Origin of the sequence: Streptomyces sp. NPDC057253, assembly GCF_042669125.1 — a bacterium.
In the GTDB taxonomy this organism is placed as follows: domain Bacteria; phylum Actinomycetota; class Actinomycetes; order Streptomycetales; family Streptomycetaceae; genus Streptomyces.
This window is the reverse complement of record NZ_JBHUXV010000061.1, coordinates 1-55,906: the sequence shown is the minus strand read 5'-3', so window position 1 is coordinate 55,906 and position 55,906 is coordinate 1. Positions and strand designations below refer to the sequence as shown.

Below are 55,906 nucleotides of genomic sequence, written 5' to 3'. Positions count from 1 at the left end.
GCAAAAAAAGGGGGCCGCCCCAAAGGGGCGGCCCCGAAAAGCGCTTCAGCCCAGCTTCGACACGTCCCGCACCGCGCCCTTGTCCGCGCTCGTGGCCATCGCGGCGTACGCCCGCAGGGCCGCCGAGACCTTGCGCTCGCGGTTCTTGGGGGCGTAGACGCCGCCGAGTGCCGCGTCGCGGCGGGCCAGTTCCTCGTCGTCGACGAGGAGTTCGATCGTGCGGGCCGGGATGTCGATGCGGATGCGGTCGCCGTCCTCGACGAGGGCGATGGTGCCGCCCGCCGCCGCCTCCGGGGAGGCGTGGCCGATGGACAGGCCCGAGGTGCCGCCGGAGAAGCGGCCGTCGGTGACCAGGGCGCAGGCCTTGCCGAGGCCGCGGCCCTTCAGGTACGAGGTCGGGTAGAGCATCTCCTGCATACCGGGGCCGCCCTTGGGGCCCTCGTAGCGGATGACGACGACGTCGCCCTCCTTGATCTCCTTCAGCAGGATCTTCTGGACGGCCTCTTCCTGGGACTCGCAGACCACCGCCGGGCCCTCGAAGCGCCAGATCGACTCGTCCACGCCGGCCGTCTTCACGACACAGCCGTCGACCGCGAGGTTGCCCTTGAGGACCGCGAGGCCGCCGTCCTTGGAGTAGGCGTGCTCGGCCGAGCGGATGCAGCCCTCGGCCGCGTCCTCGTCCAGCGCCTCCCAGCGCTCCGACTGGGAGAAGGCCTCCGCGGAGCGGACACAGCCGGGGGCCGCGTGCCAGAGCTCGACGGCCTTCGGGGACGGGGAGCCGCCGCGGACGTCCCAGGTCTTGAGCCAGTCGGCGAGGGACGGGCTGTGGACGGAGTGCACGTCCTCGTTCAGCAGGCCGGCGCGGTGCAGTTCGCCGAGGAGGGCCGGGATGCCGCCGGCGCGGTGCACGTCCTCCATGTAGTACGTGCGGTTCTTCGCCACGTTCGGGGCGACCTTCGCGAGGCACGGGACCCGGCGCGAGACCTCGTTGATCTCCTCCAGGCCGAAGGGGACGCCCGCCTCCTGGGCCGCGGCCAGCAGGTGCAGGATCGTGTTGGTGGAGCCGCCCATGGCGATGTCGAGGGCCATCGCGTTCTCGAACGCCGCGAAGGTGGCGACGTTGCGCGGCAGGACCGTCTCGTCGTCCTGCTCGTAGTAGCGCCGGGTGATGTCCATGACGGTGTTGGCCGCGTCGACGTACAGCTGCTTGCGGGCCGTGTGCGTGGCGAGGACCGAGCCGTTGCCGGGCAGGGAGAGGCCGATGGCCTCGGTCAGGCAGTTCATCGAGTTGGCGGTGAACATGCCGGAACAGCTGCCGCAGGTCGGACAGGCGTTCTCCTCGATACGGAGGATGTCCTCGTCGGAGATCTTGTCGTTGACGGCGTCGGAGATCGCGTCGACCAGGTCGAGCGTGCGGACCGTGCCGTCCACCAGCGTGGCCCGGCCGGACTCCATCGGGCCGCCGGAGACGAAGACCGTGGGGATGTTCAGGCGCAGGGCCGCGTTGAGCATGCCCGGGGTGATCTTGTCGCAGTTGGAGATGCAGATCAGGGCGTCGGCGCAGTGGGCCTCGACCATGTACTCGACCGAGTCCGCGATCAGGTCGCGGGAGGGCAGGGAGTACAGCATGCCGCCGTGGCCCATCGCGATGCCGTCGTCGACCGCGATGGTGTTGAACTCGCGCGGGATGCCACCGGCCTCGACGATCGCCTCGGAGACGATCCGGCCGACCGGCTGGAGGTGGGTGTGGCCCGGCACGAACTCGGTGAAGCTGTTGGCGACCGCGATGATCGGCTTGCGGCCGATGTCCGCACCGGGTACACCGGAGGCGCGCATAAGGGCGCGGGCGCCCGCCATGTTGCGGCCGTGGGTGACTGTGCGGGACCTCAGCTCGGGCATCGTCGCTCGCTCCTTCAGACAGTTCTGGCTGCTATCGAGCGTACGCCGGTCATCCAGGGGTCGGGACAGGGTGTCCGGAATGCGGGACGGGTGTCTCGGGAATCACGCCCCGGTCAGGTGCCCCTGCACCACCGGCGCCAAGCGCGCGATGATCTGCTCCGGGTCCGCCGAGGCCAGTGGTTCCACCTTGATCACGTACCGGAGCATCGCCGTCCCGACGAGCTGCGCGGCCGCGAGTTCGGCGCGCAGCTCCGCGTCCGGCAAGTCGACCTGGGCCGCGATGCGGCGCAGCAGCTGGGAGGCGATCAGGCGGCGGAAGACGGCGGCCGCGGTCTCGTTGTTGACGGCGGAGCGGACGATCGCCAGCAGCGGGGTGCGGGTGGTCGGGTTCTCCCAGATGCCGAAGATGAAGCGGGTCAGCCGCTCGCCGACGCCGTCCAGCGGCCCTTCGCCGACCGCGTCCGACGCGTTGAGCGCGGGCGCGAAGGCGACCTCGATCGAGGCCGCGAACACCTGCTCCTTGGTGCCGAAGTAGTGGTGGACCAGCGCCGAGTCGACCCCGGCGGCCTTGGCGATCCCGCGCACGGACGTCTTCTCGTAGCCCCGCTCTGAGAACTCCTCGCGCGCCGCCGCCAGGATGCGGTCGCGGGTGCCGGCCGCGTCCGATTCGCCACGACGGGGTCGGCCGCGCTTCCGGGCCGTGGTGTCGCTCACGGCCGGGGCGCCCTCGGGGCCGGTCATCGCCGCGGCACCTTCACCGGGGAGGCCAGGTGGAGGCGGGTGAAGGCCAGGGCCTCGGCGAGGTCGGCCTCACGTTCGGCGCCGGACATCGCGCGGCGGGTGTTGACCTCGATGACGACATGGCCGTCGAAGCCGGTCAGCGCGAGGCGTTCCAGCAGCTCGGCGCAGGGCTGGGCGCCGCGGCCCGGCACCAGGTGCTCGTCCTTCGCGGAGCCCTTGCCGTCGGCGAGGTGGACATGGCCGAGCCGGTCGCCCATCCGGTCGACCATCTGCATCGCGTCGGTCCGGGAGGTCGCCGCGTGGCTGAGATCGATCGTGAAGTGCCGGTAGTCGTCCTTGGTGACGTCCCAGTCGGGGGCGTAGGCGAGCATCTCGCGGTCGCGGTAGCGCCAGGGGTACATGTTCTCGACGGCGAACCGTACGTCCGTCTCGTCGGCCATGCGCCAGATGCCGCTGACGAAGTCGCGGGCGTACTGGCGCTGCCAGCGGAACGGCGGGTGTACGACGACGGTGCTCGCGCCGAGTTTCTCGGCGGCCGCCCGGGCCCGCTGGAGCTTGACCCAGGGGTCCGTCGACCACACGCGCTGCGTGATGAGCAGGCACGGGGCGTGCACGGCGAGTATGGGGATCCCGTGGTAGTCGGAGAGGCGGCGCAGGGCCTCGATGTCCTGGCTGACCGGGTCGGTCCACACCATGACCTCGACGCCGTCGTATCCGAGACGCGCGGCGATCTCGAAGGCCGTCGCCGTCGACTCCGGGTAGACGGAGGCCGTCGAGAGGGCGACCTTCGCATCCGGGATCCGTACGACTGGTTCTGCCACGTCGGTCAGCCTACGGCGTCCGCCGGAGTGGGACGGGACGCCTATTCGCCGTTGTGGTGTTCGCCACGGGGGCGGCTGCGGGTGCGCTGTGGCTTGTCGCGCAGTTCCCCGCGCCCCTACAGACCCTCCGCTGAACCCATGTGGTCAAGTCGGCGCAGGATTACGCCTTCCCGCAGCGCCCACGGACAGATTTCGACCGTTTCCACTCCGAACAGGTCCATCGCGCCCTCGGCCACCAAGGCACCGGCCAGAAGCTGGTTCGCCCTGCCCTCCGAGACGCCCGGCAGTTCCGAGCGCTGGTCGGTCGTCATGCCGGCCAGGCGCGGGACCCAGGCCTCCAGGGACTCCCGCTTGAGCTCGCGCTGGACGTAGAGGCCCTCCGCCGAGCGGGCCGCGCCGGCCAGGCGGGCCAGCTGCTTGAAGGTCTTGGAGGTGGCGACGACGTGGTCCGGGGCGCCGAAGCGGGCGAACTCGCCGACCGTACGGGCGATCTGGGCGCGCACGTGCCGTCGCAGGGCCCGGATGGCGTCCGGGTCCGGGGGGTCGCCGGGGAGCCAGCCCGCGGTGAGGCGGCCCGCGCCGAGCGGGAGGGAGACCGCCGCGTCGGGCTCCTCGTCGATGCCGTAGGCGATCTCCAGGGAGCCGCCGCCGATGTCGAGGACCAGGAGCTTGCCCGCCGACCAGCCGAACCAGCGGCGGGCGGCGAGGAAGGTGAGACGGGCCTCCTCGGCGCCGGTGAGCACCTGGAGCTCGACGCCGGTCTCGGCCCGCACGCGCGCGAGGACGTCGTCGGCGTTGCTGGCCTCGCGGACCGCCGAGGTGGCGAACGGGAGCAGGTCCTCGACGCCCTTGTCCTCGGCGGCCTGAAGGGCGTCCTTGACGACCGAGACGAGTTTCTCGACGCCCTCGGGGCCGATCGCACCGGCCTCGTCGAGGAGTTGGGCAAGGCGCAGTTCCGCCTTGTGCGAGTGCGCGGGCAGGGGGCGTGCGCCGGGGTGCGCATCCACCACCAGGAGGTGCACCGTGTTCGATCCCACGTCGAGGACACCGAGTCTCATGTAGGGAACGCTACTGCCAGCTGGGCGTTCGGCTGTCTCCGGAGGGGCCTCGGGCGACTTACCCTGGACGCGTGCCAAAGACGAAAAAGGTGAAGGACGACAAAGCGGCCACAACTGCCGACGGTTCTTCGCCGGTGAAGCCGGTAACGCCGGCGAGGCGGTCGAAGCCGGCGAAGCAGTCGAAGAAGGCCAGGCATGCTCTGGCGGCCGACGAGAAGGGGCTCGACTTCGCGCGCGCGTGGGTGGAGTTCCCGGATCCGGCGGACGACGAGCAGGTCTTCCGGTGCGATCTGACATGGCTGACCTCCCGTTGGAACTGCATCTTCGGCAGCGGCTGCCAGGGCATCCAGGCGGGGCGCGCGGACGACGGGTGCTGCACGCTGGGTGCCCACTTCTCCGACGAGGACGACGAGAAGCGGGTCGCCGAGCATGTGGCGCGACTCACTCCGGAGATCTGGCAGCACCGTGACGAGGGCATGGCGAACGGCTGGGTCTCGGAGGACGAGGACGGCGAGCGCCAGACCCGGCCCTTCCAGGGCTCGTGCATCTTCCAGAACCGGCCCGGCTTCGCGGGCGGCCAGGGCTGCTCGCTGCACATCCTGGCGCTGCGGGAGGGCCGCGAGCCGCTGGAGACCAAGCCGGACGTCTGCTGGCAGCTTCCGGTGCGGCGGACGTACGACTGGATCGACCGGCCCGACGACACCCGGGTGCTCCAGGTGTCGATCGGCGAGTACGACCGGCGCGGCTGGGGCCCGGGCGGTCACGACCTGCACTGGTGGTGCACCTCGGCGACCTCGGCACACGGCGCCGGCGACCCGGTCTACGTGTCCTACCGGCCCGAGCTGATCGAGCTGATGGGCAAGGCGGGCTACGACCGCCTCGTCGAGCTGTGCGAGGAGCGCCTGGCCTCCCAGCTGCCGTTGCTGGCACCGCATCCGGCGGACCCGGGCGTCTGAGCGCGGGGACGGGGGCACCGGGGCGCGGGTTCCGGTGCCGCGGCCGCTTGTCGTGACCGCAGCCGGGTGCCGTGACCGCATCGCCCACCCTCCCCTCCCCCTTCGCCCGGGACGCGCCTCTTCGCCTACGACGAGGACGGGCTCGGGTCGTCGCTCGCCGTGGGCGAGGACGTCGGGCTCGGCGGGTCGGACGGGTCCGGGTCCGTCGGGGTCGGGTCCGGGGTGGGGGGTGAGGACGGTGGGTCGCTCGGGGTGGGAGCCGAGGTCGTGGGGCTGGGGCCCGGCCCGGTCGGCGGGCTCGTGGGCTTGCCGGGACCGGCCGGGGTCGGTGCCGTGCCGTAGCCCTGGATGGTGACGACGGCGCCCGCCGGTGAGATCGCCACGCGTGCGGTCCAGGCGCCGGACGGCTCGCGCAGGTGGTCGACGTACACCTTGATCGTCAACGACTCGCCGGGTTTCAGGGTTCCCGCGGACTGGCTGAGGTAGAGCCAGGCGGCGCCGGTGGTGGCCGACCAGCGGACCGGGGCGTCACCGGTCGCGGTGAGGGTGACCAGGGTGGTGTCGCCGTGGTTGCCGGCGGCCACCGCCAGGTGCCCGGCGCCCTTCTTGCCGGCCCCGGCGACGCTGACGACCTCCACGGAGACATCGGGCCGGCCGTCCTTGGTGAAGCGGGGGCCGGGCTTCACGGACGCGTTGCCCGCGTTCTGGTAGCCGCCGGTCGCGGACTCGCCGTCCACGCTGCCGGGGCCGTGCGCCGCGCCGGCGGTGGCGGAATGGCCGTCGGCGCCCTCGCCGGGCCCTCCCCGGTACGCGGCCCACAGCGCGAGCACGGGCGCGGCCACCACGGTCGCGACGACGGTCGTGGTGACGGCACGCGCGCGGAGCCGGTCGCGGCGGGCGGCGCGGTCCTTCGGGTCCATCGGGAACCCGCGCCGGTCGAAACGGGGCACGGCGGCCCCACGCGCGCGTGGATGGTGCGCGACCGCCCTGTGCAGGGCCGCTCGCGGCGCTTCGAGCACGGGCAGTTCGGCGGGCGTGGTCATGGCGCCGGGCCAGCGGCCGGGGATCGCGCGCTCGGCGCTGCGGCGGCACCGGGGGCAGTCGTCGACATGGCGGACGAGTTCGCGGCGCAGGGCGGCGCTGAGCACGAACTGGTTGTCGCCGGTGAGCCGGGCCACGCCCGGGCAGTCGCCGGTCTCCACGACGGCGAGGGCCGCGCGCGTGCGCTCGACCTCGCAGGCGGCGGAGGCCAGCAGTTCGCGGGCGCCGGCGAGGTCCATGCCGAGGACGGCGGCGACCTCGTGGGCGGCGAGGTGGTGGCGCACGGCGAGTTCGAGCGCCTCGCGCTGCTCGGGGGTCGTCCCGGCGGCCTCCGGCCAGGCCAGCTGGGCCAGTTCGCGGCGCCGCGCCTCCAGGACGTCCTCGGCGACCGGGGGTTCGGCGGAGTTGTGCGAGGGGCCGTGACGCCCCGCCGCGTGGGTGGCCTGACGTTTCTGCTTGGCCTCGGCCAGCTTGCGCAGACAGGCCCAGCGGGCCAGCGCGTACAGCCAGGCCCTGCGGTCGCCGGCCGCGTCCGGGCCGCCGCGCTTCTCGGCCAGCGCGACGACGTCACCGAGGGCCGCGGTCGCCGTGTCGTGGTCGCACAGCACCGAGAGGCAGTAGGTGAACAGGCCGTCCAGATACGGCTCGTAGCGCGCGGGCGGCCGCTGCGCCGACGTGCGCGCGGCACCGCGGTCGCGCTCCTCCCGTTGCGCCCGGTGCGCGCCGGTGGTGCGGGTCGAGGTCTCCGGAGTGCTGCTCATCATCCGTGGACCGTAGGGGGCGGAACATGGCCCCTTCCTGCACCTTGAGCAGTTTTACTCCGTACGGGTGAAACGATCCCTCAATAGGGGACAGGAACCTCCGGTTCCGTGGCTCGTTCCCGGCGTGACATGGCCGGTTCCCGCATCGGGACGCCGGTCACGGGCCGGGTACCGGCCGTGTTGTCAGTGGCGGCGGTTACGGTTCGTGCATGGCCACCCGTACGAAGTCCGCCAAGGAGCGTCCGTCCTACCGCTGCACCGAGTGCGGCTGGCAGACGGCCAAGTGGCTCGGCCGCTGCCCCGAGTGCCAGGCCTGGGGCACGATCGAGGAGTACGGCGCGCCCGCGGTGCGTACGACGACACCCGGCCGTGTCACCACCTCCGCCGTGCCCATCGGCCAGGTCGACGGCCGCCAGGCCACCGCCCGCTCCACCGGCGTGCCCGAGCTGGACCGGGTGCTCGGCGGCGGCCTGGTGCCCGGCGCGGTGGTGCTCCTCGCGGGCGAGCCCGGCGTCGGCAAGTCCACGCTCCTGCTGGACGTGGCGGCCAAGTCGGCGAGCGACGAGCACCGCACCCTCTATGTGACCGGCGAGGAGTCCGCGAGCCAGGTCCGGCTGCGCGCCGACCGCATCGGCGCGATCGACGACCACCTGTATCTCGCCGCCGAGACCGACCTGTCCGCGGTCCTCGGCCACCTGGACGCGGTGAAGCCCTCGCTGCTGATCCTCGACTCGGTGCAGACGGTGGCCTCGCCGGAGATCGACGGCGCCCCGGGCGGCATGGCCCAGGTGCGCGAGGTGGCCGGAGCGCTGATCCGGGCCTCCAAGGAGCGCGGGATGTCCACCCTCCTGGTGGGCCATGTCACCAAGGACGGCGCGATCGCCGGCCCCCGGCTGCTGGAGCACCTGGTCGACGTGGTCCTGAGCTTCGAGGGCGACCGGCACGCGCGCCTGAGGCTCGTACGGGGCGTCAAGAACCGCTACGGCGCCACCGACGAGGTCGGCTGCTTCGAGCTGCACGACGAGGGCATCACGGGCCTGGCCGACCCAAGCGGACTTTTCCTGACACGTCGTGACGAACCGGTTCCCGGCACCTGTCTCACCGTCACCCTGGAGGGCCGCCGCCCCCTGGTGGCCGAAGTGCAGGCGCTCACCGTCGACTCGCAGATCCCCTCCCCCCGGCGCACCACCTCGGGCCTGGAGACCTCCCGGGTCTCGATGATGCTCGCCGTCCTGGAGCAGCGCGGCCGGATCAGCGCGCTCGGCAAGCGGGACATCTATTCGGCGACCGTGGGCGGCGTAAAGCTTTCGGAACCCGCCGCGGACCTCGCGGTCGCCCTCGCCCTGGCCTCCGCCGCCAGCGACACCCCGCTGCCCAAGAACCTCGTCGCGATCGGCGAAGTGGGCCTCGCGGGCGAGGTCAGACGGGTCACCGGCGTCCAGCGCAGGCTCTCCGAGGCACACCGTCTGGGCTTCACGCACGCGCTCGTACCGGGCGATCCGGGCAAGGTCCCGGCCGGCATGAAGGTGATGGAAGTCGCGGACATAGGGGACGCCCTGAGGGTCCTTCCGCGCTCTCGTCGGCGAGAGGCCCCCCAGGACGCGGAGGACCGCCGGTAGACTTTGCCCTGGTCTCGCCCGTCCGTACGAACCGAATGTGCGACACGGGAGCGCCCCAGACCCCGCGACCGGAGGAGAGCAGTGGCAGCCAACGACCGGGCAGCAGCTCCCGGAAAGTCCGGTGGGAGTGCCGGTTCCGATGGCCTGATGCGCGCCTCCCTGAGCGCCGTGGCCCCCGGCACCGCTCTGCGCGACGGCCTTGAGCGGGTGCTGCGCGGCAACACCGGCGGACTCATCGTGCTCGGCTTCGACAAGACGGTGGAGACGATGTGCACGGGCGGTTTCGTCCTGGACGTCGAGTTCGCGGCCACCCGCCTGCGTGAGCTGTGCAAGCTGGACGGCGGCATCGTGCTCTCGTCCGACCTGTCGAAGATCCTGCGCGCGGGCGTGCAGTTCGTGCCCGACGCCACCATCCCGACGGAGGAGACCGGCACCCGGCACCGCACCGCGGACCGCGTGAGCAAGCAGGTCGGCTTCCCGGTCGTGTCCGTCTCGCAGTCGATGCGCCTGATCGCCCTGTACGTCGACGGCCAGCGCCGGGTCCTGGAGGACTCGGCGGCGATCCTGTCCCGCGCGAACCAGGCCCTCGCGACCCTGGAGCGCTACAAGCTGCGCCTGGACGAGGTCGCGGGCACCCTCTCCGCGCTGGAGATCGAGGACCTGGTGACGGTCCGGGACGTCTCGGCCGTGGCCCAGCGCCTGGAGATGGTCCGCCGTATCGCCACCGAGATCGCCGAGTACGTCGTCGAACTCGGCACCGACGGCCGCCTCCTGGCCCTCCAGCTCGACGAGCTGATCGCGGGCGTGGAGCCGGAGCGCGAGCTGGTCGTGCGGGACTACGTCCCCGAACCCACCGCGAAGCGCTCCCGCACGGTGGACGAGGCGCTGTACGAACTCAACGTCCTCTCCCACGCGGAGCTCCTCGAACTCACCACCGTGGCCCGCGCCCTGGGCTACACCGGCTCCCCCGAGTCCCTCGACTCGGCCGTCTCCCCGCGGGGCTTCCGCCTGCTGGCGAAGGTCCCCCGTCTGCCCGGCGCGATCATCGACCGCCTGGTGGAGCACTTCGGCGGCCTCCAGAAGCTCCTCGCGGCCAGCGTGGACGACCTCCAGACGGTCGACGGAGTGGGCGAGGCCCGGGCGAGGAGCGTACGAGAGGGCCTGTCGCGGCTCGCGGAGAGCTCGATCCTGGAGCGGTACGTATAAAGCACCGTCAAAGAAGTTGTAGAACACCGGCACCTCGTACAACCCTCCGGCCCCACCGGTCGTCTCCTGATCGCCAACCGCCCGTGTCCTGGAGGACAACTCCCGGCAAACACGGATGGTTCGCCCCCCATCGACGCGGATGCCCGCCAGGCATCCCCCGCATGCCGCAGGAGACACCCGCATGCACCGGATCCACCATCCACATCTGCGACTCGCCCTCGCGACGGCCGCCGCGGCCGCGCTGACGGGCGGTCTGCTCACCGTCTCGGTGACCACGGCCACCGCCGCCGACTCGTTCAAGGTCGCCAAGGCCGACTTCAACGGCGACGGCATCGGCGACGTGCTGGCCACGGCCGCCGGCGCCTCCGTCAGCGGCCACGCGAACGCCGGCCAGGTCGTCGCCCTCTACGGCAGCGCCGGCAACGGCATCACCTCCGCCAGGCGCACGGTCCTCAGCCAGAACTCCGGCACCGTGCCCGGCAGCGCCGAGACCGGCGACCTGTTCGGCGGCGCGACGGCGTACGCCGACTTCAACGGCGACGGATACGACGACCTCGCCGTGGCCTCGCCGTACGAGAAGGTCGGCACCGACACCGACGGCGGCGCCCTCGCGATCCTGTGGGGCTCGGCGAGCGGCCTCACCGGCAAGGCGAGCGACGTACCCGACCCGGCCGCCTCCTCGCACGACAACTGGGGCCTGTCCCTGGCCGCCGGCGACTTCGACGGCGACGGCAAGGCGGACCTGGCGGTCGGCAGCACGTCCGCGACCCTCTACGTCTACAAGGGCGGCTTCAGCAGCTCCACCGGTCAGCCCGGCGGCCGGTACACCATCAAGCCCCCGATCATGCCCGGTTCGTCCGGCTTCCCGTACGGCCCGGAGCAGCTCACCGCCGGCGATGTGAACGGCGACGGCCGCACCGACCTGGTGGTCGACGGCTACGAGACGCAGACCGAGAACGGCTGGAACACCAACTACTACGTGCCCGGCACCGCGAACGGCCTGAGTGTCGCCGGGGTCAAGACCCTCAAGCCGGGCATCGTCACCGGCATCGGCGACATCAACGGCGACGGTTACGGCGACATCGTGACCGGCGCCAACTGGGACGCCACGACCGGCGACGGCCAGACCATCCCGGACTCCGCGAACGGCGGCAAGGTCAGCATCACCTACGGCTCCGCGTCCGGGCCCGCCTCCACCACCGGCATCACGCAGAACACCGGCAATGTGCCCGGCAGTTCGGAGAAGGGCGACGGCTTCGGCTGGGACCTGGACCTGGGCGACGTGAACGGCGACGGCTACCAGGACCTGGTCGTCTCCACCCCGAACGAGGACCTCGGCAGCGTCAGCAACGCCGGCATGGTCACCGTCCTGTACGGCTCGGCGAGCGGCGTCAACACATCGACCGGGCTTCAGTCCTTCGAGCAGAACACGACCGGTGTCCCCGGCACCTCCGAGAAGAACGACCTGTTCGGCGCCGACGTCAAGCTCGACGACGTCAACGGCGACGGCAAGGCCGACCTGGTCATCGGCTCGTACGAGGACGGCGGCGACGGAGCGGTGACCTACCTGCCCTCCACCGGCACGAAGATCGGCACGGCGGGCTCCCGGGCCCTGTCCGTGACCGCGGTGGGCGTCTCCACCGCGGGCACCCCCCAGTTCGGCGCGCTCTTCGCCGACTAGGCCGGCCCCACGCCGTGACGGAGACTCCCCGCGGGATTCCCGGGGAGTCTCAGTCGTTCTCCAGCACGAACGAGGCCTGAGCCGTGGGGTATCCGGGCGCCTTCACCTCGACCAGATACGTCCCGGCAGTCGCGGAACCGGCCGGAGGTGTCGCGCACTGCGGGGCGCTCGGCTTGCGGTCCCACTTCACGGTGTAGGTGATGCTGCTGCCCGCGGGCGCCCGGAAGACGAGGTTCCCGGCCGTCTTGGGGCAGTCGGCGGACGACCAGTACGTGTCGTCCGAGTCGGCCTGAGTGATCGTCAACACCGCGTTCTTCGGGCCGAGATCGACCTTGCAGTCGCTCCCGGAGGAGTTCGTGGCGGTGAGCAGCAGGGTGGGCGTCTGGCCGGGGTCGTAGGCGTTGCGCTGGCTGCGGACGGTCAACTTCACCGCGCCGGCCGTGCAGTTGGGGAGTGCGGAGCCCGCCGGGAGGGTGTCGCCCTGGCCCACCCCGGAGCCCGCGGCGCCGCCCCCGGCGGCTCCCGCGCCTGAGGCACCACCGGAATCGCCGGCGCCGGAGCCACCCGCGCCGCCGGAACCGCCCACGCCCACATCGGAACCGTCACCGGACCCGCCGCCCGATCCCGTGCCGCCCGAGGCGTCCCCGCCGGTCGTCGACTCGTCGCGGCCGCCCGGGGCTTGACTGATCGCGGGCCCGGAGCCGGACGGTCCGGGGGTGATCGTCGAGGGGGAGGGATTCTTGTCGTTGTTCCCGTCGGCGCCGTTCTTGCCGCCTCCGCCGCCGGAGCTGACGATCCACGCGATCAGCAGCGCCAGCACGGCGAGGACGGACAGCATGACGGCCCTCCGTCGCCAGTAGATGGAGGAGGGAAGCGGCCCGACCGGATTGCGCAGAGATCCCACGGCGCAAACTGTACGAGAGATCGGTGGGTTCACCGCCCTCACCCGCCGCCCGACGCCACAACTTTTCCGGATCATCATTCCGGCAACTGCCGTTCCAGGGGCGCCTTTAGCCAGGCGTGACACGTTTCGACGGCGGAGTGTGACCGAACGGACCTCCTGCCTACGGTCCGTGACCACCAAGGTCCCCCCGCGCGGGTGACGACCCGTGGTCGGGACGTGGACGGACGGCATGTTCGCGATCGTGTCCCTTGCAGCTCTGGCCACGGCTGCTCTGCGTGCCGGTTCCGTCCGACCCGTCCCCGCCAAACGCCCGTCCGCCCGCTCCGGCATGGCAGGATCGGAAGGCCATGACTGCGCCCACGAAGCCCTCGCCCAGCCGCCCCGCCGACGACACCGGCACCGCCCTCGCCGACACCACCGGCACTCCCCACGGAGAGGACCTGCACGCCCCCGTCATCGACTGGTTCGACGAGCACGCCCGGGACCTGCCCTGGCGGCGCCCGGAGGCCGGCCCCTGGGGGGTGATGGTCAGCGAGTTCATGCTCCAGCAGACTCCGGTGAGCCGGGTGCTGCCCGTCTACGAGCAGTGGCTGGCCCGCTGGCCACGCCCCGCCGACCTCGCCCAGGAGGCCCCCGGTGAGGCCGTGCGCGCCTGGGGACGGCTCGGCTATCCGCGCCGGGCGCTGCGGCTGCACGGCGCCGCGGTCGCCATAACGGAACGGCACGGCGGTGACGTACCGACGGACCACGCGCAGCTGCTCGCGCTGCCCGGGATCGGCGAGTACACGGCAGCCGCCGTCGCCTCCTTCGCGTACGGGCAGCGGCACGCGGTGCTGGACACCAATGTGCGGCGGGTGTTCGCCCGGGCGGTGACCGGCGTGCAGTACCCGCCGAACGCCACGACGGCCGCCGAGCGCAAGCTGGCCCGCGCGCTGCTGCCCGAGGACGAGAGCGTCGCCGCGCGCTGGGCCGCCGCGTCCATGGAGCTCGGCGCGCTCGTCTGCACGGCCAAGAACGAGAGCTGTCAGCGCTGCCCGATCGCCGCGCAGTGCGCCTGGCGGCTCGCGGGCAAGCCCGCGCACGACGGGCCCGCGCGGCGCGGACAGACGTACGCCGGTACCGACCGCCAGGTCCGCGGCAAGCTGCTCGCCGTGCTGCGGGAGGCCCACGCGCCCGTCCCGCAGTCGGTCCTCGACCGGGTGTGGCACGAGCCGGTGCAGCGGGCGCGGGCGCTGGACGGACTGGTCGCCGACGGGCTCGTGGAGCCCCTGGCGGGTGGTTTGTATCGGCTGCCGTTGACATAGCCGACGGGAAGACAACCGGCGGATCACCCTGAACCGGCGCAAACAACCGCGCCGGTTTACCCCTTTTCGGCTTCCGTTACACAACCGACGGACAGCCGAGTGCCAGCCGCGCGCTGCTTCGCACAGCCCCGTGACAACAGATCCGTAGCTTCATCTGCGTGCCCGGCGAAAACCGGGTCGCAGACCACGAGGGACACACGGGGAAAGCAGGAGGCGGTCGACATGGCGCAGGGCGAGGTGCTCGAGTTCGAGGAGTACGTCCGCACCCGGCAGGACGCGCTGCTGCGCAGCGCACGCCGTCTGGTCCCGGACCCGGTCGACGCGCAGGACCTGCTCCAGACGGCGCTCGTCAGGACGTACGGCCGCTGGGAGACCATCGAGGACAAGCGGCTCGCGGACGCCTATCTGCGCCGGGTGATGATCAACACCCGCACGGAGTGGTGGCGGGCGCGGAAGCTGGAGGAGGTGCCGACCGAGCAGCTCCCGGACGCCTCGGTCGACGACTCCACCGAGCAGCACGCGGACCGCGCCCTGCTGATGGACGTCATGAAGGTGCTCGCCCCCAAGCAGCGCAGTGTCGTGGTGCTGCGACACTGGGAGCAGATGTCCACGGAGGAGACGGCCGCCGCCCTCGGCATGTCGGTGGGAACGGTCAAGAGCACGCTGCACCGGGCGCTCGCCCGGCTCCGCGAGGAGCTGGAGGCCCGCGACCTGGACGCACGCGCGCTGGAGCGTGAGGAGCGGGAGCGTTGCGCGGCGGCCTGACCGAACCCGGGCCCCCCAGATCGGACCCGGCTCCGGTCCGGGGGATTCTCCAGGCGGCAAGCACGGCGGTGGCCGTGCTCGCCGCCCTCGCCCTTTTCGTCTCCGCCTGCGCCACCGGCGGCACCGGCACCCGTGACGAGGGGCCGGCGCACGCCGTCGCGGGAACCGGCGCCTCGGCCGCCGCCGCACCGTCCGTCCTGGACTCGCCGCGCCTGGACCGCACGTCCGCGGTCGCCCTCCTGAAGTCGGACCCGAAGGTCTCCGAGGCGGTCAAGCGCGATCTGAAGCCCTGCGTCGCCGACGAGTACCCGGTCGACCTCAGCTACGGCGACCTCACCGGCGGCTCGGCCGACGACGTCGTCGTCAACGTCGTGACCTGTGCGGATCTGGTGGGCGTCGGCTCGTACGTGTACCGCGAGCAGGACGGTTCGTACCAGAATGTCTTCCAGGCCGAGGAGCCCCCGGTCTACGCCGAGATCGACCGCGGCGACCTGGTGGTGACCAAGCAGGTGTACGAGAAGGGCGACCCGGTGTCGGCCCCGTCCGGCGAGAACGTGGTCACGTACCGCTGGGTCGCGGGGAAGTTCAGCACGGTGTACAGGACGCACAGCGACTACAGCGGCGTCGTCGGCGCGGACCCGACGCCGGCGCCCGACAGCTGAGTACCGCGTACGGCGAACCGATCGGACCGCCCGGAACGATCCCCCAGTGAACGATCCTTTAGTGAGCGTCACGACACCGAAGAGTGAGAGCACCCGGATGGCAGACCAGACCCACGTGCTGTTCGTCGAGGACGACGACGTCATCCGCGAGGCCACCCAGCTCGCCCTGGAGCGGGACGGCTTCGCGGTCACCGCCATGCCCGACGGACTGTCCGGCCTGGAGGCGTTCCGGGCCGACCGCCCCGACATCGCCCTGCTGGACGTCATGGTCCCGGGTCTGGACGGGGTCAGCCTGTGCCGCCGTATCCGCGACGAGTCCACCGTGCCGGTGATCATGCTGTCGGCGCGGGCCGACTCGATCGACGTGGTGCTGGGCCTGGAGGCGGGCGCCGACGACTACGTGACCAAGCCGTTCGACGGGGCCGTCCTGGTCGCCCGGATCCGCGCGGTGCTGCGCCGCTTCGGGCACGCGGGCGGTGCGGACCGGGGTGAGGAGAGCGCCGGGCCCGATGCCGGGGGCCTGCTGACCTTCGGCGAACTGGAGGTCGACACCGAGGGCATGGAGGTGCGCAAGGGCGGGCAGCCGGTGGCGCTCACCCCGACCGAGATGCGGCTGCTCCTCGAGTTCTCCTCCGCGCCGGGCACCGTGCTCTCCCGCGACAAGCTCCTGGAGCGGGTGTGGGACTACGGCTGGGGCGGGGACACCCGGGTCGTCGACGTCCATGTGCAGCGCCTGCGGACGAAGATCGGCCAGGACCGGATCGAGACGGTCCGCGGCTTCGGCTACAAGTTGAAGGCCTGAGCGGGGGCCCGGGACATGCGGGGGATCCTTCGGAGCCCGGTGACGGAGCGCGTGGTGATGCGGACGGGCCTGAGATGGAAGCTCAGCGCGGCCATCGCGCTGGTCGGCGCGCTGGTGGCGATCGCGCTCAGCCTGGTCGTGCACAACGCGGCACGTGTCTCGATGCTGGACAACGCGCGCGACCTGGCCGACGAACGGATCCAGATCGCCCAGCGCAACTACGAGCTGACCGGCAAGCCGAACTTCCCGAGCATCGCGGTCGACGACCGGCATCTGCCGCCCCCGCTGCGCAGGAAGGTCGAGGAGGGCCGCCGGGCGACCTTCGTCTCCGACCGGTCCGACCGGGGGCCCGACATCTGGGCGGCCGTCCCGGTCAAGGGCGGGCATGTGCTGTCCCTGCACACCGGGTTCACCGACCGCAGCACCGACATCCTCAACGACCTCGACCAGGCCCTGGTGATCGGCTCCATCGCGGTGGTCCTCGGCGGCAGCGCGCTCGGCGTGCTCATCGGCGGGCAGTTGTCCCGGCGGCTCAGGAAGGCGGCGGCCGCCGCGAACCAGATGGCCAAGGGCGAGACGGACGTCCGGGTCCGGGACGCGATCGGCGGGGTCGTCCAGGACGAGACCGACGACCTCGCGAGCGCGGTGGACGCCATGGCGGACGCGCTCCAGCAGCGGCTGGAGGCCGAGCGCCGGGTCACGGCGGACATCGCGCACGAGCTGCGGACACCGGTGACGGGCCTGCTGACGGCGGCGGAACTGCTGCCGCCGGGCCGGCCCACCGAGCTGGTCCTGGACCGCGCGAAGGCCATGCGCACCCTGGTCGAGGACGTCCTGGAGGTGGCCCGCCTGGACGGCGCCTCCGAGCGCGCCGAACTCCAGGACATCCTGCTCGGCGAGTTCGTCGCCCGGCGGGTGGCGGCGAAGGACCCGGAGATCGAGGTCCGGGTGGTGCACGAGTCGGAGGTCACCACCGACCCGCGGCGCCTGGAGCGCGTCCTGTTCAACCTCCTCGCCAATGCCGCCCGGCACGGCAAGCCGCCGATCCAGGTCACCGTCGAGGGCCGGGTGATCCGCGTCCGCGACCACGGCCCCGGCTTCCCCGAGGACCTCCTCGCCGACGGCCCGAGCCGCTTCCGCACGGGCAGCGCGGACCGGGCGGGGCACGGCCACGGGCTGGGCCTGACCATCGCGGCGGGACAGGCCCGGGTGCTGGGCGCGCGGCTGACGTTCCGCAACGTCCGCCCTGCCGGGGCGCCGGGGGGCCTCCCCTCGGAGGGCGCGGTGGCGGTGCTCTGGCTGCCGGAACACGCGCCTACGGCGACGGGGAGCTATCCGCTGCTGCCGTAGCCCTGCGAAGAGCGCCGGTCCGCGGCGAGTCCCTCCCCGGTGTCCGTCACGCCCAGTCCTTCGAGAAGTCCAGCTCCTCGTTGCGCTGGGTCAGGGAGAACCAGTTGCCGTTGTCGTCGCGGAAGATCGCCTCGATGCCGTACGGCCGCTCCTGCGGCTCCTGGATGAACTCGACCCCGCGCGCACGGAACGTCTCGTAGTCCCCCCGGCAGTCGTCGGTCCGGAACGCGCCGGCGCCCATGACCCCCTTGCCGACCAGCTTCTTCAGGGCCTCCGAGGACTCGGGGTCCAGCCCCGGTCCGTCCAGGTGCATCAGGGCGAGCTCGACGCCCTCCTGGCCCTTCGCCCCGACGGTGACCCACTTCATGGCGCCCATGGCGACCTCGCTGCGCACCTCGAAGCCCAGTTTCTCGATGAAGAAGGCCTTGGTGCGCTGCTGGTCGAAGGTCCACACGGTGGTGATGCCCAGCCCCAGGATCATGACTCTGTTCCCTCCGGTCCGCTTCCGCTGTCCTGTTCCTAACCGTAGGCAGCGGGGAGAGTGGGGCGCTTCTCCAAAGTTGCGGAACGCGCGGTCGGGAATCCGCCGGCCCACAGCATGGCGTAGCACCCGGGGATCAGGGCGGCTCCGCTGCCCACGTGCTTCGTCCGGTACTCGCTCGGGGTGACCCCGGTCCGCGCCTTGAAGCGGGCGGAGAAGGTGCCGAGGCTGCTGAACCCAACCAGGTGGCAGATCTCGGTGACGCTCAGGTCGGCCCCCCGCAGCATCTCCTCGGCCCGCTCGATCCTGCGGTGGGTGAGGTACTGCCCGGGCGTCTCGCCGTACGCCTCCTTGAAGGCGCGGATGAAGTGATACCGCGAGTACCCGGCATGCCCGGCGACGGCCCCCAGGTCGAGGTCCGGATCCGCCCAGTCCCGGTCCATGGCGTCCTTGGCGAGCCGCAACTGGCGGGTCTTGTCCATGAGCCCGATGGTGACACGCGGCACTGACATCGGGGCTGGGCAGGGGGAAGGGCGGGGGTGGCGCGGACGCCGAAGGGCGGTGGGCCCCGGCAGGGCAGGGGGCGCGGACCCCGAAGGGCGATGGGCCCGGGCACGGCGGGGCGCGCAGGCCCCAACCGGCGAAAGGCCCCGGGCATGGCAGGGGTGGCGCAGGCCCCAACCGGCGGAGAGCCCGGACACGACAGAGGTAGCGCAGACCCCAACCGGCGAAGAGCCCGGACACGACAGAGGTAGCGCAGACCCCAACCGGCGAAGAGCCCGGACACGACAGAGGTAGCACAGGCCCCAACCGGCGAAGAGCCCGGACACGACAGAGGTAGCGCAGCCCCCAACCTGCGAAGAGCCCAGGCACGGAGAAGGCCCCCGGGGCGGACACCAGCCGGGGGCCTTCGGTTCACGTGGGTCGGACGTGGTGGGTCAGACCTCGACCAGCGGGGCCGGTGCCGCGCCCTCGGCCGCCTGCTGCGGACCCGCCCCCTTCAGCGGGACCTCCTTGACGAACACCGCCGCCGCCAGCGCGACCAGGGCCACGATCGAGCCGAGCAGGAACGCCGAGTGGGTGCCGGCCGAGACCGCGTACTGGTACGCCTCCCGCGCCGCCGCCGGCAGCTTCGCCAGGCTCGCCGCGTCGAGCTGCGCGGACTGCTCGGTCACCTTGGAGCCCAGCGCGCCGGCCCGCTCGGACATGACGTCCTGGACGCGGTTGTTGAACAGCGCGCCCATGATGGCGACACCGAAGGACGAGCCGAGCGTACGGAACAGGGTGGTGGAGGAGGACGCGACGCCCATGTCCTTCATCTCCACGCTGTTCTGCGCGACCAGCATGGTGATCTGCATCAGGCAGCCCATGCCGAACCCGACGACGGCCATGAACACACCGGAGGTGAACCGCGAGGTCCCGGTGTCCATCGTGGACAGCAGGTACAGCCCGACGACCATCAGGGAACTGCCGACGACCGGGAAGACGTAGTAGCGCCCGGTGTTGGTGGTGACCCGGCCCGCGACCATCGAGGTGACCAGCATCGCGCCGAGCATCGGCAGGAGCAGCAGCCCGGAGTTGGTCGCGGAGGCCCCCTGCACCGACTGCTGGTACAGCGGCAGGAAGAGGGTCGCGCCGAACATCACGAAGCCGGTGATGAAGCCGATGAGGGACATCAGGGTGAAGTTGCGGCTGCGGAAGATGTGCAGCGGCACGATCGGCTCGGCCGCCTTGGTCTGCCAGAACACGAACCCGATGAGCGAGGCGACGCCGATGCCGATCAGCTCCATGATCCGCGCGGAGGTCCAGGCGTACTCGGTGCCGCCCCAGGTGGTGACGAGCACGATGGAGGTGATGCCGACGGTCAGCAGGACCACGCCGAGGTAGTCGATGCCCGCCTTGGCCCGCTTCTTCGGCAGGTGCAGCACCACGCTGATGAGGCCGAGGGCCACCACGCCGAGCGGCAGGTTGATGTAGAAGGACCAGCGCCAGCCCCAGTTGTCGGTGATGGTGCCGCCGACCAGCGGACCGCCGATCATCGCGAGCGCCATGACGCCGGCCATCATGCCCTGGTACTTGCCGCGCTCCCGGGGCGGGATCAGGTCACCGATGATCGCCATGACGCCGACCATCAGACCGCCGGCACCGAGGCCCTGCACGGCCCGGAAACCGATGAGCTGACCCATGTCCTGGGCCATGCCGCTGAGCGCGGAGCCGATCAGGAAGATCACGATCGAGGTCATGAAGGTGGCCTTGCGGCCGTACATGTCACCGAGCTTGCCCCAGATCGGGGTCGCGGCGGCCGTCGCGAGCGTGTAGGCCGTCACCACCCAGGACAGGTGCTCGAGGCCGCCGAGCTCGCCCACGATCGTCGGCATCGCGGTGCCCACGATCATGTTGTCGAGCATCGCGAGCATCATGGTGATCATCAGTGCGAGCAGCACGACCCGGACGCTGCGCTGTGGCTTGTCCGGTTCTGTCTCGACCGTCTGTGTGTCCGCCATCGTTCCCACTCCCCTGAAGGTGCTGCGGTACTTCCCCCGCCGGGGCACTTACTTGCCGCCCGGCTAGTTGTCTACACTGGGGAAGGTAGACGCGTAACTAGCCGGGCGTCAAGTAAGTTTTCTGGAAAGCCGGGGAGCACGAGGATGGGCGGCACCATGGACGGCACCAAGCAGCAGCGCCGCGGGAACACACGCCAGCGCATCCAGGACGTGGCGCTCGAACTCTTCGCGGAGCAGGGCTACGAGAAGACGTCGCTACGGGAGATCGCCGAGCGTCTGGACGTCACCAAGGCGGCGCTCTACTACCACTTCAAGACCAAGGAAGAGATCCTCGTCAGCATCTTCGACGACCTGACGCAGCCGATCCTCGACCTGATCGAGTGGGGCAGGCAGCAGCCCCACACGCTGGAGACCAAGCAGGAGATCATCCGGCGCTACAGCGAGACCCTGGCCGGGGCGACGCCACTGTTCCGCTTCATGCAGGAAAACCAGGCGACGGTCCGTGAACTACGGGTCGGGGAGACCTTCAAGGAGCGCATGCAGGGCCTGCGCGAGACCCTCGTCGACCCGGACGCGGACCTGGTCGACCAGGTCCGCTCCGTCAGCGCGATGTTCACCCTGCACGCCGGCATGTTCCTCATCCACGACCTGGAAGGCGACCCGGAGACCAAGCGCAAGGCGGTCCTGGAGGTGGCGACGGACCTGATCACTCAGGCCCATCGGGGGAGCGGGAAGGGGTAGAGGGGGCGGGGAAACGGGGCGACCGGAACCGCGCGGCGGCTCGTGATGTCGTACGACGTCCCGCACCGCCCCGGCCCGACGGGCCGCTCGGCCCATCACCGCCCACCCTCACCTCACCCGGAGCCGAAGACGAACCGGTCGCCCCACCGGACCGGCCGTCAGACCTTCACGCCCTTGGCCCGCAGGAACTTGACCGGGTCTATCGCCGAGCCGTAGTTCGGCGTCGTGCGGATCTCGAAGTGCAGGTGCGGGCCACTGGAGTTGCCGGTGTTGCCGGACAGGGCGATGCGCTGGCCGGTCTTGACGATCTGGCCGACCTTGACGTTGATCCGCGAGAGGTGGGCGTACTGCGAGTACGTCCGGTTGCCGTGCTTGATCACGATGGCGTTGCCGTAGGCGGACCCGTCACCGGCACCGCCCGGACCCGCCTTGACGACGGTCCCACCGTGCGCGGCGACGACCTTCGTCCCGCTCGGCACCGCGAAGTCCTGCCCACTGTGGGTGGACTGCCACATGGCACCGGCCTGGGCAAAGCTCGCGCTGAGCTTGTACTTCTTCACCGGGTCCACCCAGGAGGGGTGGGACGCGGCCGAGGCGACTCCGGCTCCGAGCACGGCCGTGGCGCCGACGGAGGCGGCCACGACAGCCACTCGGGCGCGGAGCAGGGTCGTACGGGAGGAGCGGGGGGAGACGCGCTGGAACATATGAACCTCATGGAGCCGGGGACAGGAAACCACCCGGCGCACGACGGCGTCCGGATGGGGCATCCCTTGGTAACCCCGAGACCCGAAGACCCTCAAACCACCCATCTGCGATGTTTAGTAGTAATGGGTACTGAATGGACGCCCGAGAAGCCCTTCCCCCCACCCACCCTCACGACTATTCCGCCTAGTAACGGACAAATCCCCTGTGCGGCAAGTCACCGGTCCATAAGATCGTCCCGTCCCGAAATGTGACGGCCACTACGCTCCCCGCATGAATCCGACGTCCGGACTTCTCAGCGCGATGTGACGTACATCTCTGGCCACTTACCCTTCAGTAACCCTACGGTTCCCCTCGCGCCACCCTCACCAAGCAACATGCACGCGACAACTGCAATGTTCACGGACGTGAGAGGACCCCCACTCCATGGCAGACAGACGCCTCTGGGCACGCCGCACCGCCGTCGCCGTAGTAACCGCCTCCGCCCTCACGGCCCTGGCGGTTCCCGCCCAGGCCGCGACCGCCACGACGAGCACCACCGCCACGACCGCGGCCACTGCCGCCACCGCCGCCGCAGAGGACGTCGGCTACGCCACCTGGCAGGCCGACTGCCAGTCCCTGATGGACCAGGCCCTGCCGTATCTGAAGACGCGGATCGCCGCGACCAAGCCGGGCGAGAAGCAGGCGATCGTCTTCGACATCGACAACACCACCCTGGAGACCGACTTCGGCTTCAGCTACCCCTCGCCGGCCAACAAGCCCGTCCTGAACGTCGCCAAGTACGCCCAGGAGCACGGCGTCTCCCTGTTCTTCGTGACCGCCCGCCCCGACATCATCGCCCCGGCGACCGACTACAACCTCAAACAGGTCGGCTACCAGGTCAGCGGCCTCTACGTCCGCAACTTCATCGACCTCTTCAAGGACGTCGCCACCTACAAGACGGCCAAGCGCGTCGACATCGAGAACAAGGGCTACACGATCATCGCGAACATCGGCAACAGCGCCACCGACCTGTCGGGCGGCCATGCCGAGAAGACCTTCAAACTCCCGGACTACGACGGTCAGTTGTCCTGACCTGCCGCTGCCCGGTTAGGCTCCGTCCGCGCACACGCACACACGGGGGTGGCGGATGGAGCCCGCGGTACTCGGCAGCAAGCTGGCGTCCGCTCTGGTCGGTCAACTGGTGCGGAAACTCTTCCGGCCCGACGGCCCGGGCGCCGGTCTGGTCGACAAGCCGGTTCGGCTCTCCGCCCTGGTCTCCTTCCGGGGCGAGAAGCGCACCCTGGGCGAGAAGGAGGTCCGCGCCCTCGCCCACGGCATGGTCCGCGCGGCCACGGACTCCCCCGGCGAGCCGCCCTTCCCGGCCGACGAGGAAACCGCCGTCGTCGACGCCCTCACCCGCCAACTGCTCGCCCTCGGCGACCTGGACATGGACGACGTCCAGGCCGTCCGCCTCGGCTACCGCGAACTGGCCAGGGAGCTGCGCCGGCAGGCGCCCCCGCCGTCCGGACTCTCCGCCGACGCCTGCTACTTCCTCGACAACGCGATCGAATGGTCCTGCCTCCAGATCCTGGAGTTCTTCACCCGCCGGTCGACCTTTGTCGCCCGCACCCTCGTGGAGCAGACCCGCGCCCAGGCCGAACTCATCGCGAAGATCGACGAGTTGATCGCCCGCAGCCCCCGCCCCGGCGCGACGGACCGCAGCTTCGAACGCCGCTATCTCCCCCACGTCGCCGACCGCCACCACCACATCACCATCTACGGCATCGACCTGCGCGACTCCGCGGACCGCTGGCCCCTCGAAGTGGCGTACCTCAGCCTGGAAGCCACCACGGCCGAGGAGAGCCCCCTCGCGGAGGAGCACCCCGGGGGCCCGCTGACCGTCCGACTCCCCGCCGAGGAAGCCCTGTTCGCCCATGACCGGGTCCTGCTGCGCGGCGACGCGGGCTCCGGCAAGACCACCCTGGTGCAGTGGCTGGCGGTCACCGCGGCCAGGGACGGCAGCGGAGTGCCGTACGTCCTGCCCCTGCGCACCCTGATCCGCGCGGGGTCCCTCCCCTCCCCCGCCGACTTCCTGACCGCCGTGAGCTGCCCGCTGACCCCGCCGGAGGGCTGGACGGAACGCGTCCTGACGGCGGGCCGCGGTCTCGTCCTCGTGGACGGCCTGGACGAGGTCCCCGCCGCCGACCGCCACCGCACCCGCGACTGGCTCCTGTCCCTCATCCGCGCCTTCCCCGGCAACCGCTGGCTCCTGACCTCCCGCCCCACCGCCGTCCGCCCCGACTGGCTGGCCGCCGAGGGCTTCGGCGAGCTCACCCTGGCCCCGATGCGCCGCCCGGACGTGGCCACCTTCGTCCACCGCTGGCACACGGCCGCCGAGGCCCCCGAGTACGAGACCTCGCTCCTGGACTCCCTGCGCACCAAGCGCGACCTGGCCCGTCTGGCCACCAACCCCCTGATGTGCGGCCTGATCTGCGCCCTGCACCGCGAGCGGCGGGGCTATCTCCCCACCGGACGCAAGGAGTTGTACGACGCCGCCCTCACCATGCTGCTCGCCCGCCGCGACCGGGAGCGCGGCCTGGAGCTGGAGCAGGGCGAGGAGACCCAGCTGGAGCTGCTCCAGCGCCTCGCGTACGCACTGGTGCTGAGCGGCCGTACCGAGATGGAACAGGAGACGGCCGAGTCGATCGTGGACCGCTGCCTCCCCGTCGTCGGCCTGCGAGGCCCCGCCCCCGCCGTCCTGCACGACCTGCTGCTGCGCAGCGGCCTGCTCCGCCAACCCGCCGACGGCGTCGTGGACTTCGTCCACCGCACCTTCCAGGACTACCTGGGCGCACGGTACGCCGTGGAGGAGGGCCACCTGGACGTCCTCGCCGGCCGCGCGGACGACACCCAGTGGGAGGACGTGATCCGGATGGCGGTGGCCCACGCCCGCCCCCGTGAACGGGCCTCTCTGATACGGCAACTGCTCGCCAGGGACGTTCCCCGCCTGACCCTGCTGGCGCTGGCCTGCCTGGAGCACGCGCCGGCGCTGGACGCGGCGGTGCGGGCGGAGGTGGAGAAGCGGGCGGCGGCCCTGATCCCGCCGGCCTCGAAGGCGGACGCGAGGGCTCTGGCGGAGGCGGGGCCGCTGGTGCTGGAGCTGCTACCGGGACCGGAGGGCCTGTCGGCCGAGCAGGCCCGGAACGTCACCATCACCGCCTCGCTGCTCGCCGCCGAGGAGCCCGCGGGCGCCCTCGCGGTACTGCGGCGGTTCCGCGAGCACCCGGACCTCGGGGTCCGCCGACAGCTCGCGGGGACCTGGAGCCGCTTCGACACCGCGGAGTACGTCTCGGAGGTGCTGGACCACCTGCCCCGCCAAGACCTCTACCTCGGCTGCGAGTCCCCCGGACAGCGGGCCGCGCTGGCCGGCATGCGGCCCTGGCGCGGCCTCGCCTTCCTCGGTGAGCACGCACCCGAGGCGATCGTCGCCGCCGTACCGGAGCCGTCGTACGTGAGCCTCCTCGACCTGCGGGACAACCCCCTGGTCACCGACCTGGGGGCGCTGCTGCCCTTCAGGTCCCTGCACGATCTGCTGCTGGCCCGCTGCCCCGGCGCCCACGGTCTGGACCGGCTCGCCGAGCTTCCGCTCGCCGAACTCATCTGCGGGCAGATCGCCGACCTCACCGGCCTCGGAGCCCTGGGCTCGCTCGTGCGGCTCACGGTGGAGCAGGAGCTTCCGGGCCGCAGCCTCACCGATGTCCTGCCGGTCGATGCGGACCTGCGGTTCCTCTTCCTCGGCCGGCGCACCATCAACCGCACCGGCCTGCGCGGCCTGGACCACTGGTCCGGCCTCACCGACCTCAGCCTCGGACCGCTGACGACACAGCTGACGGCGGAGGACTGGCGGGCGGTGGCCGCGCTGCCAGCCCTCGAGCAGCTCCATCTGAACGCCCGGATCCTGCGGGACCAGCCGGGCTCCCTCGCGTGCATGCCGGAGCTGCCGGAGGTCACAGGTCTACGACTGCCCGGGCTGCTCGGCACCGAGGACGTCTCCGCGCTGGCGGACCGGCTGCCGGGGCTGCGCTCGCTGGTCCTCGAGAACATGCCGGGGCACGAGTTCGCCGTCTCCCGGCTCTCCACCGCCTTCCCCGGAGTGGACGTCCGCCTGAACCGGCGCTGACACGGCGAAGGGGCCGGCACCCGAAGGCACCGGCCCCTCACTCGACGTCTCCCCGAAGGGCTACGCCTCCTTGCTCAGGTTCGGACCGGCACCGCCGGCCGCCTGCTCGATCGGCGGGACGTCGGGCAGTGCCGACTTCTCCTCGCCGCGGAAGGTGAAGGTCTGGGTCTCGCCCTCGCCCTCGGTGTCCACGACCACGATGTGACCGGGACGCAGCTCGCCGAAGAGGATCTTCTCCGAGAGGGTGTCCTCGATCTCGCGCTGGATCGTGCGACGCAGCGGCCGCGCGCCCAGGACGGGGTCGTAACCCTTCTTGGAGAGCAGTTCCTTGGCGGACTGGGAGAGCTCGATGCCCATGTCCCGGTCCTTCAGGCGCTCGTCGACCTTGCCGATCATCAGGTCGACGATCGCGAGGATGTCGTCCTGGGTCAGCTGCGGGAAGACGACCACGTCGTCGACGCGGTTGAGGAACTCGGGCCGGAAGTGCTGCTTGAGCTCGTCCGAGACCTTGTTCTTCATGCGCTCGTAGTTGGTCTTCTTGTCACCCGAGGCCGCGAAGCCCAGGTTGAAGCCCTTGGAGATGTCCCGGGTGCCGAGGTTGGTCGTCATGATGATGACCGTGTTCTTGAAGTCCACGACCCGGCCCTGGGAGTCGGTCAGGCGACCGTCCTCCAGGATCTGCAGCAGCGAGTTGAAGATGTCCGGGTGGGCCTTCTCGACCTCGTCGAAGAGGACCACCGAGAACGGCTTGCGCCGCACCTTCTCGGTCAGCTGGCCGCCCTCTTCGTAGCCCACGTAGCCGGGGGGCGAACCGAAGAGCCGCGAGACGGTGTGCTTCTCGCTGAACTCCGACATGTCGAGGGAGATCAGCGCGTCCTCGTCACCGAAGAGGAACTCGGCGAGGGCCTTGCTGAGCTCGGTCTTACCGACACCGGACGGACCGGCGAAGATGAACGAACCACCGGGACGCTTGGGGTCCTTCAGACCCGCGCGCGTACGACGGATCGCCTTCGACAGCGCCTTGACGGCGTCGACCTGGCCGATGACCCGCTTGTGGAGCTCGTCCTCCATGCGCAGCAGACGCGAGGACTCCTCCTCGGTCAGCTTGAAGACCGGGATGCCGGTGGCGGTCGCGAGGACCTCGGCGATCAGCTCGCCGTCGACCTCGGCGACGACGTCCATGTCGCCGGCCTTCCACTCCTTCTCCCGCTTGGCCTTGGCGGCCAGGAGCTGCTTCTCCTTGTCGCGCAGGGAGGCGGCCTTCTCGAAGTCCTGCGAGTCGATCGCGGACTCCTTGTCCCGGCGGACACCGGCGATCTTCTCGTCGAACTCGCGGAGGTCCGGCGGCGCGGTCATCCGGCGGATGCGCATCCGGGAACCGGCCTCGTCGATCAGGTCGATCGCCTTGTCCGGCAGGAAGCGGTCCGAGATGTACCGGTCGGCCAGGGTCGCGGCCTGGACGAGGGCCTCATCCGTGATGGACACACGGTGGTGGGCCTCGTAGCGGTCGCGCAGACCCTTGAGGATCTCGATGGTGTGCGGGAGCGAGGGCTCGGCGACCTGGATGGGCTGGAAGCGGCGCTCCAGGGCCGCGTCCTTCTCCAGGTGCTTGCGGTACTCGTCCAGCGTGGTGGCACCGATGGTCTGGAGCTCACCGCGGGCCAGCATCGGCTTCAGGATCGAAGCCGCGTCGATGGCGCCCTCGGCGGCACCCGCACCCACGAGCGTGTGCAGCTCGTCGATGAACAGGATGATGTCGCCGCGGGTGCGGATCTCCTTGAGGACCTTCTTCAGGCGCTCCTCGAAGTCACCGCGGTAGCGGGAGCCGGCGACCAGCGCGCCGAGGTCCAGGGTGTAGAGGTGCTTGTCCTTGAGGGTCTCGGGCACCTCGCCCTTGACGATGGCCTGGGCGAGACCCTCGACGACGGCGGTCTTGCCGACGCCGGGCTCACCGATCAGGACCGGGTTGTTCTTGGTACGGCGGGACAGCACCTGCATGACCCGCTCGATCTCCTTCTCGCGCCCGATGACCGGGTCGAGCTTGGACTCACGAGCGGCCTGGGTGAGGTTCCGGCCGAACTGGTCGAGGACCAGGGACGTCGAGGGGGTGCCCTCGGCAGGCCCGCCGGCGGTGGCGGTCTCCTTGCCCTGGTAACCGGAGAGCAGCTGGATGACCTGCTGCCGGACCCGGTTGAGATCAGCGCCCAGCTTGACGAGGACCTGGGCGGCGACGCCCTCGCCCTCGCGGATCAGGCCGAGCAGGATGTGCTCCGTGCCGATGTAGTTGTGGCCCAGCTGAAGGGCCTCGCGGAGCGACAGCTCCAGGACCTTCTTGGCACGGGGGGTGAAGGGGATGTGCCCGGACGGGGCCTGCTGGCCCTGGCCGATGATCTCCTCCACCTGCTGGCGGACCGCCTCGAGCGAAATCCCGAGGCTCTCAAGGGCCTTGGCGGCGACACCCTCACCCTCGTGGATCAGGCCCAGGAGGATGTGCTCGGTGCCGATGTAGTTGTGGTTGAGCATCCGGGCTTCTTCCTGAGCCAGGACGACAACCCGCCGCGCGCGGTCGGTGAACCTCTCGAACATCGTTAATCGCTCCTCAGAGCGGTCAGGCAGTGGGGGGAACTTCCCCTCCCTGTCCTTCCGCAGCTTAGTCCCGCAAGCGGGGACCGCTCATTCCAACTGCCGACACCGTCGATGGCCTCCTGACCCCGCTAACGCCGACATCTGCTCCAACCCGATGGTGCGAGACGATGTTCCCGCAGGCCAGGCAGTTACCCCAGTCGCCAGTACGCCGTTGGCGAACGTGAGACAGCCTGTTCTGCGTGTCGCCCCCTCCCACTAGGGATGTCTTACCCGCTCGCACTGACAGTCCATGCCGAGCGCCCCCCGTCCCTCCGCTATGGGCGAACAACCTTGCGCCGTCCCGGACCCCCGCACGCCCCCACCACGGACACTCTGCGCACACGCGGATGCACCCAGCGTAACTCCAGGGCCTTCGAGACGGTTGCACTCGGCATGGTCGGCCACCTCCCGCTCTCCGCGGACCTCACCACGGTCCCGCCTCCCCGTCGACCGCCCGACGCGACCGCTTCCGGCGACGATCAGGTACGCCGCTGGTACGAGAACGAACTGGGCTGGCCGACCGTGCCCGAGGATTCCTCCCCGGACCCTTGTGTACGGCTCAGGGTGGGCCTGCGTTTCGATGTGCTGGACATTCCGGCCGCCGCGGGGCACGCGGCCCTGCGCCACCTGACCGCCGGCTCCCCGGTGGCCGTACGGGGCGACCGGATGCGGCTGCTGGTCGCGGCGGGCAGCGCGGACGAGTTGCCGGGAATCCTGGACTGGCTGGAGTGGGGCAGACTCCCCCTCGACCTGCACGCCCTGGGCCCGGGCGACTCCATGGAGGCACCCACGCCGCCGGAGGAGACCTCGGGCGAAGCGACCGGGGTCATGAAAGCCGTACGAAAGGGGATGCCGGGGCCGGACGGGTCCGATGAAGGGTCGGCCGAGCTGTCGACGGCGTCAGGGCCGGACCGGCTCGCGGTGACCGGGCTTTCCGGCGCGGCACTCGGCGCCGGGGTGCGGCCTCTCGTCCTGGGCCGCCCGGGCGTCCTGCAGGGGGCCGCCGTATGGCTGCGGCCCCCCGAGCCGGGGTGCGAGGTCGAGGCCTCGCTGCCGACGATGTCGGCGTTGGGGCGCGTCGGGAGCGCCCCCGATCTCGTACGCGTCGTGGACACGGTGGCGACGCACTGCCACCGCATACGGCTGCGCACGCGGCCATAGGCCTTCGCAGGCCCTGGCCCTCATGGACCTTTCGATCAGGCGTTGGCCTTCTCGTAAGCCTCGCGAATGCTCGCCGGAACACGGCCGCGGTCATTGACCTCGTAACCGTTCTCCTTTGCCCACGCACGGATCTGAGCGGTGTCCTGGCTGCCACCGGAAGCGGCTCGCGCCTTTCCACGCCCACCCGAAGCACGGCCTCCGGTACGACGACCACCCTTCACGTAGGGGTCGAGAAGGCCACGGAGCTTGTCCGCATTGGCGGTCGTGAGATCGATCTCGTACGTCTTGCCGTCCAACGCGAACGTGACGGTCTCGTCCGCCTCGCCGCCGTCGATGTCGTCGACAAGAAGGACCTGAACCTTCTGTGCCACCGGATTTCCTTTCATCCAATACTTGAGGGCCGGGGGTCTGCGGCGTCCGCCGTTTCGCCGTCCCCTGTTATATGCAGTACTGCAGTACGTCGGAAAGCAAACCGCTTTTGCCGGAAAAACACAAACCCCTGGGAGAGACCGACAGGCAGCTCCCCGTCCGGAAACATGCGCGTTTCGGACATAGGGAACCTGGGCAGGGCCGATCGCCGAATCCTTGGCGATCACAGATGCAGAAGCATCCGGCTGTTGCCCAAGGTGTTCGGTTTCACTCGTTCGAGACCCAGGAACTCCGCGACACCTTCGTCATAGGAACGCAGCAGCTCTGCGTAGACATCGGTGTCAACGGGTGTCTCACCGATCTCGACGAAGCCGTGCTTGCCGAAGAAGTCCACTTCGAAGGTGAGACAGAAAACGCGACGAACGCCGAGCCAGCGGGCCGTCTGCAACAACTTCTCCAGCAACTGATGCCCGACACCGGCGCCCTTCAGGCCGGGCTTCACCGCGAGAGTGCGCACTTCCGCGAGGTCTTCCCACATCACGTGCAGAGCACCGAAGCCGACCAGCTCGGCGTTGTCGTCGCGCTCGGCGACCCAGAACTCCTGGATGTCCTCGTAAAGCGTCACCGTCGCTTTGTCGAGCAGGATGCGGTCGCGGACGTAGGAGTCAAGGAGCCGACGGATGCCGGCGACATCGCTGGTGCGGGCCCGGCGGACGGTGATGGCTTTTGCGGTGACTTCGGGGTTCTCGGCGGAGGGAGTCTTCGCGGACATGAGCGGACGCTATCGCCCGCCGTCCCGCGTTGCCGAGTCGGGGTTCTCCACGGTCGGTCCCCCGACGATCCGTACGGCGTCCTGGAGTGCCTGTCGCTGTTCCTCGCTCATCATGCCGAAGAAGGCGACGAGAGCGGCGGCGGGGTTGTCGCTCTGGGACCAGGCGTCGTTCATCAGTGCCGCGGCGTAGGCGGCCCGTGTGGAGACCGCCTCATATCGATAGGCCCGGCCTTCCGCCTCACGGCGCACCCAGCCCTTCTGATGGAGATTGTCCAAAACGGTCATCACCGTGGTGTAGGCGATGGACCGTTCCTGCCGAAGGTCTTCCAGGACTTCCCGAACGGTGACCGGGCGGTTCCACTTCCACACCCGCGTCATGACCGCGTCTTCGAGTTCTCCCAATGGGCGAGGCACAGCTCAGCACAATAGTGGGAGATCCGGCTTTCGGCGTGACGGACGTGCTCTTTCAACGTCAAACGGCAACAAAAAGGGCGTACGACTCCGAAAGCACCGTGGCTCGGGGTCGTACGCCGCCGGAGGTTCAGGCGTCGGAACCGGAGGTCTGCTTGGCGCTCTCCGCGCGCGCGAGGGCGGCGTCGACGGCCGCGTCCTCCTTGGCCTTGTTGGCCCCGCCCTGGGTCTTCACGATCACCCGGATCAGGAAGACGAAGAACACGGCCATGACGACCGGGGGCACGAGCGCGGAGACATAGTCCATGCGTCCAGAGTAGCCACGGACAGGTGGACATCTCGGGCGGGGTGCGCCTGAAGCCGCTCCGGGATCAGCCCGCGGCCAGCTGCTGCGGCGGGTTCGCCGGAGGCGGGGCCGGTTTGCGGCGGGGGAAGACCTCGCCCGGGGTGGGGATCGGGCGGGAGGGCTTCGGGGCCGAGGGGGCGGGCTTCTCCGCCGGCTTCACCGGGGGCTTGGCCGGCTCCTTCCCCGGCTCCCGCCGCGGCTCCTTGGCGTCCTGCTCCGCCGGCCGGCCGTTCAGGACCCCGGAGGGAGCAGCGGAATGTCCCCCGGAACGGCCTCCGGGCAGCGCCAGGAGACGCGTACGGGAAGCGGGGACCACGGGGGCCGCCGGGGCACGCCGGGCGGCCGTGGCGCCCGCGAGACGGGCCCGTACGTCCCGTTCCGCCAGCATCTGGCAGCGGATCAGCAGCGCCGCCGCGACCGGGTTGCCGCGCAGCGCCCGGAGCGCGGCGAGATCGTCGGGCTGGGGGCGGTAGCCGGCGCCCAGCGCCTCCTCCAGGAGCGTGAGATAGCCGGCCGCGGTGCCGGGCAGCGCGGCGCGGTACCGGCCGAGGTCGGCCACCAGGAAGGCGCGCAGCCGGGCACCCTCGTGCACCGCCTCGTCGAGGGACTCGGCGAGGCGGTGGCAGTCCTTGATGTCCTCGGCCGAGGCGGGGGCGGGGTGAAGGGCGAGGGCGAGCGCGCGGCGGAGCACACGCAGCTCCTCCGCGCCGAACGCCATGCCGCCGCGGGATCCGTATGGCGTGGGCATGCGGCGACAGTACGCGCTAATCAGACAAATTCGTCATAGGGGACGGGTGTGGCGCGACGGGGCCACCCCAATGCCGGTCCAGGGGTCCCGGCGGAGGCACTCGGCACCCCGGCACGCGGGACGGGTGTGGCGCGGCCGGGCCACCCCAATGCCGGTCCAGGGGTCCCGGCGGAGGCACTCGGCACCCCGGCACGCGGCACACGGGACGGGTGTGGCGCGACCGGGCCACCCCTACGCCGGTCCACGGGTCCTGGCCGAGGCGGAGGACACTCGGCACCCAGGCACCCCGGCACCGGTCCGCGGCCCGCCCCGGCACACCGAAGCGCGGCACGCACCGACACCCGGGCCTGCCCCGGCCCCGGCACCCGGCGCGCCCCGCGCCACTCCTCACATCCGCGAGACGTTCCGCTCGTACACCAACCGCAGCCCCACCAGCGTCAGCCACGGCTCGTGCTCGTCGATCACCGAGGACTCGCCCAGCACCATCGGCGCCAGTCCGCCCGTGGCGATCACCGTCACGTCGTCCGGGTCCTCCGCGAGCTCCCGGGCCATCCGGGTCACCACTCCGTCGACCTGCCCGGCGAACCCGTACACGATCCCGGACTGCATCGCCTCGACGGTGTTCTTGCCGATCACGCTCCGCGGCCGGGCCACCTCGATCTTCCGCAGCTGCGCTCCCCGGACGCCGAGCGCCTCCACGGAGATCTCGATGCCGGGCGCGATGACCCCGCCGACGTACTCCCCGCGCGCGGACACCGCGTCGAAGGTGGTGGCCGTACCGAAGTCCACGACGATCGCCGGTCCGCCGAACAGCTCGACGGCGGCCACCGCGTTGATGATCCGGTCGGCGCCGACCTCCTTGGGGTTGTCGGTGAGGATCGGCACCCCCGTCTTGACGCCGGGCTCGACCAGGACGGCCGGCACGTCGCCGTAGTACCGGCGCGTCACCTCACGCAGCTCGTGCAGCACCGACGGCACGGTCGCGCAGATCGCGATCCCGTCGATGCCGTCGCCCAGTTCGTCCCCGAGGAGCGGGTGCATGCCCATGAGGCCCTGGAGCAGCACCGCCAGCTCGTCCGCGGTCCGGCGCGCGTCCGTGGAGATCCGCCAGTGCTCGACGATGTCCTCGCCGTCGAAGAGGCCGAGGACGGTTTGCGTGTTGCCGACGTCGATGGTGAGGAGCATGGCGACTACTCCGCCTCGCGCAGATCGAGGCCGATGTCGAGGATCGGCGAGGAGTGGGTGAGCGCGCCGACGGCGAGGTAGTCGACGCCGGTGTCCGCGTACACGCGCGCGTTGTCCAGCGTCAGCCGCCCGGAGGCCTCCAGCGCGGCCCGCCCGTGCACGAGCGCGACCGCCTCCTCGCACTCCCCGGGCGTGAAGTTGTCCAGCAGGATGAGGTCGGCGCCCGCGTCCACGACCTCGCGCAGCTGGTGCAGGGTGTCGACCTCGACCTCGATCGGCACGTCCGGGAAGGTCTCCCGCACGGCCTTGAAGGCCTGCGCGACGCCACCGGCGGCGACCACGTGGTTGTCCTTGACCAGAGCCGCGTCGGAGAGCGACATACGGTGGTTGACCCCGCCTCCGCAGCGCACCGCGAACTTCTCCAGGGACCGGAGCCCCGGCGTGGTCTTGCGGGTGTCCCGCACGCGTGCCTTGGTGCCGTCGAGCGCGTCGGCCCACGCGCGCGTGGCGGTCGCGATGCCGGAGAGCCGGCACAGCAGGTTCAGCGCGCTGCGCTCGGCGGTGAGCAGGTCACGCGTGCGCGTGGTGACCGACAGCAGCTTCTGCCCGGCCTCGACCCGGTCGCCGTCCTCGACGTGCCGCTCGACCTCGAACTCGTCCTCGCACACCACCGAGACGACCGCCTCGGCGACCCTGAGGCCGGCCACGACGCCCGCCTCGCGCGCGACGAAGTCGGCGGTGGCGACGGCGTCCTCGGGGATGGTCGCCACGGTCGTCACGTCCACGCCGTGGTCCAGGTCCTCCTGGATGGCGACGTTGGCGATGTCCTCGACCTCGACGGGGTCGAGCCCGGCGTCGGCCAGGAGCTGCGCGAGCGCGGGGTCGAGCCCGCACTCCAGGTACTCCTCGTCGCCCGGGCCGCCGTCGGCGCCGCAGGCACAGCCGTCGCCGCAGCCGCCGGAGGAGGCGAGGGGAAGGTCGTCGGTGCTCACTGGTGTCACTGCTCCTGAGGGTGCTGCCGGGTCGGGGGGAAGTCTGCGGTATCGGTGGTGTGCGCGGCGAGGGTCCGGTCGGGATTCAGCCGTACGACGATGTGGCGGCGCCATGCCGTGTCGTCGCGGTCGGGCCGGTCCTCGCGCCAGTGGCAGCCCCGGGTCTCCTCGCGCCGGAGGGCGGCGGCGACCAGGACGCGGGCCACGCACAGGAGGTTGGTGGCCTCCCAGGTGTCCACGCCGGGCTCGGCCGTCTTGCCGTTCTCGGCGAGGGCGTCCCGGGCGTCCGCGTGCAGCTGGTGCAGGGCGTCGGCCGCGCCGGACAGGGACTCGGCCGAGCGCAGCACGCCCGCGCCGCGGGTCATGATCCGCTGGATCGCGAACCGGGCCTCGGGCGCGAGCAACGGGTGCGCGGGCCGCTCGGGCTGCTCGACGGGGGCGGGCACACGCGCGTGGAGGCCGTCCTCGCCGCGGCCCGCCAGGATGTCGACGGCGATGCGCTCGGCGTAGACCAGTCCCTCCAGCAGGGAGTTGGAGGCGAGCCTGTTGGCTCCGTGCACCCCGGTGCAGGCGACCTCGCCGCACGCGTACAGGCCCGGGACGGTGGTCCGGCCCCGGGGGTCGGTGCGCACGCCGCCGGAGGCGTAGTGGGCGGCCGGCGCGATCGGGATGGGCTCGGTGACCGGGTCGATGCCGTGGGCGCGGCAGGCCGCGAGGATCGTCGGGAAGCGGTGCTCCCACATCTCGGCGCCGAAGTGCCGGGCGTCGAGGAACATGTGCTCGGCGTCCCGCTCCTGCATGCGGCGCATGATGCCCTTGGCGACGATGTCCCGGGGCGCCAGCTCGGCCAGTTCGTGCTGCCCGACCATGAAGCGCACCCCGTCGGCGTCCACCAGGTGGGCCCCCTCGCCGCGGACGGCCTCGGAGACGAGCGGCTGCTGGCCCTCCGCGTCCGCGCCGAGGAACAGCACGGTGGGGTGGAACTGCACGAACTCCAGGTCGCTGACCTCGGCGCCGGCGCGCAGGGCGAGCGCCACGCCGTCGCCGGTCGACACCGACGGGTTGGTGGTCGCGGAGAAGACCTGTCCCATGCCGCCGGTCGCGAGAATCACCGCGGGGGCGTGCACGGCGCCCACGCCGTCGTGCTGGCCCTCGCCCATGACGTGCAGGGTGACGCCCGCCGTACGGCCCTCGGCGTCGGTGAGCAGGTCGAGCACGAGCGCGTTCTCGATCGTACGAAGGCCACGCGCGCGTACGGCCTCGACGAGCGCCCGGGAGATCTCCGCACCGGTGGCGTCACCGCCCGCGTGGGCGATCCGGCGCCGGTGGTGGCCGCCCTCGCGGGTGAGCTCCAGATCGCCGGCCTCGGACTCGTCGAAGTGCGCGCCGGTCGCGATCAGCCGTCGTACCGCGTCGGGGCCCTCGGTGACGAGGATCCGGACGGCCTCCTCGTCGCACAGGCCCGCGCCCGCGACCAGGGTGTCGTCCAGGTGCTGTTCGGGGGTGTCGCCGTCGCCGAGGGCCGCGGCGATGCCGCCCTGCGCCCAGCGGGTGGAGCCGTCGTCGAGACGGGCCTTGGTGACGACGACGGTGGTGAGGCCGGCGGCCTCGCAGCGCAGGGCCGCGGTGAGGCCGGCGACGCCGGAGCCGACGACCACGACGTCCGCGTCGATGGACCACCCGGGGGCGGGCGCGTGCAGTCGTATGCCTGTGCTGGTCACGAGGCGGCTCCGAAGGTCAGCGGGATGTTGTCGATCAACCGGGTCGTCCCCACCCGGGCGGCGACGGCGAGGACGGCCTCGCCGGTGAAGTCGTCGTCGATCTCGCCGAAGTCGGACGGGTCGACGAGCGCGAGGTAGTCCAGGGCGAGCGGCGGGTCCTGGCGGGCGGCGTCGTCCAGGATCAGCCGGGCGGCCGCGCGGACGGCCGAGGGGGCGCCAGGGAGGGCCTTGGCGACGGCGTGCGCGTCGGCGGCCGCGCGGGACTCGCCGAGGGCGCTCAGGGCCTCGGCACGCGCGTGTGTGGCGGGCACCTCGCGGGCCCGCGCGCGCAGCGCCTCCTGGGCCGCGTGCCGGTCGCGGCCCGCGAACAGCGCCCGGGACAGCGCGAGCGCCGTGCGCCGCTGCTGGGGCATGAGGTAGCGGTTGCGGCTGGACAGGGCCAGGCCGTCGTCCTCGCGCACGGTGGGCACGCCCACGATGTCGACGCCGAAGTTCAGGTCGCGCACCATCCGGCGGATCAGGGCGAGCTGCTGGGCGTCCTTCTGGCCGTAGAGGGCGATGTCGGGGCGGGTGAGGTGGAGCAGCTTGGCGACGACGGTGAGCATGCCGTCGAAGTGGCCGGGGCGCGAGGCGCCCTCCAGGCGCTCCCCCATGGGGCCCGCGCTGATGCGCACCTGCGGCTCGCCGCCCGGGTAGACCTCGTCGACGGAGGGCGCGAAGACGGCGTCCGCGCCGGCGTCCTCGGCGATCTTGAGGTCCGCGTCCAGGGTGCGCGGATAGCGGTCGAGGTCCTCGCCGGCGCCGAACTGGAGGGGGTTCACGAAGACGGTGACGACGACCTCGCCGTCCGGTCCGGCGATCTCGCGCGCGGTGCGGATCAGGGTGGCGTGGCCCTCGTGCAGGGCGCCCATGGTCATCACGACGGCCCGGCGGCCCGTACGCGTGCGTGCGCGCAGTTCGTCGGCGGTGCGCAGCAGGGTGATGCTCATCGGGCGTCCCCCTCGGAGCCGTGGGTCCCGTCGGTCTGGCCGGCGAGTACCCCGAGCAGGTCCTCGGCGAGCTCCGGCTTCAGCAGTCCGTGGGCGAGCGCGCGGTCGGCGGTCGCGCGGGCCATCGCCAGATAGCCGGAGACGGTCTGCGGGGCGTGCCTGCGCAGCTCGCTGACGTGGGCCGCGACGGTGCCGGCGTCCCCGCGCGCGACGGGGCCGGTGAGGGCCGCGTCGCCGGAACGCAGGGCGTTGTCGAGGGCGGCGCCGAGCAGTGGGCCGAGCATCCGGTCCGGGGCCTCGACGCCGGCCGAGCGCAGCAGTTCCATGGCCTGGGCGACCAGGGTGACCAGGTGGTTGGCGCCGAGGGCGAGGGCCGCGTGGTAGAGCGGCCGCATCTCCTCCTCGATCCACTCGGGCTCGCCGCCCATCTCGATGACGAGGGCCTCGGCGGCCAGCCGCAGCTCCTCGGGGGCGGTGACGCCGAAGGAGCAGCCCGCGAGGCGCTGGACGTCCACGGGGGTGCCGGTGAAGGTCATCGCCGGGTGCAGGGCCAGCGGCAGCGCGCCCGCGCGCAGGGCGGGGTCCAGGACTTTCGCGCCATACCGCCCCGAGGTGTGCACGAGCAGTTGTCCCGGCCGTACGGCCCCGGTCTCGGCCAGGCCCTCCACGAGTCCGGGCAGGGTGTCGTCGGGGACGGTCAGCAGGACCAGGTCGGCGCGCTGGAGGACGTCGGCGGGGGTGACGAGCGGCACGTCCGGGAGCATCAGCTCGGCCCGCCGCCGGGAGGCGTCGGAGACCCCGGAGACGGCCACCGGGCGGTGCCCGGCGAGCTGGAGGGACGCGGCGAGCGCGGGGCCCACGCGGCCGGCGCCGACGACGCCCACGGTGAGCCGCGCGGGGCGGTCCTTGCTGTCTGGCTGTTGGGCTGTACTCACTCGACGGCGGCCTTCCCGTTCCAGTCCGCATCTGGGTACCGGACGATTTCTCGTCATGTTAACGCGATTGGTTCCAGGGGCGTTCGGTTGTCCACAGGCTGTGGGTTTCCGTGAGCGCGTGGAGTGGAGAAATCCCCGTGCCCGGAACCGGGGCGCAGGAGATGATCCGGACATGACTGAAGCAGCCGAGCACAGTGCCGCAGGGACGACGGACGAGGAAGGCCCCGAGCAGGTCACGGAGGCGGAACGGCTGCTGCGCCGCCGCGCACGGCGCATCAGCGCGTACCGCAGCGCCGACCGCACCCTGGCACGCCTCGGACTGCTCGCACCCCTGCGCGAGCGCCTCGCAGAACTCGACGGGGCCGAAGCGCTCCACGACCTGGACGAGCCGTCCGACCTCTACGGGAACGGCATCGTCGAGGCCTTGGAGGAGAAGGTGGCGGCTCTCCTCGGCAAGGAGGCCGCCGCGTTCTTCCCGACCGGCACGATGGCCCAGCAGGTGGCGCTGCGCTGCTGGGCGGGCCGCACCGGCAACCCCACCGTCGCCCTGCACGCGCTGGCCCACCCCGAGGTGCACGAGCGAAACGCCTTCCGGGAGGTCTCCGGTCTGCGCCCGGTCCATCTGACGAGCGAGCCCCGGCTGCCCACCGCCGACGAGGTCCGCGGCTTCGAGGAGCCCTTCGGGGCGCTGATGCTGGAACTGCCCCTCAGGGACGCCGGATACCTGCTGCCCACCTGGGAGGAGCTCACCGAGCTCGCTGCGGCGGCGCGCGAGCGGGACGCGGTCGTGCACTTCGACGGCGCCCGCCTGTGGGAGACCACCGTCCACTTCGGCCGCCCCCTGGACGAGATCGCGGACCTCGCGGACAGCGTCTACGTGTCGTTCTACAAGTCCCTCCAGGCCTTCGGCGGGGCCGCGCTCGCCGGCCCGAGGAGCCTGGTCGAGGAGGCGAAGACCTGGCGGCACCGGTACGGCGGCGCGGTCTTCCAGCAGTTCCCGACCGTCCTGTCTGCCCTCGCGGGCCTGGAGCGGGAACTGCCCAGGCTGCCCGAGTACGTGGCCCACGCGCGCGTGGTGGCCGCCGCGCTGCGCGAGGGCTTCGCCCAGGCCGGGGTGCCGTGGGCCCGGGTGCACCCCGAGGTACCGCACACCTTCGACTTCCAGGTCTGGTTGCCGTACGGCGTCGACGAGGTCTCCGAGGCGGCGATCCGGCAGTCGGAGGAGACCGGCACGGCCCTGTTCATCAACCCCTGGGACGAGAAGGGCCCGGGGCTGTCCATGACCGAGGTCTTCGTCCGGGCTGCGGCCCTGGAGTGGACGGCGGCGGACGTACGGGCGGCGGCCGCGGACTTCGCCGCGCGGTTGCCGGGGATCAGCGGCTAGGCGGCGTCGCGTCGACTGACAACGCCCGCCCCGGCTGACGCCGCCCGCCCCGATTGACGGGCGCCGTCAATCGGGGCGGGCGTTGTCAGTGGCGCGGTGCACCATGAGGTCATGAGCGTGCGCATCGACATCGCGGGGCTGCGGCCGGAGAGGGTCGCCGTCGTGCCCTCCCCCCTGGCCGAGCTCGGCATGGCGCTGCACGCGCTGGCCGAACCGGGGCACCATCCGGGGCTCCAGGCCTGGGTGACCGGTGTGACGGCCCGGCTCGACCCGCATCTGGCCGACCGGATGTGCGAGGCGGACTTCCTGTGGCGGACGACGTTCTCGGACCTGTTCATGCCGTTCGCCGGCGTCCCGGGCCGGACCACGCTTCCGGGGGCCTCCATCGCCGAGGACCTGGACCTGCTCGACAAGCTGACGGACGAGCAGTTCGTGGACGCGGCCCTGGAGTTCACCTGCGCGCTGCCGTACTGCTCGCAGGGCCCGAGTGTGCTCTCCGACGGTGCGCTGCACCGGCGTGCCCTGGAGCTGGCCGCCTCGCGCGGGCCGCGGCAGGTGCGGTTCGCCGAGCGGCTGCTGGCCGATCCGCCGCGGATCCGGGCCTGGTTCCGGCAGTTCGTGGAGGACTGCGAGGAGGCGTTCTTCGCGGACACCTGGTCCCGGCTGCGCCACCAGCTCGCGGCCGACGCCCGCCACAAGACGGACCTGCTGCGCCGCAAGGGCCTCCCGGAGGCGCTGACCGCGGTGTCGCCGGCGGTCACGCTCGACGAGGCCGGGGCCCGCATCACGGTCGACAAGCTGGGCACCGGCCACAGCGCCACCGAGGAGGGCGGGCTGCTGCTGGTGCCCACGAGCCTGGGCTGGCCGCACCTGAGCGTCCTGCACCGGTACGGCTGGCAGCCCGCCCTGCACTACCCGGTCGGTTCCCCCGAGCTCGCCTCACCGCCCTCGGTGGAGCAGCTGGCCCTGCGGATGACGGCGCTGTCGCACCCCGTCCGTATGCGCCTGTGCCGTCACCTGGCCCGCAGCGCCTACACCACCAGCGAGCTCGCCCAGGTGCACGGCATGACCGCCCCGGAGATATCCCGGCACCTGAGCGTCCTGAAGAAGGCGGGCCTGGTCACCACCCGCCGCCGCGGCCGGTACGTCCTGCACCAGCTGGACGTCACCGTGGTGGCGAGGCTGGGCAGCGACTTCCTGGAAGGGATATTGAGGTGACCGTCGGCGGGCCCGACGCCGCCCGCCCAGTCGCTCGCAGCAGCCCTGCTCGGCCCTCCGGAAGCCTCAGCCCGCACCAACCCAGCCGGCCCGCCCGAAGCTTCAGCCCGCCCGCACCAGCCCAGCCGGCCCGGCGTCTCAGCCCTGCCCGCCGCCCGCCCGCACCAGCCCCGTCTCATAGGCGAGGACCACCACCTGCACCCGGTCCCTGAGGCTCAGCTTGGTCAGGATGCGGCCGACGTGTGTCTTCACGGTGGCCTCGGACAGCACCAGCCGGGCCGCGATCTCGCCGTTGGAGAGCCCCTGCGCGACCAGCACCATCACCTCGCGCTCCCGGTCGGTGAGCCGCTCCAGCTCCTTGTGCTGCGTCTCCTTGCCGGTGGTGGGCAGCATCGGCGCGAACCGGTCGAGCAGCCGCCGGGTGGTCGAGGGGGCGACCACGGCGTCGCCGCTGTGCACCGAGCGGATCGCGGCGAGCAGCTCGCCGGGCGGCACGTCCTTGAGCATGAAGCCGGAGGCGCCCGCCTTCAGCCCGGAGAAGGCGTACTCGTCGAGGTCGAAGGTGGTCAGGATCAGCACCTTCGGCGGGTCGGGCTCCGAGCAGATGCGGCGGGTGGTCTCCACGCCGTCGAGCTTCGGCATGCGGACGTCCATCAGGACCACGTCGACGGCGGTCGAGCGCAGCACCTGGAGGGCCTCCACCCCGTCCCCCGCCTCCGCGACGACCTCCATGTCCGGCTGGGCGGCGAGCACCATCCGGAACCCGGTGCGCAGCAGCACCTGGTCGTCGACGAGCATCACGCGGATCGTCATGGAGCCTCTTCCGTTTCTCAGGGGTCGTACGCCGTGTCGCAGGGGCCGTACGACGGGGTCATCAGGGGGCGTGACAGGTGTCAACCGGGGGCGTGCGGCGGCGTCAATGCGCCGGTTTGAGGGGCAGCAGCGCACTGATGCGGAATCCTCCGCCGGGGCGGGGACCCGCGTCCAGGGTGCCCCCGACCATGCCGACCCGCTCGCGCATCCCGATCAGGCCATGGCCCGCGCCGTCGGCGCCGCCCTCCTCGTACAGCTCGTGCGGGGCGCCCTTGCCGTCGTCCTCGACGAGCAGACCGAGCCCGTCGTCGAAGTAGACCAGCCGCACGCTCGCACCCGCGTTCGGGCCGCCGTGCTTGCGCGTGTTGGTGAGCGCCTCCTGGACGATGCGGTACGCGGTGAGCTCGACGCCGCTGGGCAGCGGACGCGGGGTGCCCTCGATCTTGAAGTCGACGGGGAGCCCGGAGCCGCGGCACTGCTCGACCAGGTCCTCGATCTGCTCGACGTCGGGCTGCGGGACGTACTCGCCGCCCTCCTGGTGCTCGCCGGTGCGCAGCACCCCCAGCAGGCGGCGCATCTCGGCGAGGGCCTGCCGGCCGGTGGAGGAGATGGTCTCCAGGGCCTTCTTGGCCTGGTCGGGCGCGGCATCGAGGACATAGGCGGCGCCGTCGGCCTGGACGACCATGACGGACACGTTGTGCGCGACCACGTCGTGCAGTTCGCGGGCGATCCGGGCGCGCTCGGCGGCGACGGCGACCTTGGCCTGCGCCTCGCGCTCCTTCTCCAGGCGGGCGTTGCGCTCCTCCAGCTGCGCGAAGTACGCGCGGCGGGTGCGGATCGAGTCGCCGAGCACCCAGGCCAGGGCGAACGGCACGGTCTGGAAGATCACGAGGGCGACGTTGCCGAGGGTGGTGGTGTTGTCGTTCGGCCAGCGCAGCTGCGCGAGCGGGGCCGCGCACAGGCCCGTCGTCAGGGCCAGCCGGGAGGCCCAGCGGGAGGCGGTGGCGGCCACCGTGTAGACGATCACCAGGAAGGCGAAGTCGGCGGCCGTGGTCTCCACGTCCAGCACCAGCTGCGCCACCCCGAGCCCGATGGCCAGCAGCAGCATCTGCTCCGGCATGCGCCGGCGCAGCGCGATCACCAGGCACAACAGCAGGACGACCGGAATGATCGCGAAGGGCGAGGCGGTCCCCTGGGACTCCCCACGGGCGCTTTCGCTCGCGAGCGAGATCCCGAACAGGAAGACCGCCCAGAAGACGTCGACCCCTGTCGGGTGCCTGCGGAGGAAGTCATAGAGGCGCTGCACGTAACCCAGCGTAGGGAAGCGTGAAGTGTGCGGGGGTCAACCGGAGGATCGATCCGTACCGTCCGCGCGTACTCCCCAAGGTGGAGGCTGCCTTCCCCAGGCGCCTAGCCTGACGGCGTGAGCGATGACACGAGGGACGGGCCGGCGAGCGACTGGACCGGCTGGCGGACCGCCACCGAGGCCGCCCTGTACGGCCCGGAGGGCTTCTACCGCAGGCCGGAGGGGCCGGCCGGGCACTTCCGTACGTCCGTGCACGCCTCGCCGTTGTTCGCCGATGCCGTGGCCCGGCTGCTGTGCCGCGTGGACGAGGCGCTGGGCCGGCCCGCCCGGCTCGACTTCGTCGACATGGCCGCGGGCCGGGGCGAGTTGGCCACCGGCGTCCTCGCCGCCCTGCCCGCCGAGGTGACGGCCCGCACGCGCGTGTACGCCGTCGAGGTCGCCGACCGCCCCGCGGACCTCGCTCACCGCATCGAGTGGCTGACCGAGCCCCCGAAGAACATCAGGGGCCTGCTGTTCGCCAACGAATGGCTGGACAACGTCCCCGTGGAGATCGCCGAGACGGACTCCGCGGGCGTGCCGCGCCGGGTCCTCGTACGACGGGACGGCCGCGAGCGCCTCGGGGAACCGGTCACTGGCTCGGAGGCCGAGTGGCTGGACCAGTGGTGGCCGCTGCCGCCCGAGGAGGGGCTGCGCGCCGAGATCGGCCTGCCCCGGGACGAGGCGTGGGCGTCGGCGGTCGCGACGGTCGAGCGGGGCCTCGCGGTCGCCGTGGACTACGCGCACACGGCCCGCACACGGCCCCCTTTCGGGACGCTCACCGGCTTCCGCGAGGGGCGTGAGATCACCCCCGTGCCGGACGGGTCGTGCGACCTGACCGCCCATGTGGCACTGGACGCGTGCGCGCTCCCCGGAGGGCGCCTGCTGACCCAGCGCGACGCCCTGCGCGCCCTGGGCATCGCCGGCGCACGCCCTCCGCTCGCCCTCGCCTCCACCAGCCCCGCCGAGTACGTCCGCGCCCTCGCGCGCGCCGGGGAGGCCGCCGAGCTCACCGCGCCGGGCGGGCTCGGCGACTTCGGCTGGCTGCTCCAGCCGGTGGGGATCACGGACTCGCCCGTCGGCCGCGGGGCCCTACTTGTCGATGTCCCCGACCACGAAGAACAGTGACCCGAGGATCGCCACCATGTCCGCCACCAGCGTCCCCGGCAGCAGCTCGACCAGCGCCTGGATGTTGTTGTAGGAGGCCGAGCGCAGCTTCAGCCGGTACGGCGTCTTCTCGCCCTTGCTGACGAGGTAGTAGCCGTTGATGCCGAGCGGGTTCTCGGTCCACGCGTACGTGTGCCCCTCGGGCGCCTTCAGGACCTTCGGGAGCCGCTGGTTGATCGGGCCGGGCGGCAGCTCCGCGAGCCGGTCGAGGCAGGCGTCGGCGAGGTCGAGGGCGTTGTGGGTCTGCTCCAGGAGGACCTCGAAGCGGGCCAGGCAGTCGCCCTCCTGGCGGGTCACCACCTTCAGGGTGTCCTGGAGCTCGCCGTAGGCGAGGTAGGGCTCGTCGCGGCGCAGGTCGAAGTCGACGCCCGAGGCGCGCGCGATGGGCCCGCTGACGCCGTAGGCGTGCACGGTCTCCGGCGCGAGGACACCGACGTCCCGGGTACGCCCCCGGAAGATCTCGTTGCCGAGGACGAGGTCGTCGAAGCGGTCCATGCGCGAGCGCACGGCGGCGACGGCGGCACGCGCACGCGTGGCCCAGCCGGCCGGCAGGTCCTCCTTGAGGCCGCCGACCCGGTTGAACATGTAGTGCATGCGGCCGCCGGAGACCTCCTCCATGACGTTCTGGAGGACCTCCCGCTCCCGGAACGCGTAGAAGACCGGGGTGATGCCGCCCAGCTCCAGGGGGTAGGAGCCGAGGAACATCAGGTGGTTCAGCACCCGGTTCAGCTCGGCGAGCAGCGTGCGCGTCCACACCGCGCGCTCCGGCACCTCCATGCCGAGCATGCGCTCCACGCCGAGGACCACGCCCAGCTCGTTGGAGAAGGCCGACAGCCAGTCGTGGCGGTTGGCGAGCATGATGATCTGGCGGTAGTCGCGGGCCTCGAACAGCTTCTCCGCGCCCCGGTGCATGTAACCGATCACCGGCTCCGCGCTCACGATGCGCTCGCCGTCCAGGACCAGCCTCAGGCGCAGCACGCCGTGGGTGGACGGGTGCTGCGGTCCGATGTTGAGCACCATGTCGGTGCTCTCCGCGGCGCCGCCGATGCCGACCGTGGTCTCCGTCGTAGGAGTCATGGACACAGTCTGTCCTACGTACGCTGGCCCCATGGAGACGGGGAGCGGGCAGGACACAGAGGTCACCGGGGACGAGCCGGTGTGGACCGGGCTGCCGCCGGGGCTGCTGCGGATGCGTCGGATGCTGCTGGTGGTGTGGCTGGGACTGCTCGCCGTGGCCCTGGGGCTGCTGCTGGGGCTGCTGTGCGGTCCGCTCTGGGCGGCCTTCGCGCTGCTGCCGCTCGCCCTCATGGGCTGGGGCTGGGTGCTGATCGGCCGCAACTGGCGCTCCTGGCGCTACGCCGAGCGCGCGGACGACCTGCTGATCAGCCGGGGCGTGCTGTGGCGCGAGGAGACCGTGGTGCCGTACGGCCGCATGCAGCTGGTGGAGGTCACCTCCGGGCCCGTGGAGCGGCACTTCGGGCTGGCCAGCGTGCAGCTGCACACGGCCGCCGCGGCGACCGACGCGACCATCCCGGGCCTGGACCCGGCCGAGGCGGAACGCCTGCGGGACCGGCTCACCGAACTCGGCGAGGCCCGATCGGCGGGCCTGTGACGGCGCCGGGCGTCGACGACGCCGTACAGGAGAAGGAGGCCGTCACCGAGCGGCGGCTGCATCCCATAACGCCGCTCAGGCGGGCGTGGGCGCCGGTGGCCGTCGTCATCGGGTGGGCGGTGCACGACCCCGACCAGGCGCAGCGCCAGCTGACCCGGCTGACGACCACCACGCTGCTGATCGCGCTCGCCGTCGTCGTGCCCGCCGCCGCCCTCTACGGCTTCCTCACCTGGTGGTTCACCCACTTCGCGGTCACCGACAGCGAACTGCGCATCCGGACCGGCCTGTTGTTCCGGCGCACCGCGCACATCCGGCTGGAGCGGATCCAGGCGATCGACGTGACGCAGCCGCTCCTCGCGCGCGTGGCGGGGGTCGCGAAGCTCCGGCTCGACGTCGTCGGCACCGACAAGAAGGACGAACTGGCCTTCCTCGGGGAGCGCGAGGCGCGGGCGCTGCGCGCGGAACTGCTGGCGCGCGCCGCCGGGTTCGCTCCCGAGACCGCGCACGAGGTCGGCGAGGCACCGGCGCGCGAGCTGATGCGCACGCCCCCGCGAGACCTCGCGCTCTCCCTTGTGCTGACCGGCGCCACCTGGGTGAGCCTGGTCGCCGCCCTCGTCGTACCGCCGCTGCTGTGGTGGGCCACCCACAGCGTGTGGACGGTCCTGGCGACCGCCGTGCCGCTGCTCGGCGCGGCGGGCGCGAGCAGCGTGGGGCGGTTCGTCAGCGAGTACGACTGGACGGTGGGCGAGTCCCCGGACGGGCTGCGGATCGACCACGGCCTCCTGGACCGCAGCCACGAGACGGTGCCGCCCGGGCGGGTGCAGACCGTGCGGATCGTGGAGCCGCTGCTGTGGCGGCGGCGCGGCTGGGTGCGGGTCGAGCTGGACGTGGCCGGGTCGTCCAACTCGGTGCTGGTGCCGGTCGCTCCGCGCGAGGTCGCCGAGGCGGTCGTCGCGCGCGTGCTGCCCGGAGTCGTCGTACCCCCGATGTCGGCGCTCGCGCGGCCCCCGCGGCGGGCCGGGCGGTGCGTGCCCGTGTGGTGGCGCGGCCACGGACTCGCCGTCACGGACGCGGTGTTCGCCTCCCGGCAGGGGCTGCTGCGGCGGAGCCTGGCGCTCGTCCCGCACGCGAAGGTGCAGAGCGTACGGCTCGTTCAAGGGCCCTGGAAGCGGCTGTGGCGGCTCGCCGACGTGCACGTGGACACGGGAGCGAACAAGACCGTCACGGCCCGTCTGAGGGACGCTCAGGAGGCCGCGGAGCTGCTCCGGGCGCAGGCGGAGCGGTCGCGGACGGGACGGAGAGGGGCACGGCCCGACCGGTGGATGGCCTGACCGTGCCCCTCGCGCACACCTGCGGGACCGTCAGGAGACCGCGCTGCGCAGTCCCTGGAGGTTGATCTGTTCCGTCTGGTCGTGGGCGGTCAGGTCGATGACCTGGCCGACGCCCCGGGACTCCTCGTCGGCCGGCTTGAACTGCGCCTCCGCCTCGGCCTTGTGCAGCGCGAGCGCCTCCTGGCCGACGACATCGGCGAGGTCCTCGTTCTGCACGGCCTCCAGCGCGTCGGCCGAGGCCCCCGCCTTGGTGCCGAAGAAGTCGAACCCGCCCTCGACCCGCGGGCGTCGCTCGGGAGCCGTGGGCACGACCGCCACCGCGGTCGGCGCGATGAAGTGCCCGGCGGGCTGCTGCGGCGGCTGGGCGGCTCTGGCCGGGGTGGTGGCGGCCGCGCGCTGATGCCCGTCGACCGCCTCGGGCTTCCCCCGCGCCTCGTCCTCCTGCGCGGCCTCCGCCTCGGTACCGGAGGCGTCCGCCGCGCGTGCACTGGCCTTCACGGGCTCCGCCGCGGCCGGTGAGCTCTTGGGCTCGGTCGCCGGGCCGCTCTTCGCGTCACCCTTGGACGTGCCCCGGCCGTCGGTTCCGGTCCCGGCGGTACCGGCCGCCGTCTCCGGCTCGGCGTCGGCGCCTGTCCCGACGTCGGCCGCCACCTTGGTCGCGATCCCCGTCGTGGCGCCCGTCTTGGCACCCGTCGTGGCGCCCGCCTCGGCATCCGTCGGCTTCTCGGCGTCCGCCGTCGTCTTGTCGTCCGCACCCGTCTCGACGTCAGCGGCCGTCTCGGCGTCCGTCCCCGCCCCGGGCTCCCCGTCCTCGGCGCCGCCCTCATGCAGCCGCTTCAGCGCCGCGTTCGCCCGCAGCCACAGCCGGGAGCCCTCGGGCGAGAAGATCGCGGGCCGCTCCGGCTGCCCGTCCGCGGCCACCTCGACAGCGGTCCCGGTCTCGGTCCCGGCCTCGTCGTCACCCGCGGCAGCCACCGCCACGTCGTCCCCGTCGGCCCCCTCCGCCGACGGCAGCGCCCGCTCCGGCGCGGCCTCTATCTCCAGCAGCCGGCGGCCCTCCAGGGCGCTCGCCCGCTCTGTCTCCGCCGTGGCGTACCGCCGCAGCAGGGCCGCGTGTTCGTTGCGCAGGCCCGCCAGTTCCGCGCGCTTGGCCCGCAGCCGCTGCTCCAGCTTGGCGCGCAGCTCGCGGGACTCCTCGAGATCGGTCTCGAGTTCGGCGACCCGCTCCTCGTGCCGCCACTCGTCGCTCGCACGCGCGCGCGTGAGGTCGGCGACCTGCTTGCCCGCCTGCGCGTCCCAACGGCGCATGACGGCCGCCCCCACGATCGCGACCGCCGCGGCGAACGCGGCTATCACGCGCAGCACGGCCTGTTGCGAGAAGACCCATGGGCCGAAGGCGCAGACGAGGGAGACGCCTGCGATCGCCGACGGAGGCAGCAGCCTGTGCAGAGGAGGGGAATGGCGGTGACGTCCACGTGGCATGGCCAGAAACTTACCGCGAGTAGGCGAAGTATGGTGCCCCGCCCCGTAAAAACACAGCCATCCCGCGGCCTTCACCCGACATCAGGAATCGGAACGGCGCCGAATTCGGTTCATCGATCACCGAGCCGCTCGCTGACCCACTCCAAGGTCGCCGGGATCTCCCGCCGCCAGGTGTTGAAGTTGTGCCCGCCGCTTTCGAGGATGATCGACGAGATCCGTGTCGTTTCCTTCGCCTTCACGCGCGCTATGAACTTCAACGTGTCCTTGTAGTTCGACTCCCCCAGCTTGCTGCTGCTGACGAGCAGTGAGGTGTCGGGCCCGGGCAGGTGCTTGAGGCACCACCACAGGTTCGCGCGGTCGCGCAGCGCCTTGTCGCCCTGGAACAGATCGCCCGTGGTGGGGTCGACGGGCGCCTTGTAGTACGGGGACAGACCCGCCCCCGCCGCGTAGACCCCGGGGTGGTGCATGGCGAGCTTCAGCGCGCAGTAGCCGCCCGTGGAGTCGCCGATGATCCCCCAGTTCCCCGGCCCCTCGGCGACCCGGTAGTGCTGCGTCACCGCCTGCGGCAGATCTTCGGCGAAGAACGACTCGGTCTGCGGACCGTCCGGGACGTCCACGCACTCGGTGTCGCGCGGGGGCGCCACCGTCGGCCGCAGCATCACCAGGATCATCGGCTCCATACGTCCGTCCTTGACGAGCTGAAGTGCCGTGCGCGGATAGTGGAGTTTGTCCACCAGCGCTCTCGCGGTACCCGGATAACCAGTGAGGACCACGGCCGCGGGGAAGGCACGCGCGCGATAGCGCTCCTGGAAATACTCCGGCGGCAGATAGATGTACGCGGGCGAGGCGATGTGGGTCGTACGGCCGACGATGTCGACCTTCTGGACCTGCCCGACCGACGACGGCCGAAAGCCGTCCCTGCCGGGCACGCCCCCGATCTCGGTCACCCGCAGCGGGCCGCTCGAGCGGTCGCCCGGGGTGTGGTCGACCACCACACCCTGGCCGGTCTCCTGACCGAACAGGTCGGCCCAGGAGGCGTAGAACCCGAAGGTCTGGTTGGCGAAGAGCCCCACCGAGACGAAGAGCGAGAGCTGTACCGCGAGCAGCAGCCCCACGCGGCCGCTGACGGACCGCCAGCTCCGCCGGGCCAGCCGGGGCCAGAGCCACACCGTGCAGGCGAACAGCGCCACGGCGGCCAGGACCGCCGGCACCAGTGTGTTGTTGCTCGTGAGACCCATTGCTTGCTTTCGCTTTCCTCGGCCTTTGAAACGGCTTTGAGGAGATGAGTGAACCTCTCCTCACGAGACACCGTCCTAGAGGGCGCAATGTCGCCGGATGCCCGAATCGGGCTCCGGATCCAAAGTCACTCGCAGAACCACGGGATGCGATGTCTGTCAGGACAGATGAGGAAATGTCGGGCGGGGTTCCGATCCGATCACCACGGCTGCGGCGTGCATGGCACGGACCGCGCCCCGAGGCCGTCCCCGTCCTCGTCGCCAGAGCCTGCGCTCTCGTAGGCCTTCTGGACATCGCCGCCGGCGTCTTCCCGCGCTTCCGGCACAGCCGTATGCACACCCTGGCCGAGGTGCTGCCCGGCGCGCTCGGCCCGTTCGCGGCCGCGCTCTCGCTCAGCACCGGCGTGCTGTTGCTGCTGCTCGCCCACGGCCTCAGGCGCCGCAAGCGCCGGGCCTGGCGGGCGGCCGTGGCGCTGCTGCCGGCGGGCGCGCTGGCGCAGTTCACCTACCGCCACTCGCTCCTCGGGGTGGCCATCTCGCTCGCCCTGCTCGCACCGCTGCTGCGCCACCGCGACCAGTTCAAGGCGCTGCCCGACCCGCGCAGCAGGTGGCGGGCGCTCGCCAACTTCGTCCTCATGGGCGCCGGTTCCCTCCTCCTCGGGCTGATCATCGTCAGCGTCCATCCGCACCGCATGGTCGGCGACCCGAGCCTGGCCGACCGCATCACGCACGTCCTGTACGGCCTGTTCGGCTTCGAGGGCCCCGTCGACTACCAGGGCGACACCTCGTGGACCGTGGGCGTCTCGCTGGGCGCCCTGGGCCTGCTGACGGCCATCACGACGATCTACCTCGCCTTCCGCCCCGAACACCCCGCCGCCCGCCTCACCGAGGAGGACGAGTCCCGTCTGCGGGCCCTGCTGGCCAAGCACGGCGGCCGCGACTCCCTCGGCCACTTCGCGCTGCGCCGCGACAAGGCGGTCGTCTTCTCCCCCAGCGGCAAGGCGGCCGTCACCTACCGCGTCGTGTCCGGCGTGATGCTCGCCAGCGGCGACCCGATCGGAGACGTCGAGGCCTGGCCTGGTGCCATCGAGCGCTTCATGGACGAGGCCAAGGCGCACTCCTGGACGCCCGCCGTCATGGGCTGCTCGGAGACCGGCGGCGAGGTCTGGACCCGCGAGACCGGCCTGGACGCCCTCGAACTGGGCGACGAGGCGGTGGTGGACGTCGCGGATTTCTCACTCGCCGGCCGCGCGATGCGCAACGTGCGCCAGATGGTCAAGCGCATCGAGCGCGCCGGTTACGAGACCCGGGTGCGGCGCGTCCGTGACCTCGGGGAGACCGAGCTGGAGCGGATCCGGCGGGCCGCCGACGACTGGCGCGGCACCGACACCGAGCGCGGCTTCTCGATGGCCCTCGGCCGCATCGGCGACCTCGCCGACGGCGACTGCCTCATCGCCACCGCCCACAAGGCCGACGACCAGCCCGGCCCCTACGGCGACCTCAAGGCGATCCTGCACTTCGTGCCCTGGGGCACCGACGGAGCCTCCCTGGACCTGATGCGACGGGACCGCTCGGCCGACCCCGGCATGAACGAGCTGCTCATCGTCGCGGCCCTGACGGCGGCCCCGAGGTTCGGCATCACGCGCGTGTCGCTGAACTTCGCGATGTTCCGCTCGGCCCTCGCCCGTGGCGAGAAGATCGGCGCGGGCCCGGTGCTGCGCGCCTGGCGGGGCCTGCTGGTCTTCCTGTCCCGCTGGTTCCAGATCGAGTCCCTGTACAAGTTCAACGCGAAGTTCCAGCCCCGCTGGGAGCCCCGCTTCGTGGTCTACCGGGCCTCCGGCGACCTCCCGCGCATCGGCTTCGCCGCCATGCAGGCGGAGGGCTTCGTCAACCTGGCCCTGCCGCTGCCGCGCTTCCTGCGCCGCCGCTCGACCTCCGCACGCGTGTGTGCGCACGCGGTCGCGGAACGGGACGTGAGAGCGGCCTGACCGCCCCCGGGACAGGTCCGGACGGAAGCCCCACCCCCGCCCCCAGCCCGGGGGCTTCCGTTCGGGCCGTGCGGCGGCCCCGCGCCGCCACGCTGGGCCTAGGCTGAACGTATGAGCAAGCAGAGCGGACGCGGGCGCGTCGCCGGCCTTCCGGAATGGGACCGCTGCGCGGTCATGGGGGTGGTGAACGTCACCCCCGACTCCTTCTCCGACGGCGGCCGCTGGTTCGACACGACGGCCGCCGTCAAGCACGGCCTCACCCTCGTCGAGGAGGGCGCCGACCTCGTGGACGTCGGCGGTGAGTCCACCCGCCCCGGCGCCACCCGCGTCGACGAGGCCGAGGAACTGAGGCGCGTCATCCCCGTCGTCCGCGGCCTGGCCGCCGAGGGCGTCACCGTCTCCGTGGACACCATGCGCGCGTCCGTGGCCGACAAGGCGCTCGCCGCCGGGGCCGCCCTCGTCAACGACGTCAGCGGCGGCCTCGCCGACCCCGCGATGATCCCGGTGGTCGCCGACGCGGGCGCCCCCTTCGTCGTCATGCACTGGCGCGGCTTCCTGGAGGGCGGCAACGTCAAGGGCGTCTACGCCGACGTCGTCGCCGAGGTCGTCGACGAACTCCACGCGCGCGTGGACGCCGTCCTCGCGGGCGGCATCTCCCCGGACCGCGTGGTCGTCGACCCGGGCCTCGGCTTCTCCAAGGACGCCGAGCACGACCTGGTCCTCCTCTCCCACCTCGACCGCCTCCTCGGCCTCGGCCACCCCCTCCTCGTCGCCGCCTCCCGCAAGCGGTTCCTCGGCCGTGTTCTCGCCGGCCCGCAGGGCGCCCCGCCGCCCGCGCGCGAGCGCGACGCCGCCACGGCCGCCGTCTCCGCCCTCGCGGCGCACGCCGGAGCGTGGGCGGTCCGCGTCCACGAAGTCCGCGCCACGGCGGACGCGGTACGGGTCGCCCGCGCCGTGGAAGGAGCGCGGTGAGCGCCCCCCACACCGACGTCGAACAGGTGGAAGCCGCCAACACGGGCTTCTACGAGGCACTGGAGCGCGGCGACTTCGAGGCGGTCTCCTCGCTCTGGCTCACCCCCGCCGACCTGGGCGTCGACGAGGAGTACCACGACCCGGCCGACGTCGGCGTGGTCTCCTGCGTGCACCCCGGCTGGCCCGTGCTGACCGGGCGCGGCGAGGTCCTCAGGTCGTACGCGCTGATCATGGCGAACACCGACTACATCCAGTTCATCCTCACCGACGTGCATGTCTCCGTCACCGGCGACACCGCCCTGGTGACCTGCACCGAGAACATCCTCAGCGGCGGGCCCGCACCCGAGGGCAGCGAGGAACTGGGACCGCTGGTCGGCCAGCTGGTGGTCGCCACCAACGTGTTCCGCCGCACCCCCGACGGCTGGAAGATGTGGTCCCACCACGCCTCCCCCGTGCTGGCCGAGAACGACGAGGACGACGACGAGGAGACGCCGTCGTAAGCCGTCGGGACCAAGAAGTGGTTGGAATCACGGACCCCTGGGTAGGGGCGGCTACCAACCCGTGAGCCGCCGGGTTCCCCGGGGGAAACACCCGGTGAAGCCTCCTGGTCCCGGCGCCGGCCCGTGCCCGCGTGGCCCGGCCCTGTCAGTGCTCGCAGGTAGATTCGTCCGAGGCCGGTGTGCCGCCCGCACACGGCACGGACCGGCCGTACCGACGATTGCAGGAGTGATTCGCGTGGATCGTGTCGCGCTGCGCGGCCTCAAGGCCCGCGGGCACCACGGTGTGTTCCCCAAGGAGCGCGAGGAGGGCCAGACCTTCATCGTGGATCTCGTCCTCGGACTGGACACCCGGCCGGCCGCCGCCGACGACGACCTGGCGAAGACCGTGCACTACGGCATCGTGGCGGAGGAGGTCGTGGCCGTCGTCGAGGGCGAGCCCGTCAACCTCATCGAGACCCTCGCCGAGCGCATCGCCCAGGCCTGTCTGAAGCACCAGGGGGTAGAGGAGGTCGAGGTCAGGGTCCACAAACCCGACGCACCGATCACCGTGCCCTTCGACGACGTGACCGTCACCATCACCCGGAGCCGAGTATGACCGCGTCCTTCGCCGCGGGTCCGAGCGACCCGACCGTACAGCCGGTGCCCGCCTCGGTCGTGCAGCAGGTGGACGCCGCCGACACCACCCTCCACAACCCCAAGCGCGCCGTCATCTCCCTCGGCTCCAACCTCGGCAACCGCCTGGAGACCCTCCAGGGCGCCATCGACGCCCTGGAGGACACCCCGGGCGTCCGCGTGAAGGCGGTCTCCCCGGTCTACGAGACCGAGCCCTGGGGCGTGGCCGCCGACAGCCAGCCGTCGTACTTCAACGCGGTCGTGGTCCTCAAGACCACCCTCCCCCCGTCCTCCCTGCTGGAGCGGGCGCACGCGGTCGAGGAGGCCTTCAACCGGGTGCGGGACGAGCGCTGGGGCCCGCGCACCCTCGACGTCGACATCGTCGCCTACGCCGATCTGGTCTCCGACGACCCGGTCCTCACCCTGCCCCACCCCCGCGCCCATGAGCGCGCCTTCGTCCTCGCCCCCTGGCACGACGTGGAGCCCGAGGCCCAGCTGCCCGGTCGCGGTCCGGTGGCGGCCCTTCTCGACACCGTCACCCGGGACGGCGTGGAAGCCCGCAAGGACCTGGAACTCCGGCTGCCCGAATAGCCGTTAAGGTCAAGACGGCCACACTTCGTGGGACGACGGGGGAGCTGAAGGGACACCGTGAAAGAGCTGCGCATCAGGCTGCTGGCCGGCGTGTTCGCCGTGGCCGGAGTCCTGTCCTGGGCGGGCGCCCGCCTGTGGAACTCGGTCGGGACCCTGCCCAGCGTCCCGCTGGCCGCGCCCATCGTGCTCGCCCTGATCGCCGTGGTCCTGGTGGCCACGGCCCTGTCCCTGCGCGCCCGCCTGAAAGCCCAGCGCGAGCGCGCCCCCGAGGCGAAGGGCGTCGACCCCCTGATGGCGGCCCGCGCGGTCGTCTTCGGCCAGGCCAGCGCCCTGGTTGCCGCCCTCGTCTCCGGCATGTACGGCGGCACCGGGGTCTTCCTGCTGGAGTCCCTCGACATCCCGGCCCGCCGGGACCAGGCCATCTACGCCGGCTTCTCGGTCCTCGCGGGCATCGCGGTGATAGCGGCGGCCCTCTTCCTGGAGCGCGTCTGCAAACTCCCGGAGGACGACGACCGCAACACGGGAGCTCCGTCGGCGGCGTGAGGCCCGCCGCCGGGAAGGGACAGGCCGGTCAGCGCGCCATGATGAGGCTCATCGCCTCGTTGCGCGTCGCCGCGTCCCGCAACTGCCCCCGCACGGCCGAGGTGAGCGTCTTGGCGCCGGGCTTGCGGATCCCCCGCATCGACATGCACATGTGCTCGCACTCGACGACCACGATGACCCCGCGCGGCTCCAGGATCTCCATCAGGGAGTCGGCTATCTGCGTGGTGAGTCGTTCCTGCACCTGCGGCCGACGGGCGTAGACGTCCACGAGCCGGGCCAGCTTCGACAGCCCGGTGATCTTCCCGGTGGTGGCCGGGATGTACCCGACGTGGGCGACCCCCCGGAACGGCACCAGATGGTGCTCACAGGTCGAGTACACCTCGATGTCCTTCACGAGCACCATCTCGTCGTGCCCCAGGTCGAACGTCGTGGTCAGCACGTCCTCGGGCTTCTGCCACAGTCCCGCGAAGATCTCCTTGTACGCCCGCGCCACCCGCGCCGGCGTCTCCCGCAGCCCTTCGCGGTCCGGGTCCTCGCCGACCGCGATCAGGAGCTCGCGGACCGCGTTCTCGGCGCGCTTCTCGTCGAAATCGCCGATGGAGCCCTCGCCGTCGAGCGTCACGGGGTCGGTCATCTGGTGCCTCGTTCCTGGAAGTCCCTCACGGCCGAAAAACGCCGTGCCCCCCAGGCTAAAACCTGGGG

At 71.7% G+C, this 55,906-nt stretch carries 51 protein-coding genes; 24 read left to right on the top strand and 27 right to left on the bottom strand.

What is annotated here, in order from left to right; translation table 11 throughout:
- Positions 1-45: 45 nt before the first annotated feature.
- From ilvD to ACFULQ_RS29005, 4 genes are all read right to left on the bottom strand, one after another.
- Positions 46-1,899, bottom strand: a complete 1,854-nt coding sequence (gene ilvD, locus ACFULQ_RS29020) for a dihydroxy-acid dehydratase (protein WP_030323812.1) — start codon at positions 1,897-1,899, stop codon at positions 46-48.
- A gap of 102 nt (positions 1,900-2,001) precedes the next feature.
- Positions 2,002-2,640 (bottom strand): TetR family transcriptional regulator, encoded by a 639-nt coding sequence (locus tag ACFULQ_RS29015; protein WP_383549341.1) that lies wholly within the window; start codon positions 2,638-2,640, stop codon positions 2,002-2,004.
- Positions 2,637-3,461 carry a sugar phosphate isomerase/epimerase family protein gene (locus ACFULQ_RS29010; RefSeq protein ID WP_383549338.1) on the bottom strand — a complete coding sequence of 275 codons (825 nt, stop codon included), beginning with the start codon at positions 3,459-3,461 and terminating at the stop codon, positions 2,637-2,639. Before ACFULQ_RS29010 ends, ACFULQ_RS29015 begins: the two co-directional genes overlap by 4 nt.
- Positions 3,462-3,577: 116 nt before the next feature.
- Entirely contained in the window at positions 3,578-4,519 is a 942-nt protein-coding gene (locus ACFULQ_RS29005; protein WP_383549335.1) for a Ppx/GppA family phosphatase, read from the bottom strand.
- Between the two features lie 200 nt (positions 4,520-4,719).
- On the opposite strand from ACFULQ_RS29005, the gene ACFULQ_RS29000 reads away from it, so the two are divergent.
- Entirely contained in the window at positions 4,720-5,475 is a 756-nt protein-coding gene (locus ACFULQ_RS29000; protein WP_383549348.1) for a hypothetical protein, read from the top strand.
- Between the two features lie 125 nt (positions 5,476-5,600).
- Here the strand turns inward: ACFULQ_RS29000 and ACFULQ_RS28995 are convergent, their stop codons facing one another.
- Entirely contained in the window at positions 5,601-7,280 is a 1,680-nt protein-coding gene (locus ACFULQ_RS28995) for a hypothetical protein (protein ID WP_383549333.1), read from the bottom strand.
- Between the two features lie 206 nt (positions 7,281-7,486).
- On the opposite strand from ACFULQ_RS28995, the gene radA reads away from it, so the two are divergent.
- The 3 genes from radA (at position 7,487) to ACFULQ_RS28980 (ending at position 11,783) form a co-directional block, all read left to right on the top strand.
- Positions 7,487-8,896 carry a DNA repair protein RadA gene (gene radA, locus ACFULQ_RS28990; protein ID WP_383549330.1) on the top strand — a complete coding sequence of 470 codons (1,410 nt, stop codon included), beginning with the start codon at positions 7,487-7,489 and terminating at the stop codon, positions 8,894-8,896.
- 81 nt (positions 8,897-8,977) lie between these two features.
- Positions 8,978-10,102, top strand: a complete 1,125-nt coding sequence (gene disA / locus ACFULQ_RS28985) for a DNA integrity scanning diadenylate cyclase DisA (protein ID WP_028810200.1) — start codon at positions 8,978-8,980, stop codon at positions 10,100-10,102.
- Positions 10,103-10,283: 181 nt separating this feature from the next.
- Positions 10,284-11,783, top strand: a complete 1,500-nt coding sequence (locus ACFULQ_RS28980; protein ID WP_383549327.1) for an FG-GAP and VCBS repeat-containing protein — start codon at positions 10,284-10,286, stop codon at positions 11,781-11,783.
- A 49-nt stretch (positions 11,784-11,832) separates the two neighbouring features.
- On the opposite strand, the gene ACFULQ_RS28975 is transcribed toward ACFULQ_RS28980, so the two are convergent.
- Positions 11,833-12,687, bottom strand: a complete 855-nt coding sequence (locus ACFULQ_RS28975) for a hypothetical protein (RefSeq protein WP_383549325.1) — start codon at positions 12,685-12,687, stop codon at positions 11,833-11,835.
- A gap of 347 nt (positions 12,688-13,034) precedes the next feature.
- On the opposite strand from ACFULQ_RS28975, the gene ACFULQ_RS28970 reads away from it, so the two are divergent.
- The 5 genes from ACFULQ_RS28970 to cseC all read left to right on the top strand — a co-directional run bounded on the left by ACFULQ_RS28970 (position 13,035) and on the right by cseC (position 17,570).
- Entirely contained in the window at positions 13,035-13,991 is a 957-nt protein-coding gene (locus ACFULQ_RS28970) for an A/G-specific adenine glycosylase (protein ID WP_383549322.1), read from the top strand.
- A gap of 222 nt (positions 13,992-14,213) precedes the next feature.
- On the top strand, positions 14,214-14,756 hold the full coding sequence (locus ACFULQ_RS28965; RefSeq protein WP_123762307.1) for a SigE family RNA polymerase sigma factor: 543 nt from the start codon (positions 14,214-14,216) through the stop codon (positions 14,754-14,756).
- Positions 14,741-15,418 carry a hypothetical protein gene (locus tag ACFULQ_RS28960; protein ID WP_383549319.1) on the top strand — a complete coding sequence of 226 codons (678 nt, stop codon included), beginning with the start codon at positions 14,741-14,743 and terminating at the stop codon, positions 15,416-15,418. The genes ACFULQ_RS28965 and ACFULQ_RS28960 overlap by 16 nt, the downstream gene beginning before the upstream one ends.
- 97 nt (positions 15,419-15,515) lie before the next feature.
- The gene (cseB, locus tag ACFULQ_RS28955) at positions 15,516-16,220 is read left to right on the top strand and encodes a two-component system response regulator CseB (RefSeq protein WP_383549316.1); all 705 of its coding nucleotides are present in this window, start codon (positions 15,516-15,518) and stop codon (positions 16,218-16,220) included.
- 15 nt (positions 16,221-16,235) lie between these two features.
- Positions 16,236-17,570 carry a two-component system sensor histidine kinase CseC gene (gene cseC / locus ACFULQ_RS28950; RefSeq protein ID WP_383549313.1) on the top strand — a complete coding sequence of 445 codons (1,335 nt, stop codon included), beginning with the start codon at positions 16,236-16,238 and terminating at the stop codon, positions 17,568-17,570.
- A gap of 46 nt (positions 17,571-17,616) precedes the next feature.
- Here cseC and ACFULQ_RS28945 read toward each other — a convergent pair whose 3' ends face one another.
- The 3 genes from ACFULQ_RS28945 to ACFULQ_RS28935 form a co-directional block, all read right to left on the bottom strand.
- The gene (locus tag ACFULQ_RS28945; protein ID WP_383549310.1) at positions 17,617-18,051 is read right to left on the bottom strand and encodes a VOC family protein; all 435 of its coding nucleotides are present in this window, start codon (positions 18,049-18,051) and stop codon (positions 17,617-17,619) included.
- A 38-nt stretch (positions 18,052-18,089) separates the two neighbouring features.
- The gene (locus tag ACFULQ_RS28940) at positions 18,090-18,533 is read right to left on the bottom strand and encodes a helix-turn-helix transcriptional regulator (protein WP_383549307.1); all 444 of its coding nucleotides are present in this window, start codon (positions 18,531-18,533) and stop codon (positions 18,090-18,092) included.
- A gap of 456 nt (positions 18,534-18,989) precedes the next feature.
- Positions 18,990-20,555 carry an MDR family MFS transporter gene (locus ACFULQ_RS28935; RefSeq protein WP_383549303.1) on the bottom strand — a complete coding sequence of 522 codons (1,566 nt, stop codon included), beginning with the start codon at positions 20,553-20,555 and terminating at the stop codon, positions 18,990-18,992.
- A 144-nt stretch (positions 20,556-20,699) separates the two neighbouring features.
- Between ACFULQ_RS28935 and ACFULQ_RS28930 the strand changes: the two genes are divergently transcribed.
- Positions 20,700-21,296, top strand: coding sequence for a TetR/AcrR family transcriptional regulator (locus ACFULQ_RS28930; RefSeq protein ID WP_383549300.1), 597 nt, complete (start codon positions 20,700-20,702; stop codon positions 21,294-21,296).
- 158 nt (positions 21,297-21,454) lie between these two features.
- Here ACFULQ_RS28930 and ACFULQ_RS28925 read toward each other — a convergent pair whose 3' ends face one another.
- Positions 21,455-22,000, bottom strand: coding sequence for a M23 family metallopeptidase (locus tag ACFULQ_RS28925; protein ID WP_383549297.1), 546 nt, complete (start codon positions 21,998-22,000; stop codon positions 21,455-21,457).
- A 424-nt stretch (positions 22,001-22,424) separates the two neighbouring features.
- On the opposite strand from ACFULQ_RS28925, the gene ACFULQ_RS28920 reads away from it, so the two are divergent.
- Together ACFULQ_RS28920 and ACFULQ_RS28915 are read left to right on the top strand one after the other, a co-directional pair.
- Positions 22,425-23,072 carry an HAD family acid phosphatase gene (locus tag ACFULQ_RS28920; protein ID WP_383549294.1) on the top strand — a complete coding sequence of 216 codons (648 nt, stop codon included), beginning with the start codon at positions 22,425-22,427 and terminating at the stop codon, positions 23,070-23,072.
- Positions 23,073-23,127: 55 nt separating this feature from the next.
- The gene (locus ACFULQ_RS28915) at positions 23,128-26,160 is read left to right on the top strand and encodes an NACHT domain-containing protein (protein ID WP_383549291.1); all 3,033 of its coding nucleotides are present in this window, start codon (positions 23,128-23,130) and stop codon (positions 26,158-26,160) included.
- A gap of 60 nt (positions 26,161-26,220) precedes the next feature.
- Here ACFULQ_RS28915 and ACFULQ_RS28910 read toward each other — a convergent pair whose 3' ends face one another.
- Complete coding sequence (locus ACFULQ_RS28910) at positions 26,221-28,746, bottom strand: ATP-dependent Clp protease ATP-binding subunit (RefSeq protein ID WP_062033414.1); 2,526 nt, start codon at positions 28,744-28,746, stop codon at positions 26,221-26,223.
- Between the two features lie 432 nt (positions 28,747-29,178).
- Between ACFULQ_RS28910 and ACFULQ_RS28905 the strand changes: the two genes are divergently transcribed.
- Positions 29,179-29,946, top strand: coding sequence for an SCO3374 family protein (locus tag ACFULQ_RS28905; protein ID WP_383549288.1), 768 nt, complete (start codon positions 29,179-29,181; stop codon positions 29,944-29,946).
- 35 nt (positions 29,947-29,981) lie between these two features.
- Here the strand turns inward: ACFULQ_RS28905 and ACFULQ_RS28900 are convergent, their stop codons facing one another.
- From ACFULQ_RS28900 to ACFULQ_RS28855, 10 genes are all read right to left on the bottom strand, one after another.
- On the bottom strand, positions 29,982-30,317 hold the full coding sequence (locus ACFULQ_RS28900) for an Lsr2 family protein (protein WP_037717519.1): 336 nt from the start codon (positions 30,315-30,317) through the stop codon (positions 29,982-29,984).
- Positions 30,318-30,538: 221 nt separating this feature from the next.
- The gene (locus ACFULQ_RS28895; protein WP_030323856.1) at positions 30,539-31,087 is read right to left on the bottom strand and encodes an amino-acid N-acetyltransferase; all 549 of its coding nucleotides are present in this window, start codon (positions 31,085-31,087) and stop codon (positions 30,539-30,541) included.
- Between the two features lie 9 nt (positions 31,088-31,096).
- The gene (locus tag ACFULQ_RS28890; protein WP_383549284.1) at positions 31,097-31,489 is read right to left on the bottom strand and encodes a BlaI/MecI/CopY family transcriptional regulator; all 393 of its coding nucleotides are present in this window, start codon (positions 31,487-31,489) and stop codon (positions 31,097-31,099) included.
- A 139-nt stretch (positions 31,490-31,628) separates the two neighbouring features.
- Positions 31,629-31,805, bottom strand: a complete 177-nt coding sequence (locus tag ACFULQ_RS28885; protein WP_383549281.1) for a hypothetical protein — start codon at positions 31,803-31,805, stop codon at positions 31,629-31,631.
- 64 nt (positions 31,806-31,869) lie between these two features.
- Complete coding sequence (locus ACFULQ_RS28880; protein WP_383549345.1) at positions 31,870-32,562, bottom strand: hypothetical protein; 693 nt, start codon at positions 32,560-32,562, stop codon at positions 31,870-31,872.
- Positions 32,563-32,979: 417 nt separating this feature from the next.
- Positions 32,980-33,777: a type III pantothenate kinase gene (locus ACFULQ_RS28875; protein WP_383549278.1), complete on the bottom strand. Its 798-nt coding sequence runs from the start codon at positions 33,775-33,777 to the stop codon at positions 32,980-32,982.
- A 5-nt stretch (positions 33,778-33,782) separates the two neighbouring features.
- Positions 33,783-34,769: a carboxylating nicotinate-nucleotide diphosphorylase gene (gene nadC / locus ACFULQ_RS28870; protein WP_383549275.1), complete on the bottom strand. Its 987-nt coding sequence runs from the start codon at positions 34,767-34,769 to the stop codon at positions 33,783-33,785.
- A 5-nt stretch (positions 34,770-34,774) separates the two neighbouring features.
- Positions 34,775-36,490: an L-aspartate oxidase gene (locus tag ACFULQ_RS28865; protein ID WP_383549272.1), complete on the bottom strand. Its 1,716-nt coding sequence runs from the start codon at positions 36,488-36,490 to the stop codon at positions 34,775-34,777.
- Positions 36,487-37,479: a pantoate--beta-alanine ligase gene (gene panC, locus ACFULQ_RS28860; RefSeq protein WP_383549269.1), complete on the bottom strand. Its 993-nt coding sequence runs from the start codon at positions 37,477-37,479 to the stop codon at positions 36,487-36,489. Before panC ends, ACFULQ_RS28865 begins: the two co-directional genes overlap by 4 nt.
- The gene (locus tag ACFULQ_RS28855) at positions 37,476-38,414 is read right to left on the bottom strand and encodes a Rossmann-like and DUF2520 domain-containing protein (RefSeq protein WP_383549266.1); all 939 of its coding nucleotides are present in this window, start codon (positions 38,412-38,414) and stop codon (positions 37,476-37,478) included. Before ACFULQ_RS28855 ends, panC begins: the two co-directional genes overlap by 4 nt.
- Before the next feature lie 172 nt (positions 38,415-38,586).
- Here ACFULQ_RS28855 and ACFULQ_RS28850 point away from each other — a divergent pair, with 172 nt between their 5' ends.
- Entirely contained in the window at positions 38,587-39,798 is a 1,212-nt protein-coding gene (locus tag ACFULQ_RS28850; protein ID WP_383549263.1) for a threonine aldolase family protein, read from the top strand.
- 111 nt (positions 39,799-39,909) lie between these two features.
- Positions 39,910-41,016 carry a DUF5937 family protein gene (locus tag ACFULQ_RS28845; RefSeq protein WP_383549260.1) on the top strand — a complete coding sequence of 369 codons (1,107 nt, stop codon included), beginning with the start codon at positions 39,910-39,912 and terminating at the stop codon, positions 41,014-41,016.
- Between the two features lie 138 nt (positions 41,017-41,154).
- On the opposite strand, the gene ACFULQ_RS28840 is transcribed toward ACFULQ_RS28845, so the two are convergent.
- Together ACFULQ_RS28840 and ACFULQ_RS28835 are read right to left on the bottom strand one after the other, a co-directional pair.
- Positions 41,155-41,829 carry a response regulator gene (locus tag ACFULQ_RS28840; RefSeq protein WP_383549257.1) on the bottom strand — a complete coding sequence of 225 codons (675 nt, stop codon included), beginning with the start codon at positions 41,827-41,829 and terminating at the stop codon, positions 41,155-41,157.
- 103 nt (positions 41,830-41,932) lie between these two features.
- The gene (locus tag ACFULQ_RS28835) at positions 41,933-43,135 is read right to left on the bottom strand and encodes a sensor histidine kinase (protein ID WP_383549254.1); all 1,203 of its coding nucleotides are present in this window, start codon (positions 43,133-43,135) and stop codon (positions 41,933-41,935) included.
- A 117-nt stretch (positions 43,136-43,252) separates the two neighbouring features.
- On the opposite strand from ACFULQ_RS28835, the gene ACFULQ_RS28830 reads away from it, so the two are divergent.
- Positions 43,253-44,299, top strand: a complete 1,047-nt coding sequence (locus ACFULQ_RS28830; RefSeq protein WP_383549251.1) for an SAM-dependent methyltransferase — start codon at positions 43,253-43,255, stop codon at positions 44,297-44,299.
- Here ACFULQ_RS28830 and ACFULQ_RS28825 read toward each other — a convergent pair.
- Entirely contained in the window at positions 44,264-45,415 is a 1,152-nt protein-coding gene (locus ACFULQ_RS28825) for an NADH-quinone oxidoreductase subunit D (RefSeq protein ID WP_383549248.1), read from the bottom strand. The two genes, ACFULQ_RS28830 and ACFULQ_RS28825, sit on opposite strands and share 36 nt — an antisense overlap.
- A 31-nt stretch (positions 45,416-45,446) precedes the next feature.
- On the opposite strand from ACFULQ_RS28825, the gene ACFULQ_RS28820 reads away from it, so the two are divergent.
- Both ACFULQ_RS28820 and ACFULQ_RS28815 read left to right on the top strand, forming a co-directional pair.
- Positions 45,447-45,950, top strand: a complete 504-nt coding sequence (locus tag ACFULQ_RS28820) for a PH domain-containing protein (RefSeq protein ID WP_383549245.1) — start codon at positions 45,447-45,449, stop codon at positions 45,948-45,950.
- Positions 45,947-47,281 (top strand): PH domain-containing protein, encoded by a 1,335-nt coding sequence (locus tag ACFULQ_RS28815; RefSeq protein ID WP_383549243.1) that lies wholly within the window; start codon positions 45,947-45,949, stop codon positions 47,279-47,281. Before ACFULQ_RS28820 ends, ACFULQ_RS28815 begins: the two co-directional genes overlap by 4 nt.
- Before the next feature lie 30 nt (positions 47,282-47,311).
- Here ACFULQ_RS28815 and ACFULQ_RS28810 read toward each other — a convergent pair whose 3' ends face one another.
- Complete coding sequence (locus tag ACFULQ_RS28810) at positions 47,312-48,763, bottom strand: hypothetical protein (RefSeq protein WP_383549241.1); 1,452 nt, start codon at positions 48,761-48,763, stop codon at positions 47,312-47,314.
- A 110-nt stretch (positions 48,764-48,873) separates the two neighbouring features.
- Positions 48,874-50,001, bottom strand: coding sequence for an alpha/beta hydrolase (locus tag ACFULQ_RS28805; protein ID WP_383549238.1), 1,128 nt, complete (start codon positions 49,999-50,001; stop codon positions 48,874-48,876).
- 173 nt (positions 50,002-50,174) lie between these two features.
- Between ACFULQ_RS28805 and ACFULQ_RS28800 the strand changes: the two genes are divergently transcribed.
- The 6 genes from ACFULQ_RS28800 to ACFULQ_RS28775 all read left to right on the top strand — a co-directional run bounded on the left by ACFULQ_RS28800 (position 50,175) and on the right by ACFULQ_RS28775 (position 55,204).
- Positions 50,175-51,986, top strand: a complete 1,812-nt coding sequence (locus ACFULQ_RS28800; protein ID WP_383549236.1) for a phosphatidylglycerol lysyltransferase domain-containing protein — start codon at positions 50,175-50,177, stop codon at positions 51,984-51,986.
- Between the two features lie 111 nt (positions 51,987-52,097).
- The gene (gene folP, locus ACFULQ_RS28795) at positions 52,098-52,958 is read left to right on the top strand and encodes a dihydropteroate synthase (protein WP_383549233.1); all 861 of its coding nucleotides are present in this window, start codon (positions 52,098-52,100) and stop codon (positions 52,956-52,958) included.
- Positions 52,955-53,458: a nuclear transport factor 2 family protein gene (locus ACFULQ_RS28790; protein WP_383549231.1), complete on the top strand. Its 504-nt coding sequence runs from the start codon at positions 52,955-52,957 to the stop codon at positions 53,456-53,458. Before folP ends, ACFULQ_RS28790 begins: the two co-directional genes overlap by 4 nt.
- A gap of 235 nt (positions 53,459-53,693) precedes the next feature.
- Positions 53,694-54,053, top strand: a complete 360-nt coding sequence (gene folB, locus ACFULQ_RS28785; protein WP_383549228.1) for a dihydroneopterin aldolase — start codon at positions 53,694-53,696, stop codon at positions 54,051-54,053.
- Positions 54,050-54,661: a 2-amino-4-hydroxy-6-hydroxymethyldihydropteridine diphosphokinase gene (folK, locus tag ACFULQ_RS28780; RefSeq protein WP_383549225.1), complete on the top strand. Its 612-nt coding sequence runs from the start codon at positions 54,050-54,052 to the stop codon at positions 54,659-54,661. Before folB ends, folK begins: the two co-directional genes overlap by 4 nt.
- A gap of 57 nt (positions 54,662-54,718) precedes the next feature.
- On the top strand, positions 54,719-55,204 hold the full coding sequence (locus ACFULQ_RS28775) for a DUF3180 domain-containing protein (RefSeq protein ID WP_383549222.1): 486 nt from the start codon (positions 54,719-54,721) through the stop codon (positions 55,202-55,204).
- 28 nt (positions 55,205-55,232) lie between these two features.
- Here the strand turns inward: ACFULQ_RS28775 and folE are convergent, their stop codons facing one another.
- A complete protein-coding gene (gene folE / locus ACFULQ_RS28770) occupies positions 55,233-55,838 on the bottom strand; it encodes a GTP cyclohydrolase I FolE (protein WP_383549219.1) in 606 nt (201 codons plus the stop codon).
- Positions 55,839-55,906 lie beyond the last annotated feature (68 nt).

Coding starts and splice junctions, on each gene's coding strand:
- ilvD (WP_030323812.1), bottom strand. CDS start 1,899: ATGCCCGAGCTGAGGTCCCGCACAGTCACCCACGGCCGCAACATGGCG.
- ACFULQ_RS29015 (WP_383549341.1), bottom strand. CDS start 2,640: ATGACCGGCCCCGAGGGCGCCCCGGCCGTGAGCGACACCACGGCCCGG.
- ACFULQ_RS29005 (WP_383549335.1), bottom strand. CDS start 4,519: ATGAGACTCGGTGTCCTCGACGTGGGATCGAACACGGTGCACCTCCTG.
- ACFULQ_RS28995 (WP_383549333.1), bottom strand. CDS start 7,280: ATGATGAGCAGCACTCCGGAGACCTCGACCCGCACCACCGGCGCGCAC.
- radA (WP_383549330.1), top strand. CDS start 7,487: ATGGCCACCCGTACGAAGTCCGCCAAGGAGCGTCCGTCCTACCGCTGC.
- ACFULQ_RS28980 (WP_383549327.1), top strand. CDS start 10,284: ATGCACCGGATCCACCATCCACATCTGCGACTCGCCCTCGCGACGGCC.
- ACFULQ_RS28970 (WP_383549322.1), top strand. CDS start 13,035: ATGACTGCGCCCACGAAGCCCTCGCCCAGCCGCCCCGCCGACGACACC.
- ACFULQ_RS28965 (WP_123762307.1), top strand. CDS start 14,214: ATGGCGCAGGGCGAGGTGCTCGAGTTCGAGGAGTACGTCCGCACCCGG.
- cseB (WP_383549316.1), top strand. CDS start 15,516: ATGGCAGACCAGACCCACGTGCTGTTCGTCGAGGACGACGACGTCATC.
- cseC (WP_383549313.1), top strand. CDS start 16,236: ATGCGGGGGATCCTTCGGAGCCCGGTGACGGAGCGCGTGGTGATGCGG.
- ACFULQ_RS28945 (WP_383549310.1), bottom strand. CDS start 18,051: ATGATCCTGGGGCTGGGCATCACCACCGTGTGGACCTTCGACCAGCAG.
- ACFULQ_RS28940 (WP_383549307.1), bottom strand. CDS start 18,533: ATGGACAAGACCCGCCAGTTGCGGCTCGCCAAGGACGCCATGGACCGG.
- ACFULQ_RS28935 (WP_383549303.1), bottom strand. CDS start 20,555: ATGGCGGACACACAGACGGTCGAGACAGAACCGGACAAGCCACAGCGC.
- ACFULQ_RS28930 (WP_383549300.1), top strand. CDS start 20,700: ATGGGCGGCACCATGGACGGCACCAAGCAGCAGCGCCGCGGGAACACA.
- ACFULQ_RS28925 (WP_383549297.1), bottom strand. CDS start 22,000: ATGTTCCAGCGCGTCTCCCCCCGCTCCTCCCGTACGACCCTGCTCCGC.
- ACFULQ_RS28920 (WP_383549294.1), top strand. CDS start 22,425: ATGGCAGACAGACGCCTCTGGGCACGCCGCACCGCCGTCGCCGTAGTA.
- ACFULQ_RS28915 (WP_383549291.1), top strand. CDS start 23,128: ATGGAGCCCGCGGTACTCGGCAGCAAGCTGGCGTCCGCTCTGGTCGGT.
- ACFULQ_RS28910 (WP_062033414.1), bottom strand. CDS start 28,746: ATGTTCGAGAGGTTCACCGACCGCGCGCGGCGGGTTGTCGTCCTGGCT.
- ACFULQ_RS28905 (WP_383549288.1), top strand. CDS start 29,179: ATGGTCGGCCACCTCCCGCTCTCCGCGGACCTCACCACGGTCCCGCCT.
- ACFULQ_RS28895 (WP_030323856.1), bottom strand. CDS start 31,087: ATGTCCGCGAAGACTCCCTCCGCCGAGAACCCCGAAGTCACCGCAAAA.
- ACFULQ_RS28885 (WP_383549281.1), bottom strand. CDS start 31,805: ATGGACTATGTCTCCGCGCTCGTGCCCCCGGTCGTCATGGCCGTGTTC.
- ACFULQ_RS28880 (WP_383549345.1), bottom strand. CDS start 32,562: ATGGCGTTCGGCGCGGAGGAGCTGCGTGTGCTCCGCCGCGCGCTCGCC.
- ACFULQ_RS28875 (WP_383549278.1), bottom strand. CDS start 33,777: ATGCTCCTCACCATCGACGTCGGCAACACGCAAACCGTCCTCGGCCTC.
- panC (WP_383549269.1), bottom strand. CDS start 37,479: ATGAGCATCACCCTGCTGCGCACCGCCGACGAACTGCGCGCACGCACG.
- ACFULQ_RS28850 (WP_383549263.1), top strand. CDS start 38,587: ATGACTGAAGCAGCCGAGCACAGTGCCGCAGGGACGACGGACGAGGAA.
- ACFULQ_RS28845 (WP_383549260.1), top strand. CDS start 39,910: ATGAGCGTGCGCATCGACATCGCGGGGCTGCGGCCGGAGAGGGTCGCC.
- ACFULQ_RS28840 (WP_383549257.1), bottom strand. CDS start 41,829: ATGACGATCCGCGTGATGCTCGTCGACGACCAGGTGCTGCTGCGCACC.
- ACFULQ_RS28825 (WP_383549248.1), bottom strand. CDS start 45,415: ATGACTCCTACGACGGAGACCACGGTCGGCATCGGCGGCGCCGCGGAG.
- ACFULQ_RS28820 (WP_383549245.1), top strand. CDS start 45,447: ATGGAGACGGGGAGCGGGCAGGACACAGAGGTCACCGGGGACGAGCCG.
- ACFULQ_RS28810 (WP_383549241.1), bottom strand. CDS start 48,763: ATGCCACGTGGACGTCACCGCCATTCCCCTCCTCTGCACAGGCTGCTG.
- ACFULQ_RS28805 (WP_383549238.1), bottom strand. CDS start 50,001: ATGGGTCTCACGAGCAACAACACACTGGTGCCGGCGGTCCTGGCCGCC.
- ACFULQ_RS28800 (WP_383549236.1), top strand. CDS start 50,175: ATGTCGGGCGGGGTTCCGATCCGATCACCACGGCTGCGGCGTGCATGG.
- folP (WP_383549233.1), top strand. CDS start 52,098: ATGAGCAAGCAGAGCGGACGCGGGCGCGTCGCCGGCCTTCCGGAATGG.
- folK (WP_383549225.1), top strand. CDS start 54,050: ATGACCGCGTCCTTCGCCGCGGGTCCGAGCGACCCGACCGTACAGCCG.
- folE (WP_383549219.1), bottom strand. CDS start 55,838: ATGACCGACCCCGTGACGCTCGACGGCGAGGGCTCCATCGGCGATTTC.